Raw genomic sequence first — 57,671 nt, 5'->3', positions numbered from 1 at the left:
ATTGTCGGAGCCGATGTACTCCAGCTCGAAGCGTTCGGGCAGGTTGTAGTCCACCTGAATGGTGCCCAGCTGCCAGGAACGGCCCAGCGCATCTTTGACCATGAAGTCGAGCTTAGGCCCATAGAATGCTGCTTCGCCCAGCTCGGTTGTGGTCTTCATGCCTGCCTCCGCAGTGGCCTCAATGATCGCCCGCTCGGCATTGTTCCAGTTTTCATCTGAACCGATGTATTTTTCAGGCTTATTGGGGTCCCGTAAGGATATTTGCGCCGTGAAGTCCTCAAAGCCCATCTTTGACAATACCGTCTTGGTCAGGTCCAGCACATTCAGGAACTCGTCCTTCAGCTGCTCTGTAGTGCAGAAAATGTGGGCATCATCCTGCGTAAACCCACGTACGCGCGAAAGGCCGTGCAGCTCCCCGCTCTGCTCGTAGCGGTACACGGTGCCAAACTCTGCGATACGCAGTGGCAGGTCCCGGTAAGAGTGCGGGCGGTGCCCAAAAATCTCACAGTGATGCGGGCAGTTCATCGGCTTCAGCAGGAACTCTTCGCCTTCCTTAGGCGTCGTGATCGGGTGGAAGCTATCTTCCCCGTACTTTTCCCAGTGACCGGAAGTCACGTAGAGGTCCTTTTTGCCAATATGCGGCGTCGTCACAAGTTGGTACCCCCGTTTCTCCTGCTCCACCCGCAGAAAGTTCATCAGGCGGTCGCGCAGCTGATTGCCTTTGGGCAGCCACATCGGCAGGCCCTGCCCCACCCGGTCAGAAAACATAAAGAGCTCGAGCTCCGACCCCAGCTTGCGATGGTCACGCTGCTTGGCTTCCTCAATCATCTTTTCGTATTCGGTCAGCTCTTTCTGTTTAGGGAAAGTGATGCCGTATACGCGGGTCATCTGCTGCCGGTTCTCATCACCCTGCCAGTAAGCGCCCGCCACTTTGGTGATTTTGATGGCTTTGATGTAGCCGGTATCGGGCACGTGAGGGCCACGGCAGAGGTCGGTAAAGTTGCCCTGCTCATACAAAGTGATTTCTGCGCCTTCTTCTTTGCGCTTCTCCAGCAGCTCCAGCTTGTATTCGTCTCCTTTTTCCTGGTAGAACGCAACGGCATCCTCAATGGAAATCGGCTTGCGGACGTACTCGTTTTTCTGGCGGGCCAGCTCCAGCATTTTCTGCTCAATCTTGGGAAAGTCATCACTGGAAATGGTATGCTCACCGGGGTCTACGTCGTAGTAAAACCCACCGTCTGTAGAGGGCCCGGTACCGAATTTCACACCCGGATAAATGGCCTCCAGGGCTTCGGCCATCAGGTGGGCAGAAGAGTGCCAGAAGGTCGCTTTCCCGTCCTTGTCGTCCCACGTCAGCAACTGCACCGTAGCGTCTTCGGTGATCGGGCGGGTGGCGTCCCACACCTCACCGTTTACTTTTGCAGAAAGGACTTTTTTGGCCAGGCCGTGGCTGATCGACTTTGCGATGTCGAGCCCGGTTACGCCAGCTTCGTACTGTCGGACATTACCGTCCGGGAAAGTGATGTTAATCATGGTGATTTTAATGATTTTGTTACTGCTCCTTACGATTGGGCAGTAAAATTAGTTTCCGGCAGTGCGGAAAAGTGCGTTTTAAAGTGCGCAAAATTAAGGGATTTTGGGAGAGCGCCTAAATTTTACAGTGCTGGATTTTTACCTATTTTCACCTTGAGCAGTGGGCAAAACCCGTTGTGCATTTTCTTTTTCGAGAAGCCCTTTTAAAAAAATCAGCATGCGCAAAAAAGATGGGCTCCGGATTATCCTGGTATTCTTACTGCTGGCCGATACGGCCTACACCTTCCGGCAGCATCAAATGGAGCCGCTCGATGGCGATATGCCGAGTATTGTCCGGCCTGCCCCACACTACGAGCCTGTGCTGTCGGCCCCCTTTGGTTGGGCTGCCGCAACCGGTGAGGCTACTTACGCCTCCCCCAACCGTTTCTTCGTACACTGGGCGATGTACCACTATTTCCGGTGGGCACCGGCTACGCTGAACAGGTTTGTGGACAAGGTGAACAGCATTACGCTGAGCTCGGCTATAGCCAAAAGCGCGGCGCATCTTTTTTTGCTGCTGTTGCTGGCGGGTTTTGCTTCCCGTGGCAAAGGGTTGCCCTCTTTTTTGCTTGCCGCTGTGCTGATGGCTCCGCTCTTTCAGTCTGCCGGGTACTACAATCCTGTGATGGGCATCATTGAACCTTCGCCCACTTACACCTTTTTCTACGCCTGGCCATCCGTTTTACTATTGAGCTGGTTGGCTTTGGTCTGGCGGGCTTACGACAGGGGTGGAGCAGCACCATCTTTGGAAACGCTCAGTTTGTATGCCCTGACGCTGATCCTGCCTTTTACCGGCCCTTTAATTCCGGGGGTCATTGCGGTCGGGTTGCTCACCAGTGCGGGTTACGGCTTTCGCCAAATCGCGAGGCACAACCACGAGACAAGTGTGGTAAGTATGCGTGCCAAACTGCCGCTCCATCACTGGATAGCCATTGCCCTTATTGGAGTCTTAGGGGCATACAGCCTTTATCTCGGCACCCTTAGTACCGAACAGCAGGACAGCTTTGGGCTATGGGGCCGCTACCAAAAACTGCCGGCGGGCCTGTGGAAAATGCTGACCAATAAACCGGGGCTGTCCATCCTTATCTTGGGTATACTACTACAATTTGGGCTATTGCGCTGGCTGCAGGTGGAGGCCCGCAGGCCTTGGGCGAAGCAGGAAGTCCGTTTCCTCCTGGTGGTTATCCTTCTCTATCTTTTGCTGATCCCACTGGGCGGCTACCGGGACTACCGGCCGGATGTCGTTCGCCGGGATACGCTGCAGCCGGTATTGCTGATCCTTTTTTACCTGTGGGGGAGGAGTAGCCTGCTGCTTTTTAAATCCGCCCGGGTCAAAGCAGCCCACATCCTTCCTGCGCTGGGACTGCTGCTCCTTTTCACCATCGCTGATCTAACGGAAGTCGGGCACCTGTCTTGCCAGGAGCGCACCCTAAGGGCGATGTCGAAATCAGAAGAAGATACCATTGCAATAAGCCCGGACTGCCGGATACTGACCTGGCCCGCGATTCCCGGTCAGGACACCCGCCTGTCCGGCGAATTGCTGGTCATGTGGGGTATTTTGGATGAAGGGCAGCGCTTCAAATACGAAGACTAGTGGACTGTTTTGCACTAGCCTTTCTTCTTGAACTCCTGCAAGTTGGTAGCAATGCTGATGTGATTGAGCCCGCCCCCCAGGTGGAAGCTCTGATGCCCATAGTCAATGCGGAAGCGGCTGATTTTAACGCCCACCCCGAAGCTAAAGCCGGCCAGGCTACCGAAGTTATCCAGCCCGAGCTCCCGCCGCATGAAGTGGTTGTACCCAAAACGCAAGCGGAAATTTTCCCGAGCGCCCAGCAAAAACTCCCCATTAAAGACCAAGTGGCGGAAAAAGTTGTCAAACCAGATGCTCGACGGGCTTTCTTCCGTTTGTTCTTCCCCAAAAAATAAGAGTGACGGCTCTGCATTCGGGTCATCGTAGCGGATATTCCAGCGGTCGAGGAACCGGTAAATCACCGAAAAGCGGAAGGGCAGGTACTTCAACCGCTTGGAAATCCCAAACTGCATCTCAAAGGGCAGGGGCTCCAGGTTGTCTTCGGTGTAGTAGGTAACTTGCCGGCCCATATTGCGGAAAACCAGGGTGGCGGTCAGATTGCGGGCGGTATCAATATAGGTAGCCGCCGCATCTGCCCCCAGCCCGAAGGAAGAGTAGCCTGCCATTTGGGAGGTGATGACTTTCAGGTTGGCCCCGATCGCCAGGCGGTCGTAGACTTGTTTGCCCACGCCAAAGTTGATGGCATACTCAGCGGCATCAAAGGTGCCCAGCACTTCGCCCCGGTCGTTGGTCTCATCGAAAGTGCCGTAGCTAATGTACTGCACGCCCAGGTGGGAAGTCAGCCCCAGGGAATCGAAATGATGCCCGAAAGCCGCATACCCATGGCTAATGCCCGCCACATGAAAACTATGGTTGACCGCAATCTGCTGATGCATATCGGGATTGAGCGCGGCCGGGTTGCCCAGGGCCAGGTTCACATCGTCATCGCGCACCGTGATCAGGTTGCCGCCCAGGGCAGTGAGCCGGGCGGAAGGCGATAAGTTGAGAAACTCGTAAGTGTGCAGCCCGCCTAACTGCCCGTGCACATGTTGCGCAAGGAACAGAAAAGCCAGAGCCGTAAGGGCGTTAGGTAGAAATCTAAGTTGCATGCTATTGGTTTATCTCCAAAGTCTGTTTATTCTTCTCCTTCTCGTTTCCAGATCGTGCGGCAGATGCCTTGTTCGCAGTTCATTTTACGTTTGAGCTCGCCTTGCTCATCGTACAGCTTGAGCAGCCCGTGCTCATTGTCGCCATTGAGGTAAGCGCCTTCTGCTTTCAGATTGCCATTTTCATGGTACTCTATGAAAGGGCCGTTCTCGGCATTGTCTTCGAAGCGGACCCGCTCCATGAGCTGCCCGTTTTCGTAGTAGCGGTCCCAGTCGCCCATCATTTCATTGGCCTCATACTGCCCGGAAAGGTTGAGCTGCCCGGAGCCGTAGTAAGACCGGTAAGGGCCATCAAAAATGCCCTGCCGGTAGGTTTCGACAATTTGGGTATCCCCCGTTTCGAAGTAAAGTACCCGAAGCCCGTTGAGGGTATCATTTTCGTAGGTCGCTTCCTCCATCAGGCGGCCTTGTTCATCAAATTTTTGGTAGAGGCCCTGTTTGGCAAAGTCCTCCTTACTGCGCTGATAGCGCTCGGTGTAGCCATAGCTATCCACATTTTCGACTTGCTCAATCTTCGACTTGCAACCTGTGGCAAGGAGGAGTACAGCAGCGGTGGCTATCCAAATGTGCTTCATAGGTGTCTCTGTTTTTATGTATTCACCCTCCAAACAAACGCAAAATCGCAGGCTTCATTTTCGCCGGCCGAAAAATAACACTTTTGACTGCGGTCTGCATATAAACATTGGCATCAGAACAGGGAATTCCGTATTTTGGAAATCCCATGATGCAAAAACTGCGCAACATTTACCATTCTTTTCCAATACAGCTCCTGGTGTTGCACATCCGCAGCAACCACCTGCTGCTCGCGATGTGGGTGGTTTTCTTTCTGCTCGTTTCCGGTGCGCTGGCCAGCAAGCTCGGCTTTCAGTACCTCTTTCTGGACCCGGAATACCTCGGTGCCGTTAACTTTTGGAGTTTTTTTTTCGTGGGTATCGGGTTTGGCAGCTTTTTTATGAGCTGGAACCTGGCCATTTACCTCCTAAGCGCTCACTATTTTCCATTTCTCGCGTCACTTGCCCGGCCTTTCACCAAGTTTGTGATCAACAACCTGCTGCTGCCGCTGTCTTTTCTGGTCGTCTACCTGGGCATCATGGTCTACTTCCAGCGCTACTACGAAGGTCTTGTCTTCCGGGAAGTCACTTTGAATGCCGTAGGTTTTCTCAGCGGGATGTTCCTGCTGATTATCCTGTACTCCATTTATTTCCAATTCACCAACCGCGATATATCGTACTACGAAAGCCGGCCCGAGCGGCCGCCCCACCTCACTCGGGCCTACACGCCCGGCCGCCGGCAGGTGGACCTCGAGTATATCAAACTGGATAGTACAAGATGGCGGGTGGACACCTATCTGTCGGAATCGCTGGAGCCCCGCCTGGTCCGGAGTGTGGCGCACTACGATACCAAGATGCTGATGAGCATTTTCAAGCAGAACCACCTCAATGCGCTCATCCTTCAGCTCATCAGCATGTTGGTGCTGCTGGTGCTCGGCTATCTGGTAGATTATCCGCCCTTCCGTATTCCGGCCGGAGCCAGCCTGTTCATTCTGGCCAGTGTGCTAACGGCCCTCATCGGCGCGGTCATCTACTGGTTTGGAGAGTGGAGTGTGACGGTTATTATTGCGCTTTTGCTCGGCTTGAATATTCTGACCCGCAATGACAACTTCAACTACACCAATAAAGCCTACGGCCTCAATTACGAGGCCGCCCCTGCCGAATATTCTCTAAACCGCCTGCAGGAAGCCTGTAGCAGCACCCGCATTGAAGATGATAAAGCCGCAACGACAGCCATTCTTGAAAAGTGGAAAGCCAAGACAAGGGAGGAAAAGCCCTGGATGGTCATCCTTTGCTCAAGCGGGGGCGGGCTGAAATCAGCCACCTGGAGTATGCAGGTCGTCCGTACGGCAGACAGCCTGCTCAATGGGCAACTGCTGGAACACACGGTGCTCATTACCGGAGCATCCGGCGGCATGATGGGCATGACGTACCTTAGAGAGCTGTATTTGCAACAGCAGCAGGGAGAATGCGTGGATGTACACGATCCGCAGTATATTGATGATATCGCCAAAGACCTCGTTAACTCCATCGCTTTCACCATCGTTTCCAATGACCTCTTTATCCCCTGGGCGCCCTTTGAGATGAACGGCTACACCTACTATAAAGACCGGGGCTATGTCTTTGAGCAGCAGCTCAATGAAAACACGAACGGCATACTTGACCGGCGCCTGGAGGAATACCGGGAGCCGGAAGCATCGGCCACGATCCCTATGCTTTACCTGACCCCCTCCATCGTCAATGATGCCCGCCGGTTGATCATTTCCCCACAGGGTGTTTCCTACATGATGAAAGCGCCGGTGGGGCAGCGCTATCCCAAAGCGGTGGAAGTGGACGCAGTAGACTTTCGGTGGATGTTTCAGGAACAGGATGCCGGAAATCTGCGTATGCTCTCGGCGGTGCGCATGAATGCGACCTACCCCTACGTGCTGCCCAATGTATACTTGCCCAGCCGCCCCGGCATTGAGGTGATGGATGCAGGGTTTCTGGACAACTACGGTATCGTTTCTGCCACCCGGTTCATTCAGGTTTTCCGGGAGTGGATACTTGAAAACACAAGCGGTGTGATGCTGTTGCAAATCAGCAGTTCGGACAAGGTGGAAGAAATCACGCCAAGCGGTGGGCAGGGTATTGTTGAATCCATGTTCAATCCGCTCGGTATTGCCGGTAAAGTGCTCGTGGTGCAGGAGTTTGAGCACGACAACAGCTTAGGGTTTATGTATGACCTGCTGGGCGAAGAGCGCTTTGTGCAAATCCCGTTCTTTTACCGGCCTTCAGAGGATAACAAACTGGAAGCCTCGATTTCCTTCCACATCACGCAGCGGGAAAAAGCCGATGTGATGCGTGCCATGAACCATCCGTCCAATTTGTCGAGCCTGGAACAATTACAGCAACTCCTCTGCCCTCCTGCAAAACAAAAGTAGGGGTTAAGCTCTTCCCTATATTATATCTTTGAAACGGAGCGGCTGAAGCTACAGGCCAGACTCCTTGAATTCGAAAAGTTAACCGGATAAAATGAAGACGATACCTGCCTCCACCCTGGAGCAAGCAATGCACTACAACGAATACCGCCAGCTTATTGAAGAATTGCGTGCCGATGGTAAAACCACTGGATCTAACCACAGCGAGGCGATGCTGAACTATACAGACCTCAATCGTACCCGCATGAACCGCCTCGATAAAACAACAAAGCTAACTCCTGAGTCGCTTGAAGCACTGGAACAACTGGAAACGCCCATGACGATGCTCGTCTTGACCGAAGCTTGGTGCGGAGATGCTGCTCAGGTTATTCCGGTGCTGCAAAAAATGACAGAAGTCTGCTCCAATCTCTCTCTGGGGCTTATTCTGCGCGACGAGCACCCGGAAATCATGGATGCATTCCTGACCAACGGTGGCCGCTCTATTCCCAAAATTATTTTCATAACCGCCGAAGACCGGACTGTACTGAATACCTGGGGCCCTCGCCCGGCAGCCGTGCAGCAAATGGTGATGACGAACAAGGCCGCTATGCAGGAAGTTTCAGATACTGAAGTGAAGAAGGGCATGCAGCAACAAACTGCTATTGCAGTGCAAAAGTGGTATGCAAAGGATAAAACCAGGAGTATACAAGCCGAGATTTTGCAGGCAGTAGCCCAAAGTCAGGAAGTACCGGCACATTAGCCGATGGTACCAAAATGAACCAAGGCCCGTGCAGTTCAGTGCTGTTTAATCAGGATTAAGGAATTGCACGGTCCTTTTATTTATTAGGCTACAGGGGCATTTTTTCAGACATTCTGTCGGAAATCCTTCAGCAGTCCTGTATTTTCGCAGCGTATTCCAATCAAACGACTTTAAAACTGCTTATATGATCAACGTTGAGCTGCTCAAGAAAACATGTGAAACGCCTGGCGCACCAGGGTACGAACAGCGTATCCGGGAGTTCATCCTTGCTGAAGTCACCCCACTCGCAGATAAGGTAGAAGTAGATGCCATGGGCAATGTAATCGCCATCAAAAAAGGGCAGCAAGACAAGAAGGTTATGGTAGCTGCTCATATGGACGAGATTGGGTTCATCGTTACGCACATCGACGAGGATGGCTTCATCCGTTTCCATACTCTAGGCGGTTTTGACCCGAAAACACTGACCTCTCAGCGGGTCATCGTGCATGGCCGCAAAGACTTCATCGGCGTCATGGGCAGCAAGCCCATCCACCTGATGAAACCGGAGGAGCGCAACAAACAGCTTCCCATCAGCGAGTACTACATTGACCTGGGCATGCCCCGGGACGAAGTGGTGAAGTACGTTGCGGTAGGCGACTCCATTACCCGGGAGCGGGAGCTTATTGAGATGGGCAATTGTGTCAACAGTAAATCCATGGACAACCGGGTATCTGTGTTTATCCTGTTGGAAACCCTGCGGGCGCTGAAAGACCAATCCGTACCTTATGATATTTATGGCGTATTCACCGTACAGGAAGAAGTCGGGCTGCGCGGCGCCATCTCTTCTGCCCACCTAATTGACCCGGATTTTGGTTTCGGGCTTGACGTGACCATTGCCTTTGATGTGCCCGGTGCACAAGCGCACGAGTACGTCACAAGTCTTGGCAAAGGGGCCGCTATTAAGATTTTGGATGGCATGACAATCTGTGACTACCGCATGGTCAATTACATGAAAAAAACAGCTGATGCGCACAACATCCCCTGGCAACCGGAAGTGCTGCCTGCAGGAGGTACCGATACAGCCGGCATTCAGCGCTACGGCAAAAAAGGAGCGATAGCTGGCGCCATTTCCATTCCGCTTCGCAATATGCACCAAACCATCGAAATGGCCAATAAGGCTGATATTAAGCACTGCATCGACCTGCTGACCCACTGCCTGAGCGAGCTCCATCAATACGACTGGAGCTTCGAAAATGTGAATGGCAACCGCTCCAAGCCGGCAGCGGGCGACAGCTATGACTTTCTTTAATCCGCTATGAGAGCAAAGCAAATCTTTATGGGGACCGTCATCCTCGGGGCGGGCGTTTACTTTGGGTCCAAGTATATGGACACGGTGGAACGGCTATTCGATGATGCCGCTTCCGGGTTCTTCGTTATCCTCATTCTACTGCTATTGGGCCTGATGATTTATCGGGTGTTGTCAAATTAGCAATCCATGCAGGAAATCATTGACCTCAGCCAGGAAATTTATTCGGGTATGCCGGTGTACAGGAGGTTACCACCTGTGCAAGTCGAGCCCTACGCCACCCATGAGGAATGGGCAGGGGAAAAAGACCCCAAGACGCAAACGCCAGCGGTCAACCGATTGGATATGGGGGAGCATACCGGCACCCACGTAGATGCCATCAGCCACATGGGCAAGGCCTACGCCGACCAATCTATTGAGACCATGCCGCTTTCCACCTTCTACACGTCTGGTTTTTGCCTGGACTTTTCCCACAAAGGGCTTCAGGCACTTATTGAACCCGACGAAATAGCAGCAGCCTGTACCTCCTGCGGGCAGGAAATCAAAAAAGGGGACACCCTTCTTTTTCATACCGATCATTACCGGCGTGCATTTGGGACGCCAGCGTGGGGTAAGGGCCCCGGGCTTAGTGCCCAAAGTGCCAGATGGCTTGGCGAGCAGGGTATTGCTGCTTTTGGAGTGGAAACCATGGCACCCGGTGTTTCCGGGGTTTCTAACCGGGCTGTTCATGATATCTGTGGCGAATTGAACTTTACGCATTACGAAAACCTCGTCAACCTTCATCTGCTCCTGAATCGCGGGCGCTTCCGATTTATCGGTTTACCGCTCAAAATTAGGGGCGGAACGGGCTCACCGGTCCGGGCCATCGCCGTTTTTGAAGAATAACGACTCTTGCCAAAAGTGGCGCAAGCGATCAGGACGATACCAGCCCCGTCCGCTCAGCCACCGCCAGCAACTCACTGACCATCATAGCCGTAGCGCCCCACAGGATTTTACCCTCCACATCAAAGTATGGCACGCCCTTGAGCGTGATGTTGGCGGCCAGTTGCAAATTTGTTTTGCGTTGGGTGGCAGGATTGGACAGGTGGCTGAACGGGACTTCCAGAATGGTGCGTACCTCCTCTACATCCGGCACAAATGCCGGGCGGCTATCCGTGAAGCCCACATAGGGGTGTACCTGAAAATTGCTTACCGGGATATACAGCTCTGTCAGTTTGCCCAAGACTTCAATTGTATCAACGGGAACGCCTACCTCTTCCTCAGTTTCCCGCAGCGCTGTTTCCTGCAAAGAGGCATCCGAGTCTTCAAACTTCCCACCCGGAAAGCTGATCTGCCCGGCATGCCGGTCGTGCCCATGGTGGGGCTGCCGTTCGATAAAAACGAGGTGCCAATCGGACTGATGAGGATAAAACAAAGCCATAACACCGGCCTGACGAGCCCCTGGAGGGGGCGTCACCGCCTGCTGCCGTACAACATGCGCCATACGGAATTGCGCCTCTTGCCCGGGCAATGGATGCCTGAGCTGGTCTGCGATAGCCTGAATAAATGAATGCTGCATATCCATTTAACTCTGAAGGGCATTGAATAGTTGCACAACAGCACAGCCCCAAAACACAGGTTGTGCTCTGGGGCTGTTCAGGGTCTTTCCCGATCAAGCGCGACCTTTGTGGTTAAAGGTCTTTATTGGAAATTTCCAGGTATTTCTCCAAAGCGGTGGCCATGGAGGTAATGCCCGGTGCAGGTACTTTGATATTGATGGTCAGGCCCTGCTTTTCCACCTCTTTGCTGGTGGAATTGCCAAAGACTGCCATGCGGGTATCGTTCTGTTTGAAGTCCGGGAAGTTTTCGTAAAGTGATTTGATGCCAAGCGGGCTAAAGAACACGAGGACATCGTAGGTCACATCGCTGAGGTCAGACAAATCGCTGCTGACCGTTTGGTACATCATAGCATCCTGCCAGTCAAAGCTGTTTTCCTTCAAATAAGAGCTCACCTGCTTGGCCCCCAAATTGGAGCAAGGCAGCAGGAACTTTTCTTTTTTATGCTTTTTCAGGGCAGGTGCCAGGTCCTGAATGGTCCGCTTGCCCACAAAAACTTTGCGTTTGCGGTAAACGATAAACTTCTGCAGGTAATTCGCTATAGCCTCAGACAGGCAGAAGTACTTCATATCCTGTGAGACCTTGATCCGCATCTCTTCGCAAATGCGAAAATAGTGATCAATCGCATTTTTGCTGGTCAGGATCACTGCAGTATACTCATCAGGCTTGATTTTGGCTTTGCGGAATTCCTTAGCCGAGACGCCCTCTACATGAATGAACGGCCGCCAGTCGATGGTCAGGCCGTATTTTTGTTCTAAATCGTAGTAGGGAGATCGCTCCGGCTTTGGCTGGGATATCAGGATGGTTTTTACCGGCTTGTAAGTCTCTTCTTGTACTTTGCCATTTGCTGCCATGCAACAACAATTTTTGGGTTTTGCCCACTGTGCGTTTGATCTAAAGCAAGCTGTAGCACAGTTCCTGAACGAGGTTTTTAAATTAGGAAGTTGTTAATCCTTTTACCAAGATCAGGACAGGAGCGATTTCAACGGTGCAAATATACAACAAAAAGTGAAACTTATGAAAGGAGAGAAAGCGGCCGGCAGAAAACAGGCTGCGCAGAAACATGAATAAATAAACGCCGGCAATGACTGCGAAAATCAGATAAAGCATAGGTGTTTTAAGGCTATCGGGCCCGTAGGCAAAGAGCCCGTTGCCAATGATGAGGGCGATGCCGAGGATCAGATTGAAGACCACAATCGTCATGTTATAGACCCGGATTTCCTTTTCCACAGGGAAAACCAAACGAATGTAGGTCAGCAGCAGGTGTTTGCCGATCCAAAACACAATAATGCCCAGCACGCACATCAACAGGCTGATCCAGGGCGTCTCCGCAACCGGGATTTCGAAATACTCCGTCAGAAGAAAAACGAAAAAGCCTGCAGACAGCATGTAAAGCCCGTAAAACAGGTAATACGGCAGACCGCCGCCCCCTTCCCTTTCCCGCTGTAGCTGGTTGAGCAAATTATCATTTAGAAATGCCCGGTAGGCCCGGCCCAGCTGCGCTCTGAAAAGCGTGATCAATACCGTGAGCAACAGCAGGCTTCCAACGGTCGTAATAAAGACAACCCGGTTGAAGCGGCTGTCAATCGTCACAACCGGCTTGGAGGAAAACCCGGCATCAGGGGGAGGCAATACCCGGTCACTGGGCTGTGCTTCGGGGCTGGATGGCACTATATCGAAGGGGTTGCCCGTTACCGGTGTGGTACTGCCCAGGGTATCGGCACCCTCCGTGGCAGAGAGCCTGGGCGTGAGGTCAAAGGGGTTGGCTTGCGCCCAAACGCCTGACGCGATCAGCACTGACAGCAGGCTAACGAGCAGGAAACGGGTTGATATGTGGGCCAGCTTTTTCACAGTCCTTACAAAGGTAGCGCACTGACTGGAATAATCCATAGCTTTTTACCGGACATTCTGCCTGATTTGTTAGACAGAACTGAACCCGCCCGGGTTTGTTAAAGAGCTGTTAACCGTTTTTTTATCCCCGAATGGACTGGTAACTTGTACTGAATTTCACTTTAGCGACCATCAATGAAAAACAGCCTGATCTTCCGGGTTATCCTTTTGGGTGCCATAGCCATTGCCGGCATCATTGGCATGCAAGCCTATTGGGTGATCAATACCTGGAATATTAATGAGGAAGACTTTAGCAAAAAGGCAAGCCTTGCGCTTTACCGTACAGCCTGCGGCCTGGCTGACCTGAGCGGGGGCGACCTGCCGCCCCGCAACATCGTCAATCAGCGCACGACCAACTACTATGTGGTCAATATCGATAGCGAAATCGACGACGACCATCTGGAATACTTTCTGCAGAAAGAGTTTGAACGTCTGGCGCTTTACGTCGATTTCGAATACGCCGTTTACGATTGTACGACCAATGAGATGATGTATGGCAATTACTGCAGCTTCAATCCTGGCAAGCAAACGGACCTGACCGAGCTTGGCGACCTGCCAAAAGACGATAAATTCACCTATTACTTCAGCGTGAAATTCCCCAATCGGTCCGGCTATCTGCTGGGCAAAATGCAGCTTTCCATTTTCTTCTCTGCCATTCTGCTCATCGTCCTGATTTTTTTCGCCTACTCCATGTTTATCATGCTGCGGCAAAAGCGGCTGTCTGAACTGCAGAAGGACTTCATCAACAATATGACGCATGAGTTCAAGACACCCATTTCTACTATAAAAATTTCGGCAGATGTTTTCCAAAATGCGCCCGAAGTGCAAAACAACCCGCGGCTGCTGCGCTATGCCACCATCATCAAAGAACAAAACAAACGCCTCAACAGCCAGGTAGAGAAAGTGCTGCAACTGGCCCGGATCGAGCAGGGGAATTTTGAGCTCAAGCAGGAACAATTTCCCGTTGCCGAAGCACTAAGTGCCATCGTCAACAGCACGGCGGTACAGGCAGAAAAGCAGGGCGGCACGCTGGAAAGCGACATCCGGCTCGGGGATACTCATATTGAGGCGGACCGCCTCCACTTTACCAACATCCTCCACAACCTGCTCGACAACGCGGTCAAGTACTGCTGCGAACGGCCGGAAATTCGCCTGTCGGCCTATGCCTCAGATCAGCAGGTTACCATTAAGATAGAAGATAAAGGCGTGGGGATTTCCAAAGAGCATATGAGCCGGATTTTCAGCAAATTTTACCGCGTGCCCACCGGTAACGTTCACAAAGTAAAAGGTTTTGGGCTCGGATTGTACTATGTAAAAAGCATCTGCGACGCTCAGGGTTGGCAGCTTAATATCGAGAGCAGCCCGGGCGAAGGTACTAGCGTTTATTTGCACATTCCAGTTCTTCAACCGGGCTTCCAAAGCTGGTGGCACCAACTTCGTACTTTCTTTTCGAGGTATCTTCGCAGAACGGCCACCCGGCTGACCAATGCCTAAAAGCCAATTGCATTTATGAAAGCACACCTTTTATACGTTGAAGATGACGAAAGCCTGAGCTTTGTGACCCGCGACAACCTGGAACTTCAGGGTTATCAGATCACCCATTGTGCGACCGGGAAGGATGCCCTGCACCTGATTGATGCCGAATCGCCTGACATAGATCTCTACATTTTGGATGTGATGCTGCCGGACATTGATGGTTTTACGATTGCCCGCCGCATCCGCGAGCAGGACACCCACACCCCGATTTTGTTCCTGACCGCCAAATCGCTGAAAGAAGACCGGCTTAAAGGGCTGCGCCTGGGGGCTGATGATTATATTACCAAGCCATTCAGTATTGAAGAGCTTATGCTTAAAGTTGAGATCTTTCTGAGGCGCAGTCAGATAAAGCTACCGGATAACGCTTCGGAGTATGCATTGGGGCAGTTCCGGTTCGATTACCAAAACCTTCTGCTCAAAGGGGATGGGGAGCCGCGGCAGCTTACACAAAAAGAGGCAGACCTGCTCAGGCTTTTCGCGGAGCAACGCAATCAGGTGATCCGCCGCTCCGATATCCTGAAAAAACTTTGGGGCGAAGATGACTACTTCCTGGGGCGCAGCCTTGATGTGTTTATTTCCCGCCTCCGCAAATACCTGCGTAAGGATACGCAGCTCAAAATTGAGAATATTCACGGGGTTGGATTCCGGTTGAAGGAAGAAAATGAGTAGGCTGTTATCGCAAGGATGCACTAAGCTACAAGCTACTTCAAGCGTACACGGGTACCAATCAGAACCGACAGCGAATTGATCCGGTCGTTGTTTGGCCCCAAGCCATCAACATTTTTGAAATAATGCACGGAATGCTGATAAACTGGCTGTACGAAAAGGCTCCAACGCTCTGAGAAGTACCGTTCGGCTCCAAAGCCAAAGTTGAGCGTGAGATAGGCATTATCCTTAAAGTTGCCTCCTTCAAACCAGCCTTGCCCATTGCGCCGGATGCGGTCAATTTCAGACTCCCCCCCCGGCCCATCGGTCACCGGTGGCGGCATTGCTGGCAGGAAGTCAAACTGAGGCGCTTCTGCCGTGTAGTAATTGGTTTGGAAAGCGACCTGTACAGACCCGCCCCCCAAAACGTAAGCCCGCCATTTATTGCGCTGCCAGTAATCGTAACGAATATGCAGCGGAACGCTAAGCATATTCAGTTCTGTCGTGCGCAGCTCATCACCACGCAGCCCCGATAACAAACTACCCCTTACGTAAACAATACCCACCGGGTAATAACGCGCGGCGTAAATGGCTCCGGTTTCAACTTCCAGACGGCCGAAGTCAGCACTTAGGGACAGACCGCCGCCATATCCTATTGCCGCCCGCTCAAGGCTTTCCGTCAGTCGTTTTTCGGAGCTTGCCGGTACCAGGATATGGTTGTAATCCGCACTGCCAAACATGCCCACCAGTAAAGTGGGCCGTTTCTTTATGCGCCTGACTTTGGTATCTCCCAAATCAGCTGCAGGCTCCGCCAGCGTCTCAAAGGGCAATCCTGGAAGCAAGGTTAAGGCAGCCCTATCAAACATGGGATTTTCCATTGCAGCCATAGGGCCTTTGAGGGCGGGGAAGGGCAATGCTGAAGCTTCTGCCACAGCATTGGAGCGAAGGCTTTGCGGGGGTTCTGTATCTGAAAGCTGGGGTAAAGGAGCCCAGGTCCGGCTTTTTGCTGCTGCCGTACCCTGAGCAATTGCTTCATTGACCGGTTCTGATAACGCACTTTGGCTTAGCAAGTTGTTGCGCTTGTCAGCCTCTTGGGACGGTTGCCCCTGCTTTGCTGCCAACAGGTCAGAGCTGGACATTGGATTGTCCATAGAAAGCCCCTGAATTTCGGCAGGCGTTTCTTTTTCAGATTGATGACCTGCCGGCACATCAGTGTAAAGAGGTTTTCCGTCAGGTTGACTGCCCGCGACCGGTGTCCCCAGTTTCGGCAGGTACTGCCAACAGGTGATGAAAAGCAGCAGGAAAAGTGCCAGCTCCATAGACTTGTAGCGGAGTACGTACTGCGGCCAGGTAAACCACTCATTAAGCTTAGCTTCCATACGAGCCCAGTGAGCAGGCTCATAGGGCACCTCATACTGATGCATCTTGCCAAAGATCACCTCGTCCACCTCACGTGGGTCAGCTTCTGCCGGACCCGCATCAAGGGCCTCCGCCGCGTCAAGCTGCTCCTCAAAAGCCGACCAATCTGGCGCACCGGTTTCAGGCCGGAGGTTGGTCATCTTCTGGCGGATTTGTTCATCAAAATGGTGATCTTCTCTTTTCTTCATATCCTTTATAGTCGTTCGCTCAGTATTTCTTTCAGTTTCAACCGAGCTTTTACCAGGTTCGACCTGGAAGTGCTTTCTGTTATATCAAGTAGCTCTGCAATTTCTTTATGTGCGTACCCTTCGATCACATACAAATTAAAAACGGCGCGGTAGGAAGGCGTAAGCTCCTGTATGGCTTCGAGTATTTCCTGCTCCGTGCAGCGGCTGATCGCATCCGGGTCATTGGTACTGATGTCATACGCCTCGTCCATGTCCTCAGTGCGGCGGCGGCTGTTTTTACGGTAGTAGTCAATTGCCGTATTGACCATAATGCGCCGAATCCATGCAGAAAGCGACGTCCCCGGTTTATACTTGCCGACGTGCCGGAAAACCTTGATAAACCCTTCATGCAGAATATCAAGTGCTTCTTCCTCATCGGTAGCATAACGGAGGCATACGCCCATCATCCGGCTGTAGTACTCTTCGTACAACACCTTCTGAGCCCAGCGCTCCCGGCGAACGCAGGCCTGTATCAAGCCTTTTTCATTGTTTTCTAAGGGCAAAGCGATATCCATGTATGTTCAATTAGCCCAAATTACCCTAATTCAGCAAAAGATACAACCGGGAAAGCAGGTATGCTTTGTCTTTTCTATGCTAAATAGAGTTAGATGATGATGTTTACTTCAAATATCAAGGCGTAATGTAGCTAACCTACAGTTAAGAACGCTTTGCAGATCGGATCCGCTGCCCACTGCTTCCATTTCTGCCGCCTTTTGCGAATCTGTGGAACCCCGGTTTGTTTTAAACGTGTTTTCGTATAAATTTTTTGTTTATTTTTTTGACGGTATTTTTGTACTTTTGAGGAAAATACATACAGGCATAAGCCAGTCAAAATATGAGTGAGACAGCTGAACAGAACGGTCAGGAAAATATCATCACCCTTAAGGGGATGTATGAGGATTACTTCCTGGACTATGCTTCCTACGTTATTCTGGAGCGCGCCGTACCCGGCATTATTGACGGATTGAAACCCGTACAGCGGCGTATACTCCACGCTATGCGGGAAATGCACGACGGGCGTTACCACAAAGTCGCGAACATCATCGGGCAGACCATGCAGTACCACCCGCACGGGGATGCTGCCATTGGCGATGCCCTGGTCAATCTTGGGCAAAAGGACCTGCTCATTGACCCGCAGGGCAACTGGGGCGATGTGCGTACCGGCGACAGCGCAGCCGCTCCCCGTTACATTGAGGCGCGCCTGACCAAGTTTGCGCTGGAGGTGGCCTTCAACCCTCAGACCACCGACTGGCAGCTGAGCTACGATGGCCGGAAGAAGGAGCCAATCGGGCTGCCGATGAAGTTCCCCATGCTCCTGGCGCAGGGTACTGATGGCATAGCTGTGGGGCTTTCTACTAAAATCCTGCCGCACAACTTCAACGAGCTCATCAAGGCTTCTATCAAGCTGCTGCAGGGAAAGAGGGTCAAAATCTACCCCGATTTCCAAACCGGCGGCATGATAGATGTATCGGACTATCGGAGCGGCAAACGGGGCGGCCGGGTAAAGGTGCGGGCTAAAATTGAGGCCGTAGACAAAAGCACTCTGGCCATTAAAGAACTGCCCTATGCCACGACTACGCAGTCCCTCATTGACAGTATTCTCAAGGCCAACGACAAAGGCAAAATCAAGATCAAAAAGGTGGTGGACAATACCGCCGAGCACGTCGAAGTACTGGTAGAGCTTGGGAACGGCGTTTCCCCTGACCTCACCATTGATGCGCTTTATGCCTTTACCAACTGTGAAATATCCATTTCACCAAACGCCTGCGTCATCATTAAGGACAAGCCCCACTTCATGACCGTGGAGGACATCCTGGATATTTGCACGCAGCAAACCAAAGCCCTTCTAAAGCGGGAGCTGGAAATCCGCAAGGCGGAGCTGCTGGAGAAACTGCACTTCGCCAGCCTCGAAAAGATTTTCATCGAAAACCGCATCTACCGGGACATTGAGCAGTGCGAAACCTGGGAGGCGGTATTGGAAGCGGTAGACAGCGGCCTGCGGAAGTATGTGCGTGTGCCCGGAGAAAAGCAAAAGAAAAACGATGACCGGCTGGAACTCCTGCGGGACATCACAGAGGACGACCTCGTGCGGCTGACCGAAATCCGGATCAAGCGGATTTCTAAATACAATACCTTCAAAGCGGAGGAGCAGATCAGTAAGCTGGAAGAGGAGCTCAAGGAAGTGCAGCATCACCTCGACAATCTCACGGACTACGCCATTGCATACTACGAAAACCTGTTGCAGAAATTCGGCAAAGGCAAAGAGCGGCGCACCATTATCACCACCTTTGAGAACATCGAAGCGACAGAGGTGGTGGCTAAAAATGCTAAGCTGTATGTAGACCGGAAGGAGGGCTTCTTCGGTACAGGCCTGAAAAAGGACGAATTCGTTTGCGAGTGCTCAGACATCGCGGATATCATCGTTTTCCGAAAAGATGGTAAGTATCAGGTGTCCCGGATTGCGGATAAAGTCTTTGTCGGCAAGGATATCATCCATATTGATGTCTGGAAGAAGGGCGATGACCGGACGACCTACAACGCCATATACGTAGACGGCAAGACCGGGCGGACGTTCGCCAAGCGCTTTCAGGTACAGTCCATCACCCGTGACCGGGAGTACGATATGACCACGGGTGAAAACGGTTCAAAACCGCTGTATTTCACCGCCAACCCGAATGGAGAAGCCGAAGTCGTTACCGTGCAACTCACACAGGGCAGCCGGGCGCGGAATAAAGTCTTCGATTATGACTTCAGTGAGTTGGAGATCAAAGGGCGGGGCTCCAAAGGCAATACCGTAACCAAATACCCCGTGCGCAAGGTTTCGCTGAAAGAAGAAGGAGAATCAACCCTTGGCGCGATCAAAATATGGATGGATGAAGTCAGCGGCCGCCTGAATACCGATGAGCGGGGGCTGCTTCTGGGCGAGTTCAACTCCGGCGACCACCTTTTTGCCATTTACAAGGAAGGGTCTTACGAAGTGATTGAGCTCGACCTCAATAAAAAATTTGAGCCCAAAGAGATTGTCTCCATTGGGAAGTTCGACCCTGAAGCCGTCGTCAGCGCGGTCTACTATGAAGGCGAGCGGGGCTGGTCCGTCGCCAAGCGCTTTCAGGTGGAGACCACCTCTACCAATCAGCGCTTCCTGTTCATCACGGAGCACAAGAAGAGCAAGCTGTTGTTTGCTACGCCCGAACCGGGTGCCGCTATCCAATATCAGATCAAAGAGGGCAGCCAGAAAATCGATCAGGAGCTCGACATAGAGGACTTCATTGACGTCAAAGGCTGGCGTGCCATGGGCAACAAAGTCGCCGATCAACGCCTGCTGTCTGTAAGCCCCCTGGAAAAGGAAACCGCTGCCTCAAAGGGCGGTGAGGAAAAACTCAAGCCGGGGGATAGCATCGACTTTGATGTGGAAGACGATGGGCAAACGAAGATGTTTGATTAACCCCGGATCAATAATCCGAAGGCGAAGTCTTCCAGCAACTCCTCCACCTGGCTCAGGTCATCCTCCTTCACTTCGATATCAGTGAGGGAGGGCAGGTGCTGGGCGAAGTAGATGTGGTTGTTCGCCATTTCCAGCAGCGTGCTGGCCAGTGCTCTGGGATAAGCATAATCGGGATTGACTTCTTTGATGATTTTTGCGATGCGCTTGGCCAGGCTTTTGTAGGTCAGGAAAAAGCCCTCCTTATTTTCTTCGTCCACCTGTTTGGTGTGGTACGCCTTGGTGGCTTCTGCCACTACGATGCGGTGCAGCACATCTTCATCCACAAACTGAATGGAGGTATTCCGGCGGGAGGTATCCACGATAGCGGAGATGGCAATTTTCAGTTTCTGCTTCGGGTCTTCAATATTCATAGTATTGTAATCGATGTGGAACTTCATCCACTCCCAATACCAGCAAAGCAGGTAGACCAACAGTCGGTGCTTATTCTCAAAATAGCGGTAAACGGAGGCCTCTGTGGAGTTGATCCGCTCTGCCAGCTTTTTGAAGGTAAAAGCCTCAAACCCGATCTCATCAATCAGGATAATGCTGTACTGAATGATCTTTTTGCCCAGCTTGGTGTCCTGTGGGTTTTTGAGATACAACCTTTCGTTGAGCTGCATCTGAATGAAAATTGACATCGCTATTGCAGTTTTTGTAGGTACGATCAACCACCTGTGTAATTGTGCTTTCAGGGCTGCCTGGCCTGTTCTTCAGTCAGGTCGCCGGGTTTTTCCTGCTCAAGGTAAGGCTTCAGCCAGCAAAGGCAGGATTCGAATCCTTCAAAAATAAAATTTATCAATGATAAGGCCGGGAATAATGTTGTTTCGAACCAGTATAAGCAGGGGCTAATCCTGCAAACCGAAGCAGGCCAGAAGGATGCCTTCCTGCTGCAAACTCCGGATCACATTATCCCTCGCATACAGCCCCAATCGGTCCATGTACGGCGCCCGCTCCATGCGCACGACGACTATTAAATACGGGGCAGACCTATACGATCTCTTAGAAGTGGTCAAAAACCGATAGAAAAGCTATCAAAAAACAATAAAAAAGGAGAGGCAATGCCTCTCCTCCAAAAGCCTCAGTCACCATGTAAATTCAATTCCAGTGGATAACCGGAATGAACTACAACAGAAATTCTTGTCACTATCTTTTGAGTAATTCGACTCAAACTGATAGTAAAACTACCAATAAACAGCGTGTTCGAATTTTTGTTTGCAGCGGTGACTTATTTTTTTTGTGCTTACCAGCCATCCCCGTCGAGCAGGTCGCCAAGGCCGCCGAGTACACTGCCTTCGCCCTTTTTGCCACCACCGTAGTGTTTGGACGCCCGCAGGACGCGGTCAGCCAGGCGGCTGAAAGGCAGGGATTGTACCCATACGCTGCCCGGCCCCTGAAGGCGGGCATAAAACAGGCCCTCTCCACCGAAAATAGCATTACGCACACCGCGCACCATCTCAATATCGTAGTCTACATCCTGCGTGAAGCCCACAAGGCAGCCCGTATCTACCCGCATCGTTTCGCCTATGGCCAGCTCTTTGCGGGTAACGGTGCCACCGGCATGCAGGAAGGACAAGCCATCGCCTTCCAGCTTTTGCATGATGAAGCCTTCGCCCCCGAAGAAGCCCCGGCCCAGCCGCTTCGAAAACTCAATACCGACAGATACCCCTTTGGCAGCGCAAAGGAAAGCATCCTTCTGACAGATGACTTTGCCACCGTGCTCTGACAGGTCGAGGGGGATAATCCGCCCGGGGTAGGGCGAAGCAAAAGAAACACGCTTCTTCCCGGTCCCGGCATGCGTAAATGCCGTCATAAACAGGCTCTCCCCGGTAATCAGGCGCTTGCCAGCCGAAAGGACTTTGCCCCAAAGACCGGAATTTTCTTCCCGGTGGCTGCCATCGCCAAAAATGGTGGCCATCTCGATGCTGTCGTCCATCATCATAAAGCTGCCGGCTTCTGCGATGACCGTCTCATAGGGGTCAAGCTCAATCTCAACGTACTGCATTTCTTCACCGAAGATCTGAAAATCTATCTCGTGTGCATTCATGGATAAGGTGTGGTTTATTAGAATTAATGCCTTAAAATAAGTTTTCTCGCTTAGAAGCCCCTAATCCTTTCGAGGGATACGCGCAAATTAACGACAAGCGCCCCACCGGAAAACTCCAGCGGGGCGCCTGATTGAATGGAAAACCCTTTTGGGTTTTTAGTTATACACTACTTGGCAGTAGATTACTTCTTCACAAATGGCATCGTCTGAATGCCCTGCTCGGTGCGGATCATCAGAAAGTACTGACCGGCTGGCAGTGCCTCTACATTGAATTCTGCCTGCTCGCGCTCACCTACACTGTTGTCGCGCTGACGCAACAGCACCTGTCCGTTAGCAGAAGTGATGTTGTACTCTACGAAGCTTGTGCTCTCCTTGAAAGTGATATTGGTGGTCAGCTTCTCCGCAGTTGGGTTCGGGAAGATGTCCATCTCAAAGGTTTCTGCACCTACTACGTCCTCTGTGCTTGTGGGTAATGGGGACGTCTTGATTGCAATCGAAACACCAGCATCGCGTGCTAATCCTTGAAAAAGACCCAGATTTGCAAAATCAGGTGTATTGGTTTCCGGATCAAAATCTGACTCCACAAAATAAGGCTCATCCGCTATATTGTAGGTCCCGTTCGCCACCTTGTAGTCAACGTACTGTGTGTAACTAATACTCTCGTCGAAAGCCATAAACACAGACCCTTCGCCCGTATGACGCACTCCAACCATATAGGCGGAAGCCTCTGGATTAACAATAGGCCCTGGCTCGGCAAAAGTCTCAAAGTTGGCAACAGGAAGTCTAAGGACACCTGTTTGTTCAGCATAGTCTTCCGGGAAAGCGAATGTTGCAATACCTACAACCTCGACTTCTGTATTTGCTATTATACTGTCTTCATCTGCATCTATCCACTCGTAAACATACCCTTCAAAAGAGGCATCGGCTAGTGTAGTACCCGTTGCGGAGAGGACCTCATAAAGAATGGTATCGATACGAATTAAACCAGCTCCTGAAGGAAATGCAAATGGTGCAAGTAATTCGTATACACCGCCTCCTTCTAAAGCATAAAATGTTCCCGTGCTGTTAGGCAGACCTGTTTCAGGATCCCACTGTGCTTTACTGTACAGGGAGTCCGAAATGGTAAAGGTAGAAGAGAAGGTGTTATCAAAATCCAGTTGGTCTACGCTATCCGATTCAACACTATAAGTCACTGTATAGCGGCCAATGCCGTTCTCAGGTACGAATCCCGGTAGAACAGCAAGGCTGGATGTTGAATCCGGCTCTACCGTTTCTTCCAGAGTCGTCGACTCAGTGTAAACGGTTGCAGGGTTTGAACCATCGAGTTCCGTGTATTCTACAGTTGCAGAAATGTCGAAATTTGCAGCATTGTTGGATCCGTTATTAACAATACTTGCACCAGGAACGACCGTAAAATTCTCAGGTGTCACTTGCTCCAATGGCACGATACCGTAGGGGGCTGTCATCACGTTTGCAGGTGTTGCTCCAATATCGTTTGGCAGTACCAGGTTGCCCATTGTGATGTTCACCGCCCCACTCTCCAGAGCAGTACGGATGGCCTGACCGTCCTCATAGCTTAGCATAGCTACCGGGATCGTAATGGACAAATCATCACCTCCCATGGGGATGACACCCGCGCCTGGCTGGTTGTTGAAAATGATTATACCAAGCGCGCCTGCGTTTTGCGCATTGAGCGCCTTTGAAACGAAAGTACAGCTGCCACGGTCAACGAGGGCAATCTTACCTTCCAGTTCTGCACCGTTTACGGCGGCCATACAGCCTTGCGTTGCTGTCTCTCCGGTACCGTCGTCAATGAATGCGGCATCAGCAGTTACCAGGGTATCCGTAAGTGGCGTACCAAAGTTAGCCGCAGTTCCAAACTCATACCCCCCTAAAAGTTCTTCGGGAGAGTTGACGAAAACCACCTGCGCATTGACCATAGTGATAGCCACGAACAGGGAAAGGATTGTAGTCGTAAAAATTTTCATAGAAGCAATTTTGATTACTAAATCGTTTTAAACATACGATATAAAGACCGCCGGAGCGGGCTAATCCAAGTCTGATTTTGATTAATGGGGCTTTCGGAAAACTTCAGTGTGTAGTATCAAACTGCCGACAAAACAGGCTCGGCTTCGAATTTCAGGTTGCTAAATTAATCATTTTGTCATACTGTCCGAAATGAAATCTTTTTCAACCCCAAACTCTTTTGACAACAAAGGAGAACCGGGCGAATTGAACACCATTAGAATAATCGTTTAAGCCATCCGGTTCGCTGCGGGGCTCGGTTTATATTTTTCCGCGAAACGTCAGGCTGCTGACATTTAACGCTGCGACCAACGGCTCTCCTTCTCGCTCCATCCGGCTCAAAAGCTGCAAACTCTGCCCAAGCTGCAGATTGTCCAACTGTCGATAGGCTGGTTTAGGCCGGTTGAGATGGTTGTACCAGCAATCCTGAAACAAGTCGTCCAAGACCACGCGTTGCAGGCAATGATCTTCCTGAATAGGCCATTGCTCCACTTGTGCCTGCTGCGGCAATTTCTCCCGGGTAAGCCAAAGGTACCATTGCTCCAAAAGCTGCCGGTGGCTTTTAAGTGCTTCGAAAGGCACCTGCCGCACCTGCAGGTAATCGGTCTTGCTATACGCCACGTATAATTTCCCGGTAGGTTCATCAAAATCGGCAGCTGTAATCTGATAGCGGTTTTGCTGCAGGCCTTCCTGTTCGGGCGTTAGTGTCGAGAGTTCCTTCCAGTCTTCAGCTGCTTCCGCAAAAAGCAACGGAGCTTTTCCACCGGGATGAAAAAGCTCCGCGCCCTGCTTTAGCAAATGATGGAGTTGTTTAGTGAGGTCAGCCATTCGAAGGGTTTTACTATCCAAATGGCTGGGTTGCTGCTTTGTTTAGCTAAACTTCTGCGTAGATGGCTTCGATGTCTTGCTGGTACTTGTCACGGATGACCCGCCGCTTGAGCTTCATCGTTGGCGTCAGTTCAGCAGCTGTACCGTCTGTACGGCTGGGCTCCCAGGAAGCTGCAATCAGGCAGAACTTCTTGATCTGCTCTATTTTGCTGAAATTCGGATTGTACTGATCGATGATCGATTGGTATTTGGCAATAACTTCAGGTTGCTGTACGGCGTCCTGCATGCCTTTCCACTCCACCCCATGACGGGCGCACCAGTCTTTGAGTGCGTCTTCGGCGGGCAGAATGATGGCAGAAACAAATTTGCGCTGCTCACCGACCACCATGACCTGCTCCACGAGGAAGTCTTCCTTGAGCTTATTTTCGATCGGTGCCGGCGCTACGTACTTGCCACCGGAGGTTTTGAGCAGCTCTTTCTTGCGGTCGGTGATTTTCAGGAACGGTTTGCCGCCCGGACCAGGTACCAGGGTACCCACATCACCGGTGCGGAACCACCGCTCTCCGTCAATATCTTTAAAGACCTCGGCGGTCGCTTCGGGCTTGTTGTAGTAGCCCATCATCACGTTTGGCCCTTTCGCCAGGATTTCGCCCTCGCCGGAGTTATAAGTGCCCTCAGAATCGTCGATGCGCAATTCCACGCTCTTCAAAGCCGGCCCAATCGTGCCCAACATACCTCCGCCCGGTGTGAAGTGCCCAATAGCCAGGCCCGGTGAAGTCTCCGTAAGCCCATACCCTTCGCGGATGGGTACGCCGGCAGCCGAAAACACCTTCGCCATTTTGACCGGGCAGGGGGCGGCCCCGGTAATGATACCTCTGACGTTGCCGCCGAGCGCTTCCCGCCATTTACTGAAAATCAGCTTATCAGCGATTTTCATCTTAATGGCTTTTAGGCCACTGTAGGATTTATCGTATTCATAGTCCTCTGTCAGGTTGAGGGCCCAAAAGAAGAGGGACTTTTTCGCGCCTGTCAGTTCCAGGCCTTTGTTGTAGATTTTTTCGTAGACCTTTTCCAGCAGGCGGGGCACCGTAGTAAAAAAATGCGGCTGCACGGCTTTCAGGTCGCCCTCATCCCCACCGAGGTTATCCGTGCCGGTAAAGGTGATGCTCGCGCTCAGGAAAGTATAGGCGTAGAGTGCAGCTCGTTCGAAAATATGGCACAGCGGCAGGAAACTTAGCACCTTGTGCTCGTTGTCTATCGGGAAAATGTTCATCACGTCCATCACGTTGCTCACGATATTACGGTGCGACAACATGACGCCCTTGGGCTCACCGGTAGTGCCCGAGGTATAGATGATGGTCGCCAGCTCGCTGGGCTTAATTTTAGCCATGATCGCTTCCACTTCCGCCTGTCCTTCATCTGAGAAGATATCTTCCCAGTAGGGCCGCCCATCCTGACGATCGAAGGTGTAGATATCCAAGAGGGAAGGGACATTAGCCTTGGCCGTATTTACCTTATCGTACAGGTCATCTTTGCCCACGAAGGCGTACTTCACTTCTGCGTCGTTGAAGATGTACTCATATTCCGCCGGGCTGATCGTTGGGTAGACCGGCACGTTAATGGCCCCGATTTGCTGTATGCCCAGGTCCAGCACCGCCCATTCCGGCCGGTTTTGATACACAGCCATGGCAATTTTATCGCCCGGTTTCACCCCAAGCTTGAGCAAGCCCCGGCTGACCTTATTGGCTTTATCCACTGTTTCCTGGGTGCTGTAGTACACCCATTGCTCGTTTTGGCGGTACCCGTAAGCCTTGTCCTGAGGATTGTGCTTGAGCTGGTACTGTATAAAGTCAAATAACCTGGTTGGATGGTCCATATTGTCCTGCAAGTTTTGGTTAGGTATCCGAAAGATAATTGGCAGAAAGCAAATGTGCGAAATAAAGCAGCAAAAAAACGACTGTCTGCCAACATTCTTTTAAGCCAAACAATCAACCCCGAAGGGCGGCACCCTGTTCGTAGAGGGCATCAATTTCTTTTTGGAATTTTTCTGCTATACGTTCCCGGCGGGGCTTTAGCGTTGGCGTAAGGTCGCCACTTGCTGCGGTCCAGGGCTCGTGGAGCAGGTGGATTTGCCCCACCTGTTTGTAATGCGGCAATTGGGCATTCACAATAGCCATTTGCTCCTGCATGAAGTTGACTACCTTATGATTGTGCACCATAAACTGCGGGGCAGTCCAGTGTACGTTGTGCGCCTCGCACCATTGCTTCAGCAGCCCAAACTGCGGCAGGATAAGGGCAACCGGAAACGGCCGCTGTGCACCAAGCACCATGCACTCCTCTATATAAGGTGTGCTTTTGGCCAGGTTTTCGATTTCTTCCGGAGCGACGTACCTGCCGTTGGTGGTTTTGAAAATGTCTTTTTGCCGGCCCGTTATTTTCAGGAACCGCTTGTGCACCCACTGCCCGCGGTCGCCGGTTTGCAGCCAGCCGTCTTCCGACAGCACGCGCTGGGTGTCCTCCGGCCTGTTGTAGTAGCCCAGCATGACATTCGGCCCCCGTACGAGGATTTCCCCATCCCCATCATCGCTTTCTTCTATTTTCACTTCAATGCCAGGAATAGGCCGCCCCACGGTGCCAAAGCGGGTGCCGCCCGGCTCAAACCGGTTGAAGGCAACCACGGGCGAAGTCTCGGTCATGCCATAGCCCTCATGAATGGAAAGCCCGGCAGCCGAAAACAGCCGTGCCAGCCGGGGCTGCAGTGCGGCAGCGCCGACCATGATGCCCTTTACGCGCCCACCCAACAAGCGCCTCCAGACGCTAAACACCAGCAGGTTGGCCACGCCCAGTTGCATACGGTACAAAAGATGGCCCCGATGCCGCATCCGGTACTGCATCCCTAACCGAATGGCCCAATGCGCCACCCAGCGGGGCAGCACGGGCAATTGCCCTATGCGTTCCTGAATTTCGTCGTAGGCGCGTTCCAGCAAGCGGGGTACTACCGTGAAGTAATGCGGCTTCACTTTGCGCATCAGATAGCGGGTTTCTTCGGGGTTGTTGGAGTAGTACACCGAAGCGCCGCAGGCCAGGTAAGCGTAGTTGACCATGCGCTCGAAAATGTGGCTTGGCGGCAGGAAGCTGATCACCCGGCTGTTCGCATTGACCGGTACAAGGCTGATGGTAGCTTTGATGTTGCTGACGATATTGCGGTGGGAGAGCATGACGCCCTTAGGCTCGCCGGCAGTGCCCGAGGTGTAGACGATGGTAGCCAGGTCTTCTTCGTGAATAGCCGCCCGGAGCACCTGCAGCTTTTCCTGATCGGAGGCGGTAGGCTCAGTCAGCAGGTCGTCCCAACTCGGATGATCGGGCAGGGACTGCATGCAATACACTTCCCTCAAATCCGGTAATTGCTCCTTGATTTGCTGTACTTTTTCGGTAGCCTCCCGGTTGGCCGTTACGACGTAGCCTACACCGGCTTCCCTGAGGATGAACTGTAACTCCCGGTCGCTGCAGTGGCTATGTACGGGCACCGGGATGAGCCCGGCCTGCATCAGGGCGATATCCATGAGCAGCCAGCGCGGGCTGCAGCGTTCGGCCAGGATTGCCACGCGGTCGCCCCGCCTGAGTCCCAGCGCCAGCCAGCCAGCACTAATACGGGCAGCAATCTGCTCGCAGTCTTGGGTGCTGAAATACTGCCAGCCTACGCTTTCGCGAATGGCAAGGGCTCTCTTGTTGGGAAAGCAGTGCTGTTGATAGGGCAAGATGTCGAATAATCGCCGGAAGTCCATATCAGGGGGCTTAGGTATAGGTTTCGACTTGGGGCTCCCTGAAAGATAGGGTTTTTTGTAGACTTCACGGTGTTTTGTCAAGCTTGAAATGGGTAGCTATATTTGGGGCTGCCGCGCCATTGGATGCCCATCGCTAAACCATGCGTATATCGGTAACCCAAATGCCAACGCACAGGTGCCGCGCCGTTAGGTGCGGAAGGTAAGCTACTGAACCTGTAGAGGCGACTGCGCTCCATAACTTTTTCATGCTGCTCGGGGCTTGGCATCAATCCCTTGGGGAAAACACATTCCGCACCTATGGCGCGGGGAGAAACTTTAGTAGATTGGAGATTACCCACAACATATAGTCCCCAAAGGGACTCGCCCCCACTGTCAGCAAAGCCCATCGGGCAAGAATCTAATCACTGGATTGAGCCACAAGCGCATGACCCTTAAAGCTCGGGCACTGCAAGCATTTTCTTTCTACAGCTGGGATAACCTGCGGCTTCTCTGAATTCTTATTGCCAAGTCAATTTGCCCTTAGCCTTCATCCATGGTTAACAAAGCTCTAGGATTTCGGCATAATCCAGCGGATCAGCAATGGGATGAGCAGCAAATCGCTAATCAGGGCACTCAAAAGGGTCAGGCTGATCAGCAGCCCAATCGTCACACTCGGCGGATGGATGGAGAACAGCATCACCAGGAAGCCAAAAAACAGGATAATGGAGGTCAGCACGATGGCCTTCCCCGTTTCCAAAAAGGTGATGCGCATAGCGGGCTCCAGCTCCAGCCCCTTGTTTTTAGCTAGTTTGTATTTACTGAGGAAGTGTATGGTATCATCTACAGCGATGCCAAAAATCACGGCAAAGACAATGGACACACCAGCTTCCAGCTCGATACCCAGAAAGCCCAGCAGCGCACCGGCCAGTATCAGGGGGAAAATATTAGGCAACAAGGAGATGAGCAGCATCTTGATATTCTGAAAAAGCAAAGCCATCAGCACGCTCACGATGAGAATGGCCATGCCAAGCCCATAGAGCAGATCGCGGCGCACATACTCGGCATTCTTATCGATAATCAGCCCGGTGCCGGTCCGCTGAAAGGCCACCACCGAAGTATCCGTATTCATGGTGATCCATTGGTCGATGTCCTCGCCTATGGCTTTGATGCTGTCAGCGCCGATGTCCTGCACCCGGGACGTGATGCGCGCTTTGGTCTCATCTTTGCTCAGTAGCACATTTACATTCAGCTTGGGCACCCGGCGGGCCATCCGCTGATAGCGCTCGAAGTCTGCCTCCGTTTCGGGCATGGCGTAGGCCTCGGGCGCGTTATTTTTCATCATCTGATTGATGCTCTTGTAGACGGCGGTAATGGAAGCTACGGCTTGTACAGATGGGTACTGCTTCAGGTGGTTTTCCACTTTAGCAATTTCCCGCATCACTGCCCAGTCGGTAGCTTTGTAGCCCTCTTTGGCAAATACTGCGAATTCCATGGGGCGGAAACCGGTCAGGTTTTTCTCAAAAAATTTGAAATCCTCAGTAATTTTCTCGCCAATTGGCATATTGTTAATGATGCCGTAGTTGGTCGTAATGCGGGAGATGCCCCAGAAGGCAATGCCCAGGGTCACAACGGCAGCCAGTGCAATCCGGCTGGGATAGCGCAGGGTGAAGTGGTACGCCCAATCCATAGATTTTTCCCAAAAAGCCTGCCCCTTACCCAGTTTGATAATCTGATCGGCACGGAACCAGGAAAGCACCGCTGTGGTGAAGAAAATTACGGTCACGTAAGCCACCATTACTCCGATGGCTGCATTGATCCCGAATTCACGAATTGGGCCCACCTTGCTGGTGAGCAGGGAGGCAAATCCGATCGCCGTGGTGATGGAAGTCAGGAGCGTGGCCAGCCCGATTTCCTTGATGGCGGTTACGATGGCTTTGTCCTGCCGCTCGCCTTTTCGCAGTTCGTCGATGTATTTGGACATGATGTGGATGACATCTGAAGTCCCCACGATAATCATCAGCACAGGGTAGAGGGCAGCCATGGCATTCAGCTCCCGCCCGGTAGCGCCCAACAGCCCCATAAACAGCAGCATGCCCAGCCCGATAGATACCAGCGCTACGAAGATGCCCCAGGGCTTGCGGAAGATGACAAACATGATTAGCGTAACCAAAATACCCGAGATGATAGCAGATACGGTGATTTCCCGCTTTTGCATATCCACCAGCTCCTTTTGAAAATAGGGCCGGCCGAGGTAGTGGTATTCTTCGAAGTCGTAGGTATTGATCTGCTCATCGAGGGCGGCCATGAGCTCGCGTGCCTGATCGAGTTGTATGCTGGGAATGGTCTTAAGGAATACCACTAGCGTTTTCCCGTCCTCTGAAATCAGGTTGTGCACAAAGCGCTCATCCGAAAGAATACGGGCGCTATCGGCCGGAAGCCGCTCTGGCTGATCGATGTGAATCGCCGGCACGGTAGTGATCGCGAATGGCGTACGTACCGGGTAGGAGAACTTGGTCAGCGACTGGCTTTCTTCGATGTAAGGCAATTCGCGTGCAGATAGCGTGAAGTCGTGAAACCGCTCCAGGAAGTCCTGTTCGAAGACGCCCTGTTCGCGGCGCACAGCGACGAGCAGAAAGTTATCGTCCCCTTCGAAGTTTTCCACAAAGTCCCGGAAAAACTCCAGGTCTTCGTCCCCTTCCGGGAAGAACTGTTCGAAATCGAAGGAGAATTGCAATTGGGTAACGTAGTACCCGCTGATGGCTGCCAGTACCAGAAAGGTGGCGACAGAGATAATCCGCAGTTTGCTTTTCATGCGAGGTTGATGCTCAGTTGTTGACTTGTTCGACGGTATATACGCAATACGAAGTGGTTTGCGACATCGACCACTGACGAAGCGTAGCTTGTCAGGGCAGGCCAGTGACGAAGCATAGCTTGTCAGGGCAGGCGCAAGCCACTTCTCAGCGTAGATGCTGACCTGTCTGCCGAAGTACCGATACGCAGGCAGGCATTGAGTAGGTTTGCTGTGGCAAACCACTTAATCGTCAGTATAACCACACCGGGTAAATTTAGTTGAGCACATCAGGCAGGTGAAGGAACACAACAGGCCGTATGCATCTCTTTGCACACGGCCTGCGGGTTCATTCCTGCTGAGGTTTTGCGCTACACGAAACGCTGCATGTGGTAGGCCACCAGCGTATGCAAAGCAGCGAGTGCCAGAGCTTTGGCTTCCTTGGGCTTATACCCCTTGTCCATAAAGTAATCTTCAAGCCTTACCTGGCTTTGGAAATACATCGCCTGGAAGGCTGTGCCCAACTGCTCCGTAAGCGGGTCTTTTTTTGACCAGTTGCTGACACCTTTCATCAGGTTTTCGTGCCAGTTTTCCACTGATTCCCGCTCCTTGTCGTTGAGGGTTTTGGGAGCGGCGTATAGACGGGAGCGCTCCGTAGCCGCTTGTGCCAACCGCTTCTGGTCGAAGGAGCTCCGGGCGCCCAAATCTGCAGCCAGCGTAACCATAATCCGGACCTCCGGCCAGCTTTCAAACTGCCCACAGCCTTGTAGCTTTAATTCATCTCCGATTAATGTAGATAATGAGGTGTAGGCTTCTGCTGATTCTGCCGGGTGGCGGGCTGCCAACCAGCAGGGGGCCGCTTCTTCCGTACCTGGTGCGGCGTGTACAAACAAGAGGTGCTGAATCAACTGTCCGTTATTCTCGTAAGCATAGGTAAAGCTGGGATCAAAAGCCACGCCTTCGAGTTTTTTGCCCTGGAAAGCCTCCCGGATGGCGGTATTCATGCGCTTATTGACTTCCTGCCCTGGTCCAAAATTCTGGAACAGCTGGTAAGCCTGGTAAGCCTTAGCCAGCGGGTCGGCGCTGTAGTCGTCCAGGCGGGCAGCAGCGGCAGCGCTATACCCCATTTCATTAATTACTTTCTGTAGCTCACTGTCTGCGCCTTCCTGTCCGGGCAGTGGCGATTGCTCGGCGACAAGCTGATACTGCTGCAGGGTGCGGTTTTGAGCAAAATACTTTTCATACCCTGCCTGGGTGCCCGGCCCGTAGTAGCCATCCAATGAGCCCGTGTAAGCTTTGGCAGCTTTGAGGATACGTTGCAGGTCGAGAGCAGAGCCCCGCTTTACGCTGCCATCAATGGCTGGAAGAGCAGGTGCGGGTGCTGTACCTGTTGTCGGGGCGACATCCCCCGCGTAGTAGTCGTAGCTTGAAGGAAGGTTAGGCACAGCGGGAGGAGGGGGCGGTGTTGCGGGCTGACGGGCCTGAAGCACTTCGTTAGCATCGGCAGGTGTGGTATAGGGCTGAGTGGAGTTACTATTGTTTGGCAGGCGTTCGCCTTTTGTCTGGTCATAGCTCTGCGGTGGTGCAGCGGAGCCAGGGTTTTCGTTCATCGCCAATGGGATGAGCGGTTTTTTTGTACCGGTTTCGAATGCTGTCAGTGGCAGCAGGTATCCACTGGGTACGTTTTTGACAAAGGCATCTTTGTAGCCCAAGTCCCGAATGCCAGGCAGTACCGCCTGAGCAGCCGCTTCACTGGTGAAAGGGCCGGTAACTATTTTTATCAGATTGCCCTGCAGTATGCCATAAAGCGGGCCTGCTTTCATCAGGCTTTCCCACTCTATGGGGCGGTTGATTTGGCGGGTCGCCATTTGCACAATTGCTGCCGGGGCATTAGGATCGATGGCACGTTCCTGAACGAAAGCATTGGCATAGCCATTTTGGCGGACACTAGCCGCAAGCTGCTCGGCAGGGGGGCGGTTCTCAAACCCGCCAACGTAAACTTCCATTAGATTGTTCCCGAGGTCTTGTGCGTGGACAAAACCCAATTCGCGCAACGCACTGAAGTCTTCTGGTTTTGCGTCAATAAATGTCCCGACCTGAACCGTGTAGAAGGATTCGTTTTGAGCCTGTGCCAATGAGATGGTAAGGAACAAAACAGCTAAAGTGGTTTGCCAAAGTTTCATCATGGTTTTCTTATTTTTTGAAAAGTGGCTATACGCACTGCTTGTTCTTTTTTTGCGTACACCGGTGCATATGCTATAGGATTGTTGCCTGGTACATGTCCAAAACGGAAATCAGACCTTGCAAATTTTGTATTCTTTTGATTGATCAATCCATAGCATCCAAATTTCAATAATTTTTCCCTCTTTTTCACTATTTTGTTTAAAACAAATTCAGCGCCCAATACGAACCATATCCACTAAGCCGGGTTTATCTCCTAAACGCCTACCATTATGAGCCAGGAAAAACCCATAATTAAAGAGTACAGCAACGGGGAAATCACGATCGTTTGGAAGCCGAAGTTATGTATGCATTCCAGGCTCTGCTTTAACGGCCTGCCCGAAGTGTTCGACCCTCAGGCCCGGCCGTGGGTAAATGCGGAAGGGGCTGAGAGCGAACGGATCGCCGAGCAAGTCAAAAAGTGCCCGTCGGGAGCATTGACCTTTTACTACAACGATGAAAATAAACAAGCTGTACAGGCTAACAAACAGGCGCCTGCAGGAGCAACAGAAGCTGAAGTCATACCCAATGGCCCGCTAATGATCAAAGGGACAATCGCGCTTAAAGATGGGCAAGGCAACACTTCTGTGCAGGAAAAGCTGACGGCTTTTTGCCGCTGCGGAGCTTCCTCCAATAAGCCATTCTGTGACGGTTCTCACAAAAAGATCGGTTTTGAGGGCTAATCCTGTTGTATTCCAAAATAAAAAAGGCTGACAGCAAATTACGCGCTGTCAGCCTTTTTTGATTAAAGTCCGGACTGATTAAGCTTTCCTGACAAAGTTCATGATCAGGGATACGACTAACAGTACCAGGAAAATGTAGAAAATGACTTTGGCTATCGCTGCGGCTCCTGCGGCAATACCACCGAATCCGAACACAGCAGCAATCAATGCAATAATGAAAAAAATCAAGGCGTAACGTAACATAATCATTTGGTTTTTGAGGAGGCTTTCCCCCCTGTTTTAGAATCACCTTTTGAACGGACCGGCCTGTTGCAGTGTTCGTTCGGTCCGGTGCTGGGTACCAACTAAAGCGCTTTTGAGGTGTTTTTTAGTGGATTAACCTATCTTGTCTAGCAATTATGAAATACCGTTCTGTTGCTGCCATTTTGCCAAGTGAGTCTATAGAAATGGGGAAAACTATCGTTAAACAGCCCCTGCCTACTGTCCGGGTAGAGCGCATAGACCCCTTTCTCCTGCTCCACCACTTCGGCCCTTATGAGGTAACCCCTCCTTTCGATCCGTTGGACGTAGGCCCACATCCACACCGTGGGTTTGAGCCGGTTACCTTTCTGTACCAGGGCGAGTTGAGGCACAAAGACAGCCGGGGCAACGAAGGCATACTCCGCAGTGGCGATGTGCAATGGATGACCGCCGGGCGGGGCATCATTCACAGCGAGCGGTCCAGCCGGGATTTCCTGGAACAAGGCGGCATACTGGAAGGCATACAGCTTTGGATCAATCTGCCCCGTAAGGACAAAATGGTACAGCCGGATTACCAAAATATCAAAACAGCGGATATCCCAACGATTGAAATGGATGGCGCAAAAGTCAGGGTAAAAGTGGTGGCTGGCTATTTCAACGGAACCAAGGGCCCCGCCCGGACCCGTACTGAACTGATGGCGCTGCAGGTCTCCATTGCCAGGACTGGTTTTGTACAAATTCCTTTACCTACTGGTCATAATACATTCGTTTATATCGTCAACGGCAAAGTTCAGCTTAATGACAACTGGTCTTACGACAAAGAGCACCTGATACAGTTCCGGCTTGATGGAAAGGGCATTGCACTCCGGGCTGAAGCCGATAGCGAGGTCCTGCTCTTATCAGGGCTGCCCATCGACGAGCCCGTCGCTCAGTGGGGGCCATACGTTATGAACACTCAGACCGAAATCATGGAAGCTATGCGGGACTATCAAATGGGTAAAATGGGCTTTTACACCGAATATTGAAGATAGGTCTGCCCTACGTAGTACTTGTCTGAGCCCGGCGAGTAAAGTATGTAGACGTAATGCATGCGCAATGGGGTGAAACACGAAAGCCCCGAAGCTTTACGCTCCGGGGCTTGGCGCCTCAGATAGGACTTGAACCTATGACCTACGGATTAACAGTCCGCCGCTCTAACCAGCTGAGCTACTGAGGCAACTTTATTTCAAAGCTCTTTTGCTGGCGGTTACAGGACTTGAACCTATGACCTGCGGATTAATCCCGGTTCACCGGGACCGCTCTAACCAGCTTCCCGATTGTTATCGGGACTGAGGCAATTTGCCCTGAGAAACTTCGAAAATCATTGCTCTTCGAAGTAACTGTTTATACTTAAATCCTCTTTCTTTCAAAAGGCGAGTGCAAAGTTATACCATCTAAAATAAATGTGCAATCTTTGTAACAGAAAAATTTTAAAAATAATTCAGATGAGCCTATTAGCCGTTGGAACTGTAGCTTTTGACGACATCGAAACCCCTTTTGGGCGAGCCGAAAAGGTGGTGGGCGGTGCTGCAACCTACATTACACTCGCTGCTTCTTATTTTACAGACCGCCTCAAAATCGTATCTGTTATCGGGGATGACTTCCCGCAGCAGGAACTGGACTTTATGGCATCAAGGGGCATTGACCTTGATGGCTTGCAGGTAAAAGAGGGGGAGAAATCCTTCTTTTGGGCCGGTAAGTACCACGACAACCTGAACGACCGTGATACCCTCGATACCCAACTCAACGTGCTGGCAGATTTTAAGCCGGTCCTCCCGGAAAACTATAAGGACGCGGAGTACCTGATGTTGGGCAACCTGACCCCATCTGTACAGTCAGAGGTGATCGAACAATTGAATAACCGACCAAAGTTTATCGCGCTGGACACCATGAATTTCTGGATGGACACAGCGATGGAAAGTCTGTTGCAGGTCCTCAAGAAAATTGACGGCCTGATCATTAACGATGAGGAAGCGCGGCAACTGTCGGGAGAACACTCCCTGGTTAAAGCAGCGGAAGTGATCCATGGCATGGGGCCTAAGCATCTTGTGATTAAGAAAGGAGAGCATGGCGCTCTGCTCTTTGAAGGCGGGAAGGTCTTCTTTGCACCGGCGCTGCCACTGGCAGAAGTTTTCGACCCTACTGGTGCCGGAGATACTTTCGCAGGGGGCTTTATGGGCTATATTGCCCGTACCGGCGACCTTTCCTTCGAGAATATGAAGCGCGCCGTGATCTACGGTTCTGCTATGGCTTCCTTTTGCGTAGAGAAATTTGGTATCGAGCGGATGAAAGAGCTCAACAACAAAGCCATCAATAAGCGCATCGCCCGGTTTGTTGACCTGGTGAACTTCGATGCCGATATAGAACTCTAATCAGCGTAGTTCTGAGCCTGTAATACAAAGCCCCTGCAAGCAACAAATGCATGCAGGGGCTTCCTTTTTTGGAAAACACGGAGGTTCACCCTTCCATTTCCTCCAAAATCTGCTCGGTGTGGGCTTTGGTCTTCACTTTTTTGAAAACCTTCTCAATTTTACCTTCCTCATCAATAATGAAGGTAGTGCGGTGTACCCCATCGTAGGTCTTGCCCATGAACTGCTTTTCGCCCCATACTTCGTAGGCATTCAGTACTTCCTTCTCTGTATCTGCCAGCAGCGGGAAAGGCAGGTCGTGCTTTTTGATGAAGTTTTGGTGCTTCTTAGCACTGTCGGGGCTCACACCAAGCAACTCGTAGCCTTTAGCTTTGAGGCCTTCAAAGTTGTCACGCAGATTGCAGGCTTCTGCCGTACAGCCGGGCGTATTGTCCTTAGGGTAGAAAAACAGGATGAGCTTCTTCCCCTTGTAATCAGACAGGGAAATGGTATTTTCATTCTGGTCAATACCCGTGAAATCCGGCGCCTTATCACCTTCCTTCAAAGTTGTCATTTTTGATGCATTTTGGTTTGCAATGCCATTACAACAAAGGCAGCAGATGGAGGTTCAAAGGGCGGCTTAAAGCCGATGGTACAGTTGCCGCAAGCTCTCCACACTATGCCCGGGCGCAAAAATATCGATGTACGGCATCGCCGCCTGCATACCCTGTGTTTTGGCCTCATAGCGGGCACTGCCTGCGAGGGGATTGAGCCAAATGACTTTTGCGGCTTTATGCTGAATGCAGCGCATACTGTTTTCCAGCTGCGCTATATCGCCCGTATCCCAGCCATCGCTCATGATGATGACGACAGTCTGCCGGTTGAGCAGGCGGTTGCCATATTGCCGGTAAAACTGATGAAGGCTGGCGCCGATCTTTGTCCCCCCGGACCAACCGCTGACCTGAAGGGCTACCTCCTCCAGTGCCGATTTGAAATCACGCTGCCGCAAGGCAGGCGTCACCCGGTACAATTGGGTGCTGAATGCAAAAGCCTCTATGCGCCGGTAGTTAGACTGAAAGGCATACACGAATTGCAAGAGAAACCGGCTGTACAAATCCATCGACTTGCTCACATCGCACAACAGCACAATCTGCTTCTTTTGACGGGCCGGTTTGAAGTGGGTCAGTTCCAGAAGCTCCCCTCCACGCCTCATATTTTGGCGAAGGGTGCGGCGCAGGTCCAGCTGAAGCGGTTTGTTGGAAGCTTTGCGCCGCCGGCTTTCCCTTAGGGCGAGGGTGCGGGCAATACGATGGATCATTGCTGCCATTTCACTCAACTCTTCCTCGGCGAGGAGGGAAAAATCCTTGCGGCTCAGTACTTCCTGCGTGCTGTACGTTGCCATCTCCGTCTCATCCGTGGAGGTGTTGCCTTGCAGCCAGCTTTTGATCGACTGCAATCCTGGCGTGCCGGTCTTGCGGGTATTCTGATTGCGTTTTTCTTTAGCGTGCTTCAGCTTGGAATCCACAGCCTTGTCCAGCTCCCGCCAGTACTGCGCGTACAATTCATCAAAGACCCGAAGCTGAGCGTAAGTGCGCGCCAGGGTGGCCCGAAGACAAAGCTGCAATTGCTCCGGTGCATCAAAAGCGCCCAGGGTACTCAATGCCCGTAGTGCATCAGCTTCCTCCCTTGGCCCAATGGTAAACCCCTTTTGCCGGAGAAAACGGCAGAAAGCCACAATATTCGCTGAAAGGGAAGTCTGTCGCTGAATTAACGGTGTGTTCATTGCAGTGCGGTTTCCAGTTCCACCATAAAATCCTGAGCGTCCCGGAAACCCTTAAAGCGGCTGATGGTCTGTTGCCGTTCATCCAGGATGACGTAGGAAGGGTAGCTGATGTCGCCTTTCATGAGCGCATAGGCCAGGCTGTGCAGGGATTTTCGGCCGGTACTCACCAGCTCAAACTCTTTTCCATTAATGTTGATCGGCGGAGCTTTCTCTGCATTGAACTTAACCGGGTAGAAGTTTTCCTGTAGGTACCCAGCTACCTTAGGGTTAGAAAAGGTTTTCTGGTCCATGACTTTGCACCAGCGGCACCAATCGGTGTACAGATCAATGAATATGGGTTTGGGGCGGTGGCGTTGTTGTTTTAAAGCATCCTCTAAATCGAGCCAGGTGACTTCCGCCGGTAAGACGCTTTCAGGCTGGCTAGCTTCTTCCCTTGGTGCCTCTTCAACGCAACCGGGTAACAAAAACAGGGCAAAAAAGGCGTAGATACTGTACTTCATCTTATCGGGCAGGTTGGTGGGTGGAAGGCAGTGTTTTGTCTTTGGGCTGACTACTCATCGGACAGCCGCAGTTATAAGCTTTACAACCCGATAAAAGAGCAAGACCTAGAAATAGCAGCCCGGCTTTGAAAGTGTTGCGCATAGATTTACGATATTGTTGTTGTGGAAAATTAATCAAAATCTTTCGTAACGCCATGCCTGACCGCCCCCGTGTTCTTATCGCCTGCCTGGATTGGGGGCTGGGGCATGCCGCCCGGAGCCTGCCGGTAGCGGATGCCTTGCTGGAACTCGGGGCAACGCCTATCCTGGCATCAGCGGGCAACGCGGGGGCTTTTCTGCGGGCAGAACGACCGGAACTTCAGTATCTGCCGCTGCCAGCTTACAATATTCACTACCGGAGCAAAAGTATGGTGGCCAACATGGCCTTGCAGGGCCCCAAACTAGCCTACACCGCATTGTGTGAGCATCAACTACTACAGCGCTACATTAAAACACACCACATTGATGCGGTCATTTCGGACAACCGCTTTGGCTGCTTCTCCCGTAAGGTGCCGGGGGTGTTCCTGACTCATCAGCTTCACCCGATCGTACCGATGCCTTTGCTGCAACCCTTAGCCAACGGGCTCAACCAGTCCTTCCTTTACCGCTTTCAAGAATGCTGGGTGCCTGATTTGCCGGGTGCAAACGGGCTGAGCGGCGCACTGAGCCATCCGCCCCTTTCTGATATTCCGACCCACTACATAGGTTGGCTTTCCCGGTTTAACGGGCAACTTACAGCAGTTTCTCAAGAGGTACATGTTGACACCCTCGCTGTCCTGTCCGGCCCAGAACCACAACGCACCCGCCTTGAGCAAGCCTTACTGGCACAGTACCCTCAACTACCGGGCCGGCATACGCTTGTACGGGGCATACCGCGGGAGGCGCCTCCCCGGCAGGAAGGAAGGGTTACTATCATCAATTATCTAAAGGGAAAAGCCCTTTGGGAAGCTATTCAACATGCAGCCGTGGTCATTGGAAGGCCCGGTTACAGCAGCCTCATGGATTGGGGCCTGGCACGCAAAAAGGTGCTTTGCATCCCTACGCCCGGGCAAACCGAACAGGAGTACCTCGCGCAGCGCCTGTGCAGTGAAGGCAGGATTGCAGTGCAACCACAAAGTGCCTTGCAGCTGATCCGGGGCATAGAGGATGCCAAAGCAGCATCAGGCCTACAGGCAGCAGACTCCGGAAAATTACTCCAACAAAATTTAAAACGCTTTTTGGCTACCCTTCCTGCTGCTTCAGCAGATTGAGCAGGTACTCACCGTAACCACTCTTGAGGTATTTATGCCCCAGGCGCTCGAGCTGTTCGGCATCAATAAAGCCACGCTCAAAGGCTACTTCTTCAATACAACCAATCTTCAGCCCCTGCCGGTCTTCTATGACCTCAATGAACTGCCCGGCCTGCATGAGCGACTTATGGGTACCGGTATCCAGCCACGCCACACCGCGGCCAAGTACACCCACCTGAAGCTCCCCTTTGCTCAGGTAATGCTTGTTGACATCGGTGATTTCGTACTCGCCCCGGGCACTCGGTTCCAGGTTTTTAGCGATGTCTACCACCTGATTATCGTAGAAATAAAGACCAGGGACGGCATAGTTGGATTTAGGCTTTGCTGGCTTTTCCTCGATGGAAATGGCAACGCCGTTCTCATCAAACTCGACCACACCATAGCGCTCAGGGTCAGCTACCCAATAGGCGAAAACCACCCCGCCTGTAGGGTCATTGCTCTTACGAAGCAGTTCTTCCAGCCCGGCACCGTAGAAAATATTATCCCCCAGGATCAGCGCAGCCGGGTCGCCATCAATGAAAGATTCGCCCAGGACGAAAGCCTGTGCCAGACCGTTGGGCTCGTGCTGTGGGACGTAGGAGAAGTTGCACCCCAGTTCGCTGCCATCACCAAGCAATTTTTGAAAATTGGGCAAATCCTGAGGCGTGGAAATAATGAGAATGTCTTTGATCCCCGCCGACATCAGGGTCGATAGCGGATAGTAGATCATCGGTTTGTCATAAACCGGCATCAGCTGCTTACTGACAGCCATGGTGAGCGGGTACAACCTTGTGCCAAGGCCGCCCGCCAGAATAATTCCTTTCATGGGTTATATTTTCATTTGTTTAATGCTCAAGTGCTTGAAAGATACAACGAATTCTCAGAACCAGCTCTACCGGCTTGAAAGGTTTAGTGACAAAGTCATTGGCACCCGCCATTTTGGCTTTTAGGATGCCTTCGCCCTCTTCCATCGGGGCAATCATAACGATGGGGATGTCCCACTCCAGATCCTGCCGTATGAAGTCGACCAGTTCCAGCCCATTTTTGACCGGAACATCGATATCTGTGACCAGCATATCTGGTTTTTCCTTTTTTAGCAAGGTTTCGGCTTCTGCCCCATCGGAAGCGAGGAAGAGTTCATACCCTTGTTTTTGCAATCGGAATTTGAGCGCGGTAAGCAGGATCTCCTCATCTTCACAAATGAGGATTTTTTTAACATCTTTCATAGGAGCATTTTGGGTAGGTCTGAACCAAAGATAGTAAAACAAAAATTAACCTTTCTCCAGCTCCTCCTGTACTTCGGCCTGTACTGCCTGGCAAAATGCCTCTACCTGGCTCAGCTGTTTAGGTAAGTCGGCCAGATTGGCGGCCTCTTTTATGTTCTGGTAAACGGAATGATGGGTTTGAATCAGCACTTCGTAACCTGTAAAAGGAAGGGTAGACTTGAAGTAATGAGCCTGGCGCTCCAGCTTTTGCCAATCTTCAGCCTCCAGCGTCTGCTGCATGAGCTTGGGGTATTCTGACAGGTCTTTTTCCAGCATTTCGAGCAGGCGCCGCCGGTCGGTTTGATCTCCGCCGGACATGAGCTCCAGGTAGTCCAGGTTTAGGAATAGGTAGGCCATTTTGAGGCTTTAGTTCGTTTTTCGGAGATTTTGCTTAAGCTGGCGTTCCACGGCTGCAAACAGCTGTTCTGGTTCGAAGGGCTTGAATACGTGGTCATTGAAACCGATTTGCTGGAACTGAGCCTGCTGGGCAATATTCGCATGAGCGGTTATAGCCAGGACCGGCAGGCTGGCCAAAGGCTCAGGCATTTGATTGCGTATGATTTTGAGGGTTTCGATGCCATCCAATACTGGCATTTGGATATCCATGAGCACCAGGTCAATGGATTTTGACTCCAGAATGTCCAGGGCCACCCGCCCGTTATCAGCGACCTCAACCTGCACATTAGGCCATTTTTTCTGTATGGTTCGCTGTGCTACTATTTGATTCATTTTGTGATCCTCCACGATAAGCAAACTGAAGGACAGGTCTTCCGGCACCTTTGTAGCTACTCTTCGGGGCATAGCAGGCTGTTTCGTATAATCCAGCCAAAGCTCAAAGAAAAAACGGGAGCCTTTCCCCTGCGTACTTTCTACCTGAAGCCGTCCGCCCTGCCGCTCCACCAGTTCTTTTGCAATGCTCAGCCCCAGTCCGGTACCTTCATATATCTTATCGGCAACCGGTACACGCACGAAAGTCTCGAATATTTTGTCCTGCTGCCCCTCTGGGATGCCGACTCCTGTGTCCCGGACTTCGAATAGCAACTTCACGCGATCAGCTTCTTGGCCGCGGTTGGCAACCCGCAGCTCGACCTCGCCTTTCTCTGTGAATTTGATGGCATTCCCAACCAGGTTGTACATGATCTGATTGAGCCGGAGGGCATCTCCTACCAGCGTTTGGGGCACATCCGCATCAATATTTAGTTCGAACTTTAACCGCTTTTCACGGGCCTTGTATCTTAGTACACTCATCAGGCTGCATAGGAGTTCCCCCAGACTGAAAGACTTGCGTGCAATGACCACTTTGTCATTCTGAATGGTAGACATATCCAGAATATCACTGATAATACCGAGCAATAAATCTGAAGACCGCTTGATCGCATCTACGTATTCAAACTGCTCCGTATTCAGTGGGGTCTCAATCAGTAGATTGCTCATGCCCAGAATGGCGTTCATGGGCGTACGCATTTCGTGGCTGATACTGGCGATGAACTGTTCACGGACCTTGGCGGCCTGCTCTGCCACATCCCGCTCTTTCTTGAGCTCCTGTGCCTGCTTTCGCTCCGTGATATCCTGTATGATCCCATTAAAAAAAGCTTCTCCGTTGGAAAGCATAGCGGACGTACAAATCATGGTCACAAAACGAGGACTGCCGTTTTCAGGGCGGATCCAGGTATCAATTTGGGCTTTTTTATCCGCCAGTGCCTGGTCTTGCAACTTCAGGAAAATAGAGAACATCCCTTCCTTTTTCAGGATATCTCCGCAGGTGATTTTATAGTGGAACGGCCGGCAAAAAATCCGGTATAACTCTTCTGACCCAGAGAAGTAATGCTCACTTGGGCTGCACTCCCAATGACCGATCCTTGCCATCTGCTGGGTCTCCTCCAGGCGGTTGAGGATGCTGCTTCGTTCTATAGAAAAGCGCAGTGACTTGGCCAGCCCGTCTTCATTGAATTCTCCTTTCACCAGAAAGTCCTGAGCCCCGGCTTTGACCGCCTCCACACCAAGAGATTTGTCATTTTGCCCGGTCATGACGATGACGTTCAGCTTGGGAAACTGGTACAACAAAGTCTCAAGGGTAGTGAACCCACGGCTGTCTGGCAGGCTCAGGTCGAGAAGAACCGCTGCATAGTTATTGGGGTGTTGCTTAAGCTCAGCGATACCGTCTGCCAAATTGCTAACATGGGTGATGGTGCAGTTGAGAAGCTCTACATCTGAAAGGTAGACCTGCACCAGGCGCGCAAAAACCGGATCATCTTCAATCAACAGGATCTGATGTGTCTTCTCGATTTTGGCGCTGCCGTCCATATCTAATTGATTAGCGGGAAATAAACATAAAGTTAGCACCCAAATCGCTAAGGACAAAAAGGCAAAGGTTTTCTCTTGGGTCTTTGTAAACTTCCCGGAAGTTATCCACTTTATTCATCTCAATGACCTTTTTGGTGGCCAGCTCCTCAAGGGTACTGGCGTGCACCGACCATTCAGGGCCATCCTTGGCTTCGTGGCTCAGCAGGGCAATGCCAATATCCACTGCGTCCATCTGGTGAATGATGAATATAGGGTAGGAGGATACGTCCTGGTCAAGAATGGTATCCGCAGCCTTGGAAATGATAGGAAGGTAAGGCTTGAGCTCCGTTTCCAGGCGCTCTATTTTGGCGTGTATAAATTCCTTGTTCATAACAACACTAATTAACGCAGCTCCAGCAGAGCTACATTTTCAATATGATGGGTGTGGGGGAACATATCAACCGGCCTTGCTTTAACGACCCGGTACTTCTCGCTCAGCAATTGTAAATCGCGGGCCTGTGTGGCCGGATTGCAACTCACGTATACCATGCGCGGGGCAGCGAGCTCCAGCAGCATATCTACCACCTTGGCATGCATGCCAGCACGGGGCGGGTCGGTAATGAGCAGGTCGGGCTTCCCATGCCGTTCAGCAAAGTCAGCGGTCAGTATGTCCTTAACATCCCCTGCGTAAAACACCGCATTCTCAATATCGTTGAGGCGGGCATTGACTTCCGCATCCGCGATGGCTTCCGGAATTTCCTCAATCCCAACCACTTGTTTGCAGGCCTGAGCCACATACAGTGCAATACTGCCAATACCGGTGTAGAGGTCATAGACGTTTTCCGTGCCCTTCAGGCTGGCAAATTCCACTACCGTATCATAAAGCACTTTGGCCTGATAGGTATTGGTTTGAAAAAAGGACTTGGGGCCTACTTTAAAGCGGACGTCGCCCAGTTTTTCTTCCACATAACCTTTTCCGGCATAGGTATGCATATCGAGATCGTACAGGAAGTCATTGACCTTGGTGTTAATGCAGTAGCAGACCGTTGTGATTTGAGGAAAGCGCTCCATCACGGCATCCATGAATGGTTGATACTTTTTAGGCTCCTCTTTGTGGAAGCTGAAGAGCACGAGGATTTCCCCCTGTGTGGTAATGCGGAACATCACCTGCCGCATGAAGCCTTCATGCTCCCGGGCATCGTGGAAGGTCAGGCCCTGCTCCAGGGCAATTGCCTTAATACCGTTGCGGAGGTCGTTGGAAGGGTCGGGCTGCAGCCAGCATTTCTCAATATCAATGACCTTATCGAAAGCGCCGGACCGGTGGAAGCCCAGCACATCAGCTTTATTGGTGATGCCAGACTCGATCTCCTCCCGGGTTAGCCAGCGTTTGTTGGAAAAGGAGAACTCAAGCTTATTGCGGTAAAAAGTGGTCTGCTCTGCTGCACGGATGGGCAGGAACTCTTCGACTTCCACTTTTCCAATCCGGCTAAGGGTATCGCGTACCACTTTTTCCTTTTCGCGCGCCTGTACCTCGTAGCTCAGGTGCTGCCACTTACAGCCTCCGCAGAGCCAGAAATGCTCACAAACCGGCTCTACCCGGTCTGGTGAGTAAGACTTTATTTCCTGAGCTGTGCCCATAAGCACGCCTTTCTTTTTGCGCTTGACGAGTACATCGGCTACATCGCCCGGTGCCACCCCGTCTGCAAAAATGACTTTTCCCTCAGCATCTCTGCCTACCGCCCGGCCTTTATCAGCTATGCCCGTAAAGCGGACATCGGTATATACTTTTGGCTTTTTTCTCCTGCCCATTTTTCCTGTTTTTCGGAGCAAAGGTAAGCATTTGTTACTCCCAAAAACAGCCTGTGCAGGAATGGCTGCTACAAATACGACGACTCCACCTCGCTCCCTTTCCTAACCGGTGGCAATTGCGCCAGTTCTTCATCCGTAAATAGACGGGAGCGGATAATAAACCGAATGCCCAGCGGTATTTCCAGTGAAAAACTGGAGCCCCTGCCCTTGGTGATGCCTACAGTGAGCTGCGTGTGCTTCCAATATTCAAACTGATCATTGGACATCAGGAAGGGGCAGCCGTGGATGTCGCCTATCCAGACATCATTATCATCCAACAGCAATTCGCCCCTGGCAAAGCACATGGGCGCAGAGCCATCACAACAGCCCCCACTTTGGTGGAAAAGGAGCGGGCCGTTCTGTTCCCTCAATTGATCAATGACGTCCCGGGCCTCGGGAGAGACCAATACGCGTTGTACCATTTCTTCAGCTTTTTTGGTTAGGAAAAAAGACAGGCTCACCGTACACGAATGCCTGGCAAGCCTGTTGTAGTTTTATTGATTTACGTCCTAAAAGAAGCCAAGGGCTTTCTTGTCATACGAGATCAGCATGTTCTTAGTCTGACGGTAGTGGGCGAGCATCATCTTGTGATTCTCCCGGCCAATACCTGACTTTTTATAGCCGCCGAATGGGGCGTGAGCTGGATAAGCGTGGTAGTTGTTCACCCATACGCGCCCTGCTTCCACAGCACGGGAAATCTGATAAGCCTGATGCATATCGCGCGTCCAGACACCAGCGCCAAGCCCGTAGAGCGTATCGTTGGCAATCTCAATCGCTTCGGCTTCGTCCTTGAAGGTAGTTACACAAACTACGGGACCAAAGATTTCTTCCTGGAATACCCGCATTTTGTTGTTGCCCTTTAGGATAGTCGGCATGATGTAGTAGCCGCCCTGCAGACCTTCGTTGTAAGCCGCTTCGCCTCCGCAGAGTACTTCTGCGCCTTCCTCTTTTCCAATTTCGATATAGTTGAGAATCTTCTCGTACTGATCGCTTGAGGCCTGAGCGCCCATCATCGTAGACAGGTCAAGCGGGTGCCCCAGTTTAATGGCCTTGGTGCGCTCCACGACCCGCTCGATGAAAGCGTCAAAAATGCTCTCTTCCACCAGCATACGGGACGGGCAGGTACAGACCTCACCCTGATTGAGGGCGAACATAACGGCACCTTCCAGGCATTTGTCAAAGAACTCATCATCCGCATCCATGATGCTCTTGAAGAAGATATTGGGCGACTTGCCACCTAGCTCCAGGGTAACCGGGATGATATTCTTGGATGCGTACTGCATAATCAACTGCCCCGTGGTGGTTTCTCCCGTAAAGGCTACTTTGTTGATGCGGGGGTTAGATGCCAAAGGCTTGCCTGCTTCAATACCAAAGCCGCTCACGATGTTGAGCACACCAGCGGGCAGGATGTCCTGAATCATTTCCATTAGCACCAGAATACCCACAGGGGTCTGCTCTGCGGGCTTCAGCACTACGCAGTTGCCGGCCGCAAGCGCAGGAGCCAGCTTCCATGCTGCCATCAGGATGGGAAAATTCCAGGGGATGATCTGCCCAACTACGCCAAGAGGCTCTTCTACATTGATGCAAACCGTGTTGGCGTCGAGCTCGCTCATACTGCCTTCCTCTGCCCGAATCACGCCAGCAAAGTAGCGGAAGTGATCAACGGCCAGAGGCATGTCTGCGGCCATCGTTTCACGGAGTGGTTTGCCGTTGTCCCAGGTTTCCACGCGGGCGAGCGTTTCCAGGTTTTGCTCCATCACATCTGCGATTTTGAGCAAAAGGCCGGATCGGTAAGCAGCAGCAGAAGTGTTCCAGGCCGGGGCAGCTTCCCAGGCAGCATCAAGCGCCAGCTCAATGTCTTCTGCCGTGGAACGGGCAACCTTAGTAAAGGTGTTGCCATCTACCGGTGAGGTGTTTTCGAAGTATTCTCCTTTTACAGGGGCCGTCCATTTGCCTCCTATGAAGTTATCGTATTGCGCTTTAAATTTTGGCGGGCTCAGTTTATCCTGAGCAATAGTGGATGCACTACTCATAATTTTAGTTTCATTTTCTGTTTTTGTAATACCTGAATTCAAAATCGAACCATGCATTTTCCGGAGCAACGCCGGTTTGTCGAATTCAAATTTCAACTGCGAAGCCATTCCGGAATTTTTTACGGAACAACTTCCTGAAAGCAAAATTATGAGGGTTTTCATCCGCAAGTTTGACGTATTCTCTCACAAACTTGTACTATCCTAGCAAAGAAGGTATGATATACCGCCTAAATCGTAATTTTATTTGGCAAGGCCAGTCCTGAATAAGATATTTGAAGAAGATCGGATAGGATAAAAAATTTACTTCGGATTATTCAGCAGTAATTGAGCTGAGCCGATGATGAAGCCTCCCTATCGGCACAAAACAGCGACTTGATATGCAGTTACCTCAGAACTTTTCATTATACCGCCGCCTCGACACTTTGGTGGAGAACAAAACGTCCTTCACGATGGAACAGGCTGAGGTCAATATTTTTGAAACCCATCAGCAGGCCGAAGAGGTATTGCTGAAGTTCCACCAACCGGTTTTTGCCAGTATGATCCGCGGTAAAAAGGTGATGAAATTGCGGGAGCAACCGTCTTTTGAATTCCTGCCCGGCGAGTCGCTGCTACTGCCGGCAGATGAGACCATGTGCATCAATTTCCCGGAAGCCGAAATTGACAACCCCACGCATTGTCTGGCTATGACGCTTTCGGATGATCAAATCCGGAAAACCATTCAGTCCCTCAATGAGTCAGCACCTAAAGGAGATGGGGAAGAGTGGGCTTTCACCCCCAGCAGCTTCCATTTTACGAATACGGTGGCGATTAAGCAAATCCTTCAGCGATTGCTGTTTCTCTGCACGGAAGACCACCCGTCCAAAGACCTGTTTGCCAACCTGATGCTTCAGGAACTGATCGTGCGGATACTGCAGGCGGAAGCACGGGCCAACTACATCGAGCAGGGGCAGGTAGACGATAGCAACCGCTTGTCTTTCGCTATACGGTACATTCGTGAGCATTTGGGAGAGTCGCTGACCGTGGAACAAATCAGCCAGAAAGTCTACATGAGCGAATCCAACTTTTACCGGGTGTTTAAAGACCACTTCGGGGTCACGCCAGTGGAGTTTATCAACAATGAGCGGATGAAACTGGCGCGTCGTATGCTGGAGGACTCTACCCGAAAGGTGCAGGACGTCTACCTTTCTGCCGGTTTCAACAGCGGGTCGTACTTTAACCGGGTCTTCAAGCGGAAGTATGGGCTTTCGCCAAAAGCTTACCGGGAGCAGGTGATGGGGAAATGTTAGAGCCCTGCTTAGCGCCTCAGTAAGCGGCCCATATCCAGCACCAGCCCTTCTTCTATGCTAATGGGGTCTGCCCAGTCGTAAATATGCCATGCCCTGTTAGCTTGCTCGGCAACCATCACTTTTTCTGTATCTGAAAAAATCCAGACTACTTTCTTCACGCCAAACTGAAGGAGTTCCTCCGTTTTTTCCTGATAATATCCCAGTGGATTCTCAATATCATGCAGGGCAGCTTTGGTATCTATTTCAATGACAAGCTCAGGTGGCACCTCCAGGTACTTGTCATCCAGTTTTTCTACTAAATCCGCTTTGACAACAGCAATATCAGCTGCTCTCCACGATTTTTTAGAGAACTGCAACCCTACTTCATTGGTAAAAATCAGATAATCATCACCCAAAAAGGTTTTCAACAAAAAGATGAGTTCTGCTACAATTAGCGCCTGTATTTTGCTACTGCCCATTATTTCATCGATCTGTTTACTACCAGACAGGTAATCCTGGTAGCCTTTGTAATAAACAGGCTGGCCATTCACCATTTCGTAGATAAGGCTTTTAGGTATTTCCTGCACTGCATTTTCCATATTTAAACTTATTGGCTATTTCAATTTAAGGGAATAAACTTGAAATGGCAACAAAAGACGAATGGCCAGCCCATCACAGGCGGCCATTCGAAAATATGTAGTAAAATTACTGTCTTCCTTACTCAGGTTTGATCAGTTCGGCCTGCTTGGCGTAAGCACCGGACTTCAGCTTATCAGAAATCGCGGTAAAGGCCTCAATGGTCTGATCAATATCGTCCTGGTTGTGCGCTGCCGTCGGGATGAGGCGCAGCAGGATCATACCTTTCGGAATCACCGGGTACACGACCACAGAACAGAAGATATCGTAGTTATCGCGCAGGTCTTTCACCAGCACCATCGCTTCTTCCACAGAACCATGCATATAGACCGGCGTCACACAGCTGGACGTATTGCCCAGGTCGAAGCCGCGGTCGCGCAGGCCTTTCTGCAGGTTGTTGGCATTTTCCCAGAGCTTATCTTTGAACTCCGGTCGGGTGCGCAGCATCTCGAGGCGCTTAATGTTACCGATGGTTAATGGCATTGGCAGCGACTTCGCGAAAATCTGAGAACGCAGGTTGTAGCGCAAAAACTCAATCACTTCGCTATCGCCACCTACAAAAGCACCTATGCTGGCCATAGACTTCGCGAAGGTGCTGAAGTAGAGGTCGATGTCATCCTGCACGCCCTGCTCTTCACCCGCACCGGCACCAGTAGCGCCGAGGGTACCGAAACCGTGCGCATCATCTACCAGCATACGGAAGCCGTACTCTTTTTTGAAAGCAACGATTTCCTTCAGGATACCCTGATCGCCGCGCATACCGAATACGCCCTCTGTAATCACGAGGATACCGCCGCCGGTTTGCTCCTGGAAGATCTTCGCTTTCTTAATTTGCTTTTCGAAGCTTTCAATATCGTTGTGCTCAAATGGCAGGCGCTTGCCGATGTGCATGCGAATGCCGTCGTAGATACAAGCGTGGCAGTCTTTGTCATATACCACGATATCCTTGCGCGTCAGCAAGGAGTCCACGATGGACATGATGCCCTGATAGCCGAAGTTGAGCAGTAGCACTTCCTCTTTGTGCACAAATTCTGCCAGGTCCTGCTCCAATTTTTCGTGGTAAGAGGTCTCTCCCGACATCATGCGGGAACCCATCGGGTAAGCCAGGCCCCAGTCGCGGCTGGCTTCTTCGTCCACTTTCCGGATTTCCGGGTGGTTGCCCAGGCCCAGGTAGTTATTAACGCTCCAAACGATTTTTTCTTTGCCCTGGAATTGCATGCGGCTGCCCAGCTCGCCCTCGAGCTTTGGGAAGGTATAATAACCGTGTGCCGTACGAGACCACTTGCCCAGCGGCCCTCTGTCTTCCATAAACTTTGCAAATAAATCCATAAAGAATTTGATTTGATGATGATTACCAGACTTTTTCAGCCTGCTTTTTGTCCACCCACTTGCCCCATTTAGCATTGTAGGTATGGACTTTTTTGGTTTGTTCGCCGGTGGTATCCACAACGGGGTATCCCTGATTGACCCATTCGAAAATACTGCCGTACAAATTATAAACTTTGGTAAAGCCCCGCTCCCGGAGCTGTTCCGCCACTTTCTCGCTGCGGTAACCAATAGAACAGTACAGCACCACCGTGCTATCTTTGGGCACTCCGTTGAGTGCTTGTTCGTCTAAATCTTTATAGCCGAGAAAACGGGCGCCTTCAATATGGCTCACATCGTATTCTTCCCGTTTTCGAGCGTCAAAGATATAAACTTCATCCTGAATATCCCTAACCTCCTGAACGCCAATTGTTGGGACCGTAAAGCTCAGCATGCTGCTGATCGTCTCATCAAACTTCGGATTGCCTACTGGCGGGCGGTCCTCCGGCGGTTGTGTACAGCCCGGGCGGCCCAGCATGAGTACACCAATAATAACGGAAAGGAAACGCATGGTTTTTACTTTTAAGTGACGGAAACTAGAGCTGAAGCGGGCCTTTACCGACTTGGTCAGCAATCCAGCGCCCGTCTTCACAGTATGGTACCAATTCGGCATGGATAAAGTTTTCAACTTCTTCCTTAATTCGGTCCGGGAAGAACAAATGAAGATTGGGCCCGGCATCCAGGCTGAAGTACAGCGGGTGCCCGGTTTCCTTTCGGTAGGCCTGCACCTTATTAATAAGTGTAATGGTATGCGGTTGCATCAAGATGTAAGGTGGATTGGAGGCCATCATGAGGGCGTGCAGGGTGAGCGCCTCGCTTTCCAGGATGCGCCCAAAGTGTTCCTCATCGCCGGTACGGAGGGCGCTTAGCAGGTCATGCATTTGCTGACGGGCCTGCTGATAGCGGTTGTTGGCGTAGATATTGCCTTCCATCAGGCCGTGCCCGGCCCGGCTTGATACTGATTTCTCTCCTTTGCTCACAATCAGGATGGCATCGTGGTACGTCTTGAACACCTCATGCACCTGATTGGCCATAGGGATGGCGTACAAGTCAGAAGACCCGGGTACTTCGCCCATTTCTCCCCACATCGCCAGCCCTGCGTATACCGAGCGGCTGGCACTGCCGGAGCCCAGGCGGGCGACAAAGGAGGCTTTTTGCCGGAAGGCGTCATCGTCACTGAGCGTGCCGAAAAGTTCATCCTCTATGGTGCACAAGCACAGGGCCAAAGCACTCATACTTGATGCCGAAGAGGCAATACCTGAAGAATGGGGAAAGGAATTTGTGGAACGTATCGTCCAATCCAGCTGGTTCAGAAAGGGGAAAATTTCGGTGATGCTTTCCAGGAATGCTTTGACTTTTTTGGCGAAAGCTTCATTGGGGCTTCCATCAAAGTAGAAATCCAGGGCAATGCCCCGGTCTGCCCCTTTTTTAGGCGCATAACTTACTTCCGTCTCAGTATAGGCCCGGTCCAGTGTAAAACTGATGGAAGGGTTGCGGGGCAACTGCCGCCCGTGCTTGCCCCAGTACTTGACGATGGCGAGGTTGGAAGGGCTGCGCCATACACTACGCCCGGGCTGAACCTTGGCGGTTTCGAGTACCAATTTTGGGTTTTTATAATCCATTGACATGCGTTGCGTTTTGGGTCTCACAAAAGTAAGGTTTAAACCCTTACGATAAGAAAGTCGGCGCGTAGATACAATAAATTTAGCCTGTACCCTGCTTACCCTGACCTACAGCCGACCAATCAGAAGGTTTTCGTTTGATTTCCTCAACCAAAATGGCATTTTAGTGTCTCTTGTTTACCAACTTGCGTTTTGCGCTTGATTGATTTCAACCGGGACAACCAACCTGAGCAACACCTTATTCCGAGGTACACCCATTAATTGACCTAATAATCATCTCAACAAAATGAAGCCACTCTACTTATTTATTGCCCTTTTTATTTCGCCCTTCCTACTGTTGGCTCAGTCGGAATGGGACACCATAGCGCCCTTACCAAACAACCTGGTGACCGACCACTCTTATGCCTTTGCGCTGGATGGTAAAGGATATCTTGTTGCCGGCGCGGATGAATTCAGCTACCTGGATATTTTCTTTCAGTACGACCCCGAAGCCGACACCTGGACAGAGCTGGATGACTTTCCCGGTGGGTTCCGGGGCTTTGGCATTGGCGATACCTGGGACGGTAAAGCCTACTTTGGATTTGGATTTAGCGGTTCATCCTACATGCGCGACCTTTGGGTCTTCGACCCTCAAACCGGTGAATGGACGGAGCTGGCACCATGCCCTTGCCAGGCCAGAATTCATCCTGCTTTCATTGCGCATAATGATAAAATATTCGTAGGCATGGGCGGCTCCGCCAATGGCAACTTACGGGACTGGTGGGAATACGATATGGCTACTGATACCTGGAGTCAAAAGCCTAACTTTCCTGGTGCAAGGCGCCACCACCCTTTTCAATTTGGCCTGGGCGACTATGTCTACACTGGCTTTGGGCATGGCGACAACTTTATTTCTAACCAATGGTACCGGTATGACCCGGCAACAGAAGAATGGACCGAAGTGGCCACGCTGCCCGCTGAAGGGCGCGTAGCCGGCTCTCAGTTTTCCTACAACGGCAAAGGCTATGTGCTGAGTGGGGACGGAGGAGACCATACTTCTATGGAAGAAGGCGAATTTTGGTCTTATGACCCGGAGTTGGACCTTTGGGAGGAATTGCCGCCGCACCCAGGCGTTTCCCGCTGGGCTCCTGCCTCTTTCCTGCTTGATGGCTGGGTTTACCTGCTGGGCGGCCCCTCAAATGTAAATGGTACACTAAATTACTCCCCTAGCGATAACTACCGCTATCAACTGGAAGAAATCAGCAATACGCCTGAGGAGCTGCCCACTCAGCCGCAACTGTTTGAGGCTTTCCCTAATCCGTTTTCCAGCCAGGTGCAGCTCAACTGGCTGACCAATGAAACAGAAGGCCTCATCCGGGTTCTTAATAATCAGGGACAGGAAGTTTATCGGGCCAAGGAACTCCTCCCAAACCTGACACTCGACTTTTTGCCTGCCGGCATTTACACCATAGAGGCGACTATCGGTCAGGAGCGTACCGTAAAGCGCATCACCAAACAGTAAAAACAAGCCAGCCTGGAGGCAATGCCGGGCTGGTATTTTCATTTTTTAGTACAGAAAAGGGGCATTTGCCCCTTTTTTTGTGTCAAAATTGAATCTTATCTAGCCTTTTTTCGAAAATATATTTGACAAAAAAAATAAACAAATTAAAATAAATATTAATAAGTTTTTATTTTAAAGAGCTTTTGGCTCTGGTTCTCAAAAAAAACACTCTTATTGTTTTGACAAATCACTCTTTTTGTAGTTGTGAAGGTGTTTTTCTGCCTGCATCTTTGTAGCGTAATCAAAAGGGAAACATCATCCCGACCAAAATTCAAAAATTTTTCAACTTAATTTGTGCTATGAAAAATTTAATGTTTGGAGCCCTCGCGCTCATCACCGCCCTCACTCTTGGAAGCTGCAACTTGCTTGACGATAACAGCTCGCCCGGTGGCAACCCTTTCAGTACTGTTTTTAACCCCGATGCCGTTTTCAGCCCATGCGAAGACGGTGTTGATGCCAGCTACAGTGACCTGCCCGAAGCTGCACAGGACTACATTCAGGCCAACTTTGCCAACTGGGATGTGGACGATGTGGACCGCTACCTGGAAAATGGCGATGTACGCTTTGGCGTAGAACTCGACAGCCTTAACCTCGAATATGAGCTACTCTTCGACGCAAACGGAAGCCTAATCAGCTCAGGGCCAGATGAGGACGATACCTATATCAGCATCAGCGATCTGCCACAGGAAGTACTCGACTATCTGGAAGCTGAATTCCCGGGTATGACAATCGACGAAGTCAGCATCGACCTGGAGTACGGGCTGGAGTTCTTCGAAGTTGAACTTAACGACGACCTGGAAGTCTACTTCTCTATCGATGGTATCTTCGCATGCAGCGAAAACAGCGATGGCGATGATGACGATGATGACGATGATGGCGACGATGACGACAACGGTAACGACGACGATGACGACGACGACGACGATGACAACGGCAATGATGATGACGACGACGATGATGATGGTGACGATGACGATGATGATGACAATCAAGTCAATGACCTGCCCGCTAGCGTGACCGAGTTCATCAACAGCAACTACCCAGGCTACCAAATCGACGAAGCCTATACTGAAGAGTTCTGCAACAACACTAGCATCCTTGAAGTAGAAATCGAAATGGGCAGTCAGGATATTGACCTGTACTTTGACCTCGACGGCAACTTCCTCTTCGAAGGAGATGAGATCAGCACCGCTTCACTCCCTGCAGCAGTAGTTGCAACCCTGAACGCGGAGTACCCTGGCTATGAAATTGACGATGCCGAGATGCTGACCCTTCCCGACGGCAGCATTCAGTACTGGGTAGAAGTGGAAAACGACCAAGATAATGACGAAGACGAGTACGATGTGGTACTCACTGCGGATGGCAGCATCATCTGTAGCTTCGAAGACTAAGCGACACAAAATGCTATGAAAACGAAAATTTAGTTTTCCCCCGTATTCAATTGCAGAAGGAGCCATCACAGATGGCTCCTTTTTTGCTTTTAGAAAGCCCTTTTTCTTTGCCGCAGACAAGCCCTTTGTACTGGCTGATCAAAAATACGCGAATTATTCAGGCTTAAAACAAGGATAAAATAGCCCTTTGTAATTAAAACCTCAGTCAATTCAAAATACATAAACCACTAATAATCAAACTAAAAACAAAACACCTCAACAAAAAGAATGATATGTAACACCATTTCCCAAAATCCGCCTCCATAAATCCATTCTCAGTGCTGATTTTAACATTTAGCCATAAAAAATGGGAGGAAAGCTGAAAAAACAGCCCGCCTCCCATTAACGGAGAAAAATCAGTAGAAAAGAGCGGTTAATTCGTACCCTCTTCTTTTTCCTTTGCCCGGCGGGCACGCTGCATCGGATTTTCACCACCGCCCCAACGGCTTGTACCCTGACGCTTGAACATTTCAAAGCGGTTCAGCTGTGTACGTGGCGGATAGTAGTTGTTACCGGTATCAACGTCTGCAGTTTCCAGATAGGGGTCAAGCACCACCTGCGCTATCTCTTTATCCGTAATAAAAACCTTCTTTACCACCTCGTCATTCATTTTCCAAATCTCAGCGGGGATGTAGTGGTCTTCGGTTGTGCCATCTTCAAACTGCAACTGAACGATGATTGGCATCACCAAACCACCTGCATTCCGAAAAGACATTTCATAAAAATTCTGACCGGCCTTTAGCATTTCCTGCTCCTCAGCAGATAAGCTGTTGAGGTAACGGTCGTAAGCTTCTTTATCCAGGATATCGAAATCCAGCGGGTCGTAGTCAGTGTAGAAATCCCTCAGAGCAGGGTCAATCTCATCCTGTGTCTGCTCGATATCACGAGCATTTCGGAGGCTGCTGATGTACTGCGGGGACTCGCTGCGCTGTTCTTTAGAAATCTTACTTTCCACCAGTGGGTCTTTGGTATCCATGCGGTAGTACTTTACATCATCCAATGCGATATCCACATGATCGGTCGTAAAGAACCAGCCCCGCCAAAACCAGTCAAGATCAACCGCAGAAGCATCCTCCATAGTCCGGAAGAAATCAGCAGGAGAAGGGTGCTTGAACATCCAGCGATTAGCATACACCTTAAAGGCATAGTCGAAAAGCTCGCGCCCCATGATGGTCTCCCGCAGGATATTGAGAGCAGTAGCCGGCTTGCCATAGGCATTATTCCCGAACTGATAAATGGACTCCGAGTTGGTCATGATTGGTGAAATCTTTGACTTATCACCTTTCATGTAGTCAACAATCTTGTAGGCAGGCCCGCGGCGGCTAGGGTAGTCGCGCTCCCATTGCTGTTCGGCCAGGTACTGTAGGAAGGAATTCAGCCCCTCGTCCATCCAGGTCCACTGCCGCTCATCAGAGTTGACGATCATTGGGAAGTAGTTGTGCCCTACCTCATGAATGATCACTCCGATCATGCCGTACTTCACACGCTCGCTGTAGGTGCCATCGCTTTCCGGGCGCCCGAAGTTGAAGCAGATCATGGGGTATTCCATACCAATTGACTTCGCATGAATCGACCATGCCACCGGATAGGGGTAGTCGAAAGTATAATGCGAATACCACTTCAAAGTATGGGCAACTGCTTTGGTAGAATAGCGCTCCCAGAGCGGGTTGCCTTCCTTAGGGTACATCGACATCGCCATGACTACACTGCCATCG

49 protein-coding genes and 1 tRNA gene (2 of these 50 cut by a window edge) are annotated in these 57,671 nt (G+C 51.2%); 16 read left to right on the top strand and 34 right to left on the bottom strand.

Annotated elements, in window-relative coordinates; translation table 11 throughout:
* Positions 1-1,533: the 5' portion of a threonine--tRNA ligase gene (gene thrS / locus MRY86_RS15240; protein ID WP_293569686.1), read on the bottom strand. 396 nt of this gene lie to the left of the window's left edge; the window shows 1,533 of its 1,929 coding nt (coding positions 1-1,533); it begins with the start codon at positions 1,531-1,533; its stop codon lies off the left edge, out of view.
* Between the two features lie 217 nt (positions 1,534-1,750).
* On the opposite strand from thrS, the gene MRY86_RS15235 reads away from it, so the two are divergent.
* On the top strand, positions 1,751-3,166 hold the full coding sequence (locus tag MRY86_RS15235) for a hypothetical protein (RefSeq protein WP_293571606.1): 1,416 nt from the start codon (positions 1,751-1,753) through the stop codon (positions 3,164-3,166).
* A gap of 14 nt (positions 3,167-3,180) precedes the next feature.
* Here the strand turns inward: MRY86_RS15235 and porQ are convergent, their stop codons facing one another.
* The gene (gene porQ / locus MRY86_RS15230) at positions 3,181-4,251 is read right to left on the bottom strand and encodes a type IX secretion system protein PorQ (protein WP_293567248.1); all 1,071 of its coding nucleotides are present in this window, start codon (positions 4,249-4,251) and stop codon (positions 3,181-3,183) included.
* Positions 4,252-4,277: 26 nt separating this feature from the next.
* Complete coding sequence (locus MRY86_RS15225; protein WP_293567247.1) at positions 4,278-4,883, bottom strand: hypothetical protein; 606 nt, start codon at positions 4,881-4,883, stop codon at positions 4,278-4,280.
* A gap of 146 nt (positions 4,884-5,029) precedes the next feature.
* Between MRY86_RS15225 and MRY86_RS15220 the strand changes: the two genes are divergently transcribed.
* The 5 genes from MRY86_RS15220 to MRY86_RS15200 all read left to right on the top strand — a co-directional run bounded on the left by MRY86_RS15220 (position 5,030) and on the right by MRY86_RS15200 (position 10,188).
* Positions 5,030-7,282: a patatin-like phospholipase family protein gene (locus tag MRY86_RS15220; protein WP_293567246.1), complete on the top strand. Its 2,253-nt coding sequence runs from the start codon at positions 5,030-5,032 to the stop codon at positions 7,280-7,282.
* Positions 7,283-7,373: 91 nt separating this feature from the next.
* Positions 7,374-8,018 carry a thioredoxin family protein gene (locus tag MRY86_RS15215; protein ID WP_293567245.1) on the top strand — a complete coding sequence of 215 codons (645 nt, stop codon included), beginning with the start codon at positions 7,374-7,376 and terminating at the stop codon, positions 8,016-8,018.
* Positions 8,019-8,202: 184 nt separating this feature from the next.
* Complete coding sequence (locus tag MRY86_RS15210; protein WP_293567244.1) at positions 8,203-9,306, top strand: M42 family metallopeptidase; 1,104 nt, start codon at positions 8,203-8,205, stop codon at positions 9,304-9,306.
* 27 nt (positions 9,307-9,333) lie between these two features.
* Positions 9,334-9,486 carry a hypothetical protein gene (locus MRY86_RS15205; protein WP_293567243.1) on the top strand — a complete coding sequence of 51 codons (153 nt, stop codon included), beginning with the start codon at positions 9,334-9,336 and terminating at the stop codon, positions 9,484-9,486.
* 6 nt (positions 9,487-9,492) lie between these two features.
* Positions 9,493-10,188 carry a cyclase family protein gene (locus MRY86_RS15200; protein ID WP_293567242.1) on the top strand — a complete coding sequence of 232 codons (696 nt, stop codon included), beginning with the start codon at positions 9,493-9,495 and terminating at the stop codon, positions 10,186-10,188.
* A gap of 28 nt (positions 10,189-10,216) precedes the next feature.
* Here the strand turns inward: MRY86_RS15200 and MRY86_RS15195 are convergent, their stop codons facing one another.
* The 3 genes from MRY86_RS15195 to MRY86_RS15185 form a co-directional block, all read right to left on the bottom strand.
* Positions 10,217-10,861, bottom strand: a complete 645-nt coding sequence (locus MRY86_RS15195; RefSeq protein ID WP_293567241.1) for a CoA pyrophosphatase — start codon at positions 10,859-10,861, stop codon at positions 10,217-10,219.
* A gap of 112 nt (positions 10,862-10,973) precedes the next feature.
* Positions 10,974-11,753 (bottom strand): uroporphyrinogen-III synthase, encoded by a 780-nt coding sequence (locus tag MRY86_RS15190; RefSeq protein ID WP_282777309.1) that lies wholly within the window; start codon positions 11,751-11,753, stop codon positions 10,974-10,976.
* Between the two features lie 82 nt (positions 11,754-11,835).
* A complete protein-coding gene (locus MRY86_RS15185) occupies positions 11,836-12,789 on the bottom strand; it encodes a DUF4271 domain-containing protein (protein WP_293567240.1) in 954 nt (317 codons plus the stop codon).
* A 135-nt stretch (positions 12,790-12,924) separates the two neighbouring features.
* Between MRY86_RS15185 and MRY86_RS15180 the strand changes: the two genes are divergently transcribed.
* Positions 12,925-14,283, top strand: a complete 1,359-nt coding sequence (locus tag MRY86_RS15180) for a HAMP domain-containing sensor histidine kinase (protein ID WP_293567239.1) — start codon at positions 12,925-12,927, stop codon at positions 14,281-14,283.
* Positions 14,284-14,298: 15 nt separating this feature from the next.
* The gene (locus MRY86_RS15175) at positions 14,299-14,994 is read left to right on the top strand and encodes a response regulator transcription factor (protein WP_293567238.1); all 696 of its coding nucleotides are present in this window, start codon (positions 14,299-14,301) and stop codon (positions 14,992-14,994) included.
* Between the two features lie 32 nt (positions 14,995-15,026).
* Here MRY86_RS15175 and MRY86_RS15170 read toward each other — a convergent pair whose 3' ends face one another.
* Positions 15,027-16,577: a hypothetical protein gene (locus MRY86_RS15170; RefSeq protein ID WP_293567237.1), complete on the bottom strand. Its 1,551-nt coding sequence runs from the start codon at positions 16,575-16,577 to the stop codon at positions 15,027-15,029.
* A gap of 5 nt (positions 16,578-16,582) precedes the next feature.
* Positions 16,583-17,131, bottom strand: a complete 549-nt coding sequence (locus MRY86_RS15165; protein WP_293567236.1) for an RNA polymerase sigma factor — start codon at positions 17,129-17,131, stop codon at positions 16,583-16,585.
* Positions 17,132-17,451: 320 nt separating this feature from the next.
* Between MRY86_RS15165 and MRY86_RS15160 the strand changes: the two genes are divergently transcribed.
* Complete coding sequence (locus MRY86_RS15160; protein WP_293567235.1) at positions 17,452-20,061, top strand: DNA gyrase/topoisomerase IV subunit A; 2,610 nt, start codon at positions 17,452-17,454, stop codon at positions 20,059-20,061.
* Here the strand turns inward: MRY86_RS15160 and MRY86_RS15155 are convergent.
* The 8 genes from MRY86_RS15155 to MRY86_RS15120 form a co-directional block, all read right to left on the bottom strand.
* Positions 20,058-20,738: a TetR/AcrR family transcriptional regulator gene (locus MRY86_RS15155; RefSeq protein ID WP_293567234.1), complete on the bottom strand. Its 681-nt coding sequence runs from the start codon at positions 20,736-20,738 to the stop codon at positions 20,058-20,060. The two genes, MRY86_RS15160 and MRY86_RS15155, sit on opposite strands and share 4 nt — an antisense overlap.
* A 602-nt stretch (positions 20,739-21,340) precedes the next feature.
* Positions 21,341-22,144, bottom strand: a complete 804-nt coding sequence (locus MRY86_RS15150) for a TIGR00266 family protein (RefSeq protein ID WP_039723554.1) — start codon at positions 22,142-22,144, stop codon at positions 21,341-21,343.
* A 182-nt stretch (positions 22,145-22,326) separates the two neighbouring features.
* Entirely contained in the window at positions 22,327-24,132 is a 1,806-nt protein-coding gene (locus tag MRY86_RS15145) for a PA domain-containing protein (RefSeq protein WP_293567233.1), read from the bottom strand.
* Positions 24,133-24,430: 298 nt separating this feature from the next.
* The gene (locus MRY86_RS15140) at positions 24,431-24,997 is read right to left on the bottom strand and encodes a hypothetical protein (protein ID WP_293567232.1); all 567 of its coding nucleotides are present in this window, start codon (positions 24,995-24,997) and stop codon (positions 24,431-24,433) included.
* Between the two features lie 46 nt (positions 24,998-25,043).
* Entirely contained in the window at positions 25,044-26,873 is a 1,830-nt protein-coding gene (locus MRY86_RS15135; protein WP_293567231.1) for a long-chain fatty acid--CoA ligase, read from the bottom strand.
* A gap of 112 nt (positions 26,874-26,985) precedes the next feature.
* On the bottom strand, positions 26,986-28,782 hold the full coding sequence (locus tag MRY86_RS15130) for a long-chain fatty acid--CoA ligase (protein WP_293567230.1): 1,797 nt from the start codon (positions 28,780-28,782) through the stop codon (positions 26,986-26,988).
* A 547-nt stretch (positions 28,783-29,329) separates the two neighbouring features.
* Positions 29,330-31,573: an MMPL family transporter gene (locus MRY86_RS15125; RefSeq protein WP_293567229.1), complete on the bottom strand. Its 2,244-nt coding sequence runs from the start codon at positions 31,571-31,573 to the stop codon at positions 29,330-29,332.
* Positions 31,574-31,920: 347 nt separating this feature from the next.
* On the bottom strand, positions 31,921-33,735 hold the full coding sequence (locus MRY86_RS15120; protein WP_293567228.1) for a hypothetical protein: 1,815 nt from the start codon (positions 33,733-33,735) through the stop codon (positions 31,921-31,923).
* A 267-nt stretch (positions 33,736-34,002) separates the two neighbouring features.
* Here MRY86_RS15120 and MRY86_RS15115 point away from each other — a divergent pair, with 267 nt between their 5' ends.
* The gene (locus MRY86_RS15115) at positions 34,003-34,452 is read left to right on the top strand and encodes a (4Fe-4S)-binding protein (protein ID WP_293567227.1); all 450 of its coding nucleotides are present in this window, start codon (positions 34,003-34,005) and stop codon (positions 34,450-34,452) included.
* A gap of 78 nt (positions 34,453-34,530) precedes the next feature.
* On the opposite strand, the gene MRY86_RS15110 is transcribed toward MRY86_RS15115, so the two are convergent.
* Positions 34,531-34,695 (bottom strand): DUF1328 family protein, encoded by a 165-nt coding sequence (locus MRY86_RS15110; protein ID WP_044148900.1) that lies wholly within the window; start codon positions 34,693-34,695, stop codon positions 34,531-34,533.
* Positions 34,696-34,850: 155 nt separating this feature from the next.
* On the opposite strand from MRY86_RS15110, the gene MRY86_RS15105 reads away from it, so the two are divergent.
* The gene (locus MRY86_RS15105) at positions 34,851-35,717 is read left to right on the top strand and encodes a pirin family protein (RefSeq protein WP_293567226.1); all 867 of its coding nucleotides are present in this window, start codon (positions 34,851-34,853) and stop codon (positions 35,715-35,717) included.
* A 114-nt stretch (positions 35,718-35,831) separates the two neighbouring features.
* On the opposite strand, the gene MRY86_RS15100 is transcribed toward MRY86_RS15105, so the two are convergent.
* A tRNA-Asn gene (locus MRY86_RS15100) sits at positions 35,832-35,908 on the bottom strand.
* A gap of 268 nt (positions 35,909-36,176) precedes the next feature.
* Here MRY86_RS15100 and MRY86_RS15095 point away from each other — a divergent pair.
* Complete coding sequence (locus MRY86_RS15095) at positions 36,177-37,103, top strand: PfkB family carbohydrate kinase (RefSeq protein WP_293567225.1); 927 nt, start codon at positions 36,177-36,179, stop codon at positions 37,101-37,103.
* Between the two features lie 85 nt (positions 37,104-37,188).
* On the opposite strand, the gene bcp is transcribed toward MRY86_RS15095, so the two are convergent.
* The 3 genes from bcp to MRY86_RS15080 all read right to left on the bottom strand — a co-directional run bounded on the left by bcp (position 37,189) and on the right by MRY86_RS15080 (position 39,362).
* Positions 37,189-37,653 carry a thioredoxin-dependent thiol peroxidase gene (bcp, locus tag MRY86_RS15090; protein WP_293567224.1) on the bottom strand — a complete coding sequence of 155 codons (465 nt, stop codon included), beginning with the start codon at positions 37,651-37,653 and terminating at the stop codon, positions 37,189-37,191.
* A 66-nt stretch (positions 37,654-37,719) separates the two neighbouring features.
* A complete protein-coding gene (locus tag MRY86_RS15085) occupies positions 37,720-38,862 on the bottom strand; it encodes a VWA domain-containing protein (RefSeq protein ID WP_293567223.1) in 1,143 nt (380 codons plus the stop codon).
* Complete coding sequence (locus tag MRY86_RS15080; RefSeq protein ID WP_293567222.1) at positions 38,859-39,362, bottom strand: DUF255 domain-containing protein; 504 nt, start codon at positions 39,360-39,362, stop codon at positions 38,859-38,861. The genes MRY86_RS15085 and MRY86_RS15080 overlap by 4 nt, the downstream gene beginning before the upstream one ends.
* Positions 39,363-39,556: 194 nt before the next feature.
* On the opposite strand from MRY86_RS15080, the gene MRY86_RS15075 reads away from it, so the two are divergent.
* A complete protein-coding gene (locus MRY86_RS15075; RefSeq protein WP_293567221.1) occupies positions 39,557-40,651 on the top strand; it encodes a glycosyl transferase family 28 in 1,095 nt (364 codons plus the stop codon).
* Here the strand turns inward: MRY86_RS15075 and rfbA are convergent.
* The 8 genes from rfbA to MRY86_RS15035 form a co-directional block, all read right to left on the bottom strand.
* Complete coding sequence (gene rfbA / locus MRY86_RS15070) at positions 40,623-41,495, bottom strand: glucose-1-phosphate thymidylyltransferase RfbA (protein WP_293567220.1); 873 nt, start codon at positions 41,493-41,495, stop codon at positions 40,623-40,625. The two genes, MRY86_RS15075 and rfbA, sit on opposite strands and share 29 nt — an antisense overlap.
* 19 nt (positions 41,496-41,514) lie before the next feature.
* Positions 41,515-41,895 carry a response regulator gene (locus MRY86_RS15065; protein WP_293567219.1) on the bottom strand — a complete coding sequence of 127 codons (381 nt, stop codon included), beginning with the start codon at positions 41,893-41,895 and terminating at the stop codon, positions 41,515-41,517.
* A 45-nt stretch (positions 41,896-41,940) separates the two neighbouring features.
* Positions 41,941-42,291: an Hpt domain-containing protein gene (locus tag MRY86_RS15060; RefSeq protein ID WP_293567218.1), complete on the bottom strand. Its 351-nt coding sequence runs from the start codon at positions 42,289-42,291 to the stop codon at positions 41,941-41,943.
* Positions 42,292-42,300: 9 nt separating this feature from the next.
* Complete coding sequence (locus tag MRY86_RS15055; RefSeq protein WP_293567217.1) at positions 42,301-44,238, bottom strand: response regulator; 1,938 nt, start codon at positions 44,236-44,238, stop codon at positions 42,301-42,303.
* Positions 44,239-44,248: 10 nt separating this feature from the next.
* Positions 44,249-44,608: a hypothetical protein gene (locus tag MRY86_RS15050; RefSeq protein WP_293567216.1), complete on the bottom strand. Its 360-nt coding sequence runs from the start codon at positions 44,606-44,608 to the stop codon at positions 44,249-44,251.
* Between the two features lie 11 nt (positions 44,609-44,619).
* Positions 44,620-46,026, bottom strand: coding sequence for a 23S rRNA (uracil(1939)-C(5))-methyltransferase RlmD (gene rlmD / locus MRY86_RS15045; protein WP_293567215.1), 1,407 nt, complete (start codon positions 46,024-46,026; stop codon positions 44,620-44,622).
* Between the two features lie 68 nt (positions 46,027-46,094).
* The gene (locus MRY86_RS15040) at positions 46,095-46,487 is read right to left on the bottom strand and encodes a DUF779 domain-containing protein (protein ID WP_293567214.1); all 393 of its coding nucleotides are present in this window, start codon (positions 46,485-46,487) and stop codon (positions 46,095-46,097) included.
* Between the two features lie 87 nt (positions 46,488-46,574).
* Positions 46,575-48,098 (bottom strand): aldehyde dehydrogenase family protein, encoded by a 1,524-nt coding sequence (locus tag MRY86_RS15035; protein WP_293567213.1) that lies wholly within the window; start codon positions 48,096-48,098, stop codon positions 46,575-46,577.
* A 377-nt stretch (positions 48,099-48,475) separates the two neighbouring features.
* Here MRY86_RS15035 and MRY86_RS15030 point away from each other — a divergent pair, with 377 nt between their 5' ends.
* On the top strand, positions 48,476-49,384 hold the full coding sequence (locus MRY86_RS15030; protein WP_293567212.1) for an AraC family transcriptional regulator: 909 nt from the start codon (positions 48,476-48,478) through the stop codon (positions 49,382-49,384).
* 8 nt (positions 49,385-49,392) lie between these two features.
* Here MRY86_RS15030 and MRY86_RS15025 read toward each other — a convergent pair whose 3' ends face one another.
* The 4 genes from MRY86_RS15025 to MRY86_RS15010 all read right to left on the bottom strand — a co-directional run bounded on the left by MRY86_RS15025 (position 49,393) and on the right by MRY86_RS15010 (position 52,992).
* Positions 49,393-49,962, bottom strand: a complete 570-nt coding sequence (locus tag MRY86_RS15025) for a Uma2 family endonuclease (protein WP_293567211.1) — start codon at positions 49,960-49,962, stop codon at positions 49,393-49,395.
* Between the two features lie 118 nt (positions 49,963-50,080).
* Complete coding sequence (locus MRY86_RS15020; RefSeq protein ID WP_293567210.1) at positions 50,081-51,328, bottom strand: pyridoxal phosphate-dependent aminotransferase family protein; 1,248 nt, start codon at positions 51,326-51,328, stop codon at positions 50,081-50,083.
* A gap of 22 nt (positions 51,329-51,350) precedes the next feature.
* Complete coding sequence (locus MRY86_RS15015) at positions 51,351-51,875, bottom strand: rhodanese-like domain-containing protein (RefSeq protein WP_293567209.1); 525 nt, start codon at positions 51,873-51,875, stop codon at positions 51,351-51,353.
* Positions 51,876-51,900: 25 nt separating this feature from the next.
* Positions 51,901-52,992, bottom strand: a complete 1,092-nt coding sequence (locus tag MRY86_RS15010) for a diphosphomevalonate decarboxylase (protein ID WP_293571604.1) — start codon at positions 52,990-52,992, stop codon at positions 51,901-51,903.
* 280 nt (positions 52,993-53,272) lie between these two features.
* Between MRY86_RS15010 and MRY86_RS15005 the strand changes: the two genes are divergently transcribed.
* Positions 53,273-54,487 (top strand): kelch repeat-containing protein, encoded by a 1,215-nt coding sequence (locus MRY86_RS15005; RefSeq protein ID WP_293567207.1) that lies wholly within the window; start codon positions 53,273-53,275, stop codon positions 54,485-54,487.
* A 338-nt stretch (positions 54,488-54,825) separates the two neighbouring features.
* A complete protein-coding gene (locus MRY86_RS15000; RefSeq protein WP_293567206.1) occupies positions 54,826-55,917 on the top strand; it encodes a PepSY-like domain-containing protein in 1,092 nt (363 codons plus the stop codon).
* Positions 55,918-56,329: 412 nt separating this feature from the next.
* Here MRY86_RS15000 and MRY86_RS14995 read toward each other — a convergent pair whose 3' ends face one another.
* A protein-coding gene (locus tag MRY86_RS14995; protein ID WP_293567205.1) for a M1 family metallopeptidase crosses the window boundary here: on the bottom strand, positions 56,330-57,671 show its 3' portion. Its footprint extends 1,001 nt past the window's final position; the window shows 1,342 of its 2,343 coding nt (coding positions 1,002-2,343); its start codon lies off the right edge, out of view — the gene reads right to left on this strand; its stop codon occupies positions 56,330-56,332.

Origin of the sequence: Phaeodactylibacter sp. (assembly GCF_022763345.1) — a bacterium.
GTDB lineage: Bacteria > Bacteroidota > Bacteroidia > Chitinophagales > Saprospiraceae > Phaeodactylibacter.
This window is presented reverse-complemented; position numbering and strand designations above follow the sequence as displayed.

Bases quoted from the DNA above. Each gene is read 5' to 3' on its own strand.
- MRY86_RS15235 (WP_293571606.1), top strand. From the start codon at position 1,751: ATGCGCAAAAAAGATGGGCTCCGGATTATCCTGGTATTCTTACTGCTG.
- porQ (WP_293567248.1), bottom strand. From the start codon at position 4,251: ATGCAACTTAGATTTCTACCTAACGCCCTTACGGCTCTGGCTTTTCTG.
- MRY86_RS15225 (WP_293567247.1), bottom strand. From the start codon at position 4,883: ATGAAGCACATTTGGATAGCCACCGCTGCTGTACTCCTCCTTGCCACA.
- MRY86_RS15220 (WP_293567246.1), top strand. From the start codon at position 5,030: ATGATGCAAAAACTGCGCAACATTTACCATTCTTTTCCAATACAGCTC.
- MRY86_RS15215 (WP_293567245.1), top strand. From the start codon at position 7,374: ATGAAGACGATACCTGCCTCCACCCTGGAGCAAGCAATGCACTACAAC.
- MRY86_RS15210 (WP_293567244.1), top strand. From the start codon at position 8,203: ATGATCAACGTTGAGCTGCTCAAGAAAACATGTGAAACGCCTGGCGCA.
- MRY86_RS15205 (WP_293567243.1), top strand. From the start codon at position 9,334: ATGGGGACCGTCATCCTCGGGGCGGGCGTTTACTTTGGGTCCAAGTAT.
- MRY86_RS15200 (WP_293567242.1), top strand. From the start codon at position 9,493: ATGCAGGAAATCATTGACCTCAGCCAGGAAATTTATTCGGGTATGCCG.
- MRY86_RS15195 (WP_293567241.1), bottom strand. From the start codon at position 10,861: ATGCAGCATTCATTTATTCAGGCTATCGCAGACCAGCTCAGGCATCCA.
- MRY86_RS15190 (WP_282777309.1), bottom strand. From the start codon at position 11,753: ATGGCAGCAAATGGCAAAGTACAAGAAGAGACTTACAAGCCGGTAAAA.
- MRY86_RS15185 (WP_293567240.1), bottom strand. From the start codon at position 12,789: ATGGATTATTCCAGTCAGTGCGCTACCTTTGTAAGGACTGTGAAAAAG.
- MRY86_RS15180 (WP_293567239.1), top strand. From the start codon at position 12,925: ATGAAAAACAGCCTGATCTTCCGGGTTATCCTTTTGGGTGCCATAGCC.
- MRY86_RS15175 (WP_293567238.1), top strand. From the start codon at position 14,299: ATGAAAGCACACCTTTTATACGTTGAAGATGACGAAAGCCTGAGCTTT.
- MRY86_RS15170 (WP_293567237.1), bottom strand. From the start codon at position 16,577: ATGAAGAAAAGAGAAGATCACCATTTTGATGAACAAATCCGCCAGAAG.
- MRY86_RS15165 (WP_293567236.1), bottom strand. From the start codon at position 17,131: ATGGATATCGCTTTGCCCTTAGAAAACAATGAAAAAGGCTTGATACAG.
- MRY86_RS15160 (WP_293567235.1), top strand. From the start codon at position 17,452: ATGAGTGAGACAGCTGAACAGAACGGTCAGGAAAATATCATCACCCTT.
- MRY86_RS15155 (WP_293567234.1), bottom strand. From the start codon at position 20,738: ATGTCAATTTTCATTCAGATGCAGCTCAACGAAAGGTTGTATCTCAAA.
- MRY86_RS15150 (WP_039723554.1), bottom strand. From the start codon at position 22,144: ATGAATGCACACGAGATAGATTTTCAGATCTTCGGTGAAGAAATGCAG.
- MRY86_RS15145 (WP_293567233.1), bottom strand. From the start codon at position 24,132: ATGAAAATTTTTACGACTACAATCCTTTCCCTGTTCGTGGCTATCACT.
- MRY86_RS15140 (WP_293567232.1), bottom strand. From the start codon at position 24,997: ATGGCTGACCTCACTAAACAACTCCATCATTTGCTAAAGCAGGGCGCG.
- MRY86_RS15135 (WP_293567231.1), bottom strand. From the start codon at position 26,873: ATGGACCATCCAACCAGGTTATTTGACTTTATACAGTACCAGCTCAAG.
- MRY86_RS15130 (WP_293567230.1), bottom strand. From the start codon at position 28,782: ATGGACTTCCGGCGATTATTCGACATCTTGCCCTATCAACAGCACTGC.
- MRY86_RS15125 (WP_293567229.1), bottom strand. From the start codon at position 31,573: ATGAAAAGCAAACTGCGGATTATCTCTGTCGCCACCTTTCTGGTACTG.
- MRY86_RS15120 (WP_293567228.1), bottom strand. From the start codon at position 33,735: ATGATGAAACTTTGGCAAACCACTTTAGCTGTTTTGTTCCTTACCATC.
- MRY86_RS15115 (WP_293567227.1), top strand. From the start codon at position 34,003: ATGAGCCAGGAAAAACCCATAATTAAAGAGTACAGCAACGGGGAAATC.
- MRY86_RS15110 (WP_044148900.1), bottom strand. From the start codon at position 34,695: ATGTTACGTTACGCCTTGATTTTTTTCATTATTGCATTGATTGCTGCT.
- MRY86_RS15105 (WP_293567226.1), top strand. From the start codon at position 34,851: ATGAAATACCGTTCTGTTGCTGCCATTTTGCCAAGTGAGTCTATAGAA.
- MRY86_RS15095 (WP_293567225.1), top strand. From the start codon at position 36,177: ATGAGCCTATTAGCCGTTGGAACTGTAGCTTTTGACGACATCGAAACC.
- bcp (WP_293567224.1), bottom strand. From the start codon at position 37,653: ATGACAACTTTGAAGGAAGGTGATAAGGCGCCGGATTTCACGGGTATT.
- MRY86_RS15085 (WP_293567223.1), bottom strand. From the start codon at position 38,862: ATGAACACACCGTTAATTCAGCGACAGACTTCCCTTTCAGCGAATATT.
- MRY86_RS15080 (WP_293567222.1), bottom strand. From the start codon at position 39,362: ATGAAGTACAGTATCTACGCCTTTTTTGCCCTGTTTTTGTTACCCGGT.
- MRY86_RS15075 (WP_293567221.1), top strand. From the start codon at position 39,557: ATGCCTGACCGCCCCCGTGTTCTTATCGCCTGCCTGGATTGGGGGCTG.
- rfbA (WP_293567220.1), bottom strand. From the start codon at position 41,495: ATGAAAGGAATTATTCTGGCGGGCGGCCTTGGCACAAGGTTGTACCCG.
- MRY86_RS15065 (WP_293567219.1), bottom strand. From the start codon at position 41,895: ATGAAAGATGTTAAAAAAATCCTCATTTGTGAAGATGAGGAGATCCTG.
- MRY86_RS15060 (WP_293567218.1), bottom strand. From the start codon at position 42,291: ATGGCCTACCTATTCCTAAACCTGGACTACCTGGAGCTCATGTCCGGC.
- MRY86_RS15055 (WP_293567217.1), bottom strand. From the start codon at position 44,238: ATGGACGGCAGCGCCAAAATCGAGAAGACACATCAGATCCTGTTGATT.
- MRY86_RS15050 (WP_293567216.1), bottom strand. From the start codon at position 44,608: ATGAACAAGGAATTTATACACGCCAAAATAGAGCGCCTGGAAACGGAG.
- rlmD (WP_293567215.1), bottom strand. From the start codon at position 46,026: ATGGGCAGGAGAAAAAAGCCAAAAGTATATACCGATGTCCGCTTTACG.
- MRY86_RS15040 (WP_293567214.1), bottom strand. From the start codon at position 46,487: ATGGTACAACGCGTATTGGTCTCTCCCGAGGCCCGGGACGTCATTGAT.
- MRY86_RS15035 (WP_293567213.1), bottom strand. From the start codon at position 48,098: ATGAGTAGTGCATCCACTATTGCTCAGGATAAACTGAGCCCGCCAAAA.
- MRY86_RS15030 (WP_293567212.1), top strand. From the start codon at position 48,476: ATGCAGTTACCTCAGAACTTTTCATTATACCGCCGCCTCGACACTTTG.
- MRY86_RS15025 (WP_293567211.1), bottom strand. From the start codon at position 49,962: ATGGAAAATGCAGTGCAGGAAATACCTAAAAGCCTTATCTACGAAATG.
- MRY86_RS15020 (WP_293567210.1), bottom strand. From the start codon at position 51,328: ATGGATTTATTTGCAAAGTTTATGGAAGACAGAGGGCCGCTGGGCAAG.
- MRY86_RS15015 (WP_293567209.1), bottom strand. From the start codon at position 51,875: ATGCGTTTCCTTTCCGTTATTATTGGTGTACTCATGCTGGGCCGCCCG.
- MRY86_RS15010 (WP_293571604.1), bottom strand. From the start codon at position 52,992: ATGTCAATGGATTATAAAAACCCAAAATTGGTACTCGAAACCGCCAAG.
- MRY86_RS15005 (WP_293567207.1), top strand. From the start codon at position 53,273: ATGAAGCCACTCTACTTATTTATTGCCCTTTTTATTTCGCCCTTCCTA.
- MRY86_RS15000 (WP_293567206.1), top strand. From the start codon at position 54,826: ATGAAAAATTTAATGTTTGGAGCCCTCGCGCTCATCACCGCCCTCACT.